The 57,671-nt window shown below is 41.1% G+C and carries 50 protein-coding genes (2 of these 50 running past the window's edge); 45 read left to right on the plus strand and 5 right to left on the minus strand.

Going from position 1 to position 57,671, the window contains the following annotated elements; genetic code table 11:
- The 3 genes from G628_RS0103950 to G628_RS0103960 all read left to right on the plus strand — a co-directional run.
- Positions 1-320: the end of an ABC transporter permease subunit gene (locus G628_RS0103950; RefSeq protein ID WP_027208509.1), read on the plus strand. 394 nt of this gene lie to the left of the window's left edge; 320 of the gene's 714 nt are visible here — the last part of the coding sequence; the start codon falls outside the window, past its left edge; it ends in the stop codon at positions 318-320.
- A 68-nt stretch (positions 321-388) separates the two neighbouring features.
- Positions 389-1,141 (plus strand): amino acid ABC transporter ATP-binding protein, encoded by a 753-nt coding sequence (locus tag G628_RS0103955; protein ID WP_027208510.1) that lies wholly within the window; start codon positions 389-391, stop codon positions 1,139-1,141.
- A 79-nt stretch (positions 1,142-1,220) separates the two neighbouring features.
- Positions 1,221-2,117 carry a LysR family transcriptional regulator gene (locus tag G628_RS0103960; RefSeq protein ID WP_027208511.1) on the plus strand — a complete coding sequence of 299 codons (897 nt, stop codon included), beginning with the start codon at positions 1,221-1,223 and terminating at the stop codon, positions 2,115-2,117.
- A gap of 106 nt (positions 2,118-2,223) precedes the next feature.
- Here G628_RS0103960 and G628_RS0103965 read toward each other — a convergent pair whose 3' ends face one another.
- From G628_RS0103965 to G628_RS0103975, 3 genes are all read right to left on the minus strand, one after another.
- Complete coding sequence (locus tag G628_RS0103965; protein WP_330365417.1) at positions 2,224-2,886, minus strand: methionine ABC transporter permease; 663 nt, start codon at positions 2,884-2,886, stop codon at positions 2,224-2,226.
- A complete protein-coding gene (locus tag G628_RS0103970; RefSeq protein WP_027208512.1) occupies positions 2,886-3,857 on the minus strand; it encodes a methionine ABC transporter ATP-binding protein in 972 nt (323 codons plus the stop codon). The genes G628_RS0103965 and G628_RS0103970 overlap by 1 nt, the downstream gene beginning before the upstream one ends.
- 357 nt (positions 3,858-4,214) lie before the next feature.
- Positions 4,215-5,132, minus strand: a complete 918-nt coding sequence (locus tag G628_RS0103975; RefSeq protein ID WP_027208513.1) for a MetQ/NlpA family ABC transporter substrate-binding protein — start codon at positions 5,130-5,132, stop codon at positions 4,215-4,217.
- Positions 5,133-5,939: 807 nt separating this feature from the next.
- On the opposite strand from G628_RS0103975, the gene G628_RS0103980 reads away from it, so the two are divergent.
- Together G628_RS0103980 and G628_RS17945 are read left to right on the plus strand one after the other, a co-directional pair.
- The gene (locus tag G628_RS0103980) at positions 5,940-7,004 is read left to right on the plus strand and encodes an FAD:protein FMN transferase (RefSeq protein ID WP_051199010.1); all 1,065 of its coding nucleotides are present in this window, start codon (positions 5,940-5,942) and stop codon (positions 7,002-7,004) included.
- 75 nt (positions 7,005-7,079) lie between these two features.
- Positions 7,080-8,033, plus strand: coding sequence for a CPBP family intramembrane glutamic endopeptidase (locus G628_RS17945; protein WP_051199011.1), 954 nt, complete (start codon positions 7,080-7,082; stop codon positions 8,031-8,033).
- Between the two features lie 38 nt (positions 8,034-8,071).
- Here G628_RS17945 and G628_RS0103990 read toward each other — a convergent pair whose 3' ends face one another.
- Positions 8,072-9,166 carry a pyridoxal phosphate-dependent aminotransferase gene (locus G628_RS0103990; protein ID WP_034500612.1) on the minus strand — a complete coding sequence of 365 codons (1,095 nt, stop codon included), beginning with the start codon at positions 9,164-9,166 and terminating at the stop codon, positions 8,072-8,074.
- Positions 9,167-9,242: 76 nt separating this feature from the next.
- Between G628_RS0103990 and cobT the strand changes: the two genes are divergently transcribed.
- From cobT to G628_RS0104045, 11 genes are all read left to right on the plus strand, one after another.
- Positions 9,243-10,382 carry a nicotinate-nucleotide--dimethylbenzimidazole phosphoribosyltransferase gene (cobT, locus tag G628_RS0103995; RefSeq protein WP_034468831.1) on the plus strand — a complete coding sequence of 380 codons (1,140 nt, stop codon included), beginning with the start codon at positions 9,243-9,245 and terminating at the stop codon, positions 10,380-10,382.
- A 2-nt stretch (positions 10,383-10,384) separates the two neighbouring features.
- Complete coding sequence (locus tag G628_RS17950; protein WP_051199012.1) at positions 10,385-11,407, plus strand: bifunctional adenosylcobinamide kinase/adenosylcobinamide-phosphate guanylyltransferase; 1,023 nt, start codon at positions 10,385-10,387, stop codon at positions 11,405-11,407.
- Positions 11,404-12,222: an adenosylcobinamide-GDP ribazoletransferase gene (locus G628_RS0104005; protein ID WP_027208516.1), complete on the plus strand. Its 819-nt coding sequence runs from the start codon at positions 11,404-11,406 to the stop codon at positions 12,220-12,222. Before G628_RS17950 ends, G628_RS0104005 begins: the two co-directional genes overlap by 4 nt.
- A 169-nt stretch (positions 12,223-12,391) precedes the next feature.
- Positions 12,392-14,695, plus strand: coding sequence for a putative bifunctional diguanylate cyclase/phosphodiesterase (locus G628_RS0104010; protein WP_027208517.1), 2,304 nt, complete (start codon positions 12,392-12,394; stop codon positions 14,693-14,695).
- Between the two features lie 7 nt (positions 14,696-14,702).
- Positions 14,703-15,770 (plus strand): adenosylcobinamide-phosphate synthase CbiB, encoded by a 1,068-nt coding sequence (cbiB, locus tag G628_RS0104015; protein WP_242827164.1) that lies wholly within the window; start codon positions 14,703-14,705, stop codon positions 15,768-15,770.
- Between the two features lie 75 nt (positions 15,771-15,845).
- Entirely contained in the window at positions 15,846-17,456 is a 1,611-nt protein-coding gene (locus G628_RS0104020) for a spermidine synthase (protein WP_027208519.1), read from the plus strand.
- 171 nt (positions 17,457-17,627) lie between these two features.
- A complete protein-coding gene (locus G628_RS16350) occupies positions 17,628-18,962 on the plus strand; it encodes an MBOAT family O-acyltransferase (protein WP_196803700.1) in 1,335 nt (444 codons plus the stop codon).
- Positions 18,963-18,971: 9 nt separating this feature from the next.
- Positions 18,972-20,045, plus strand: coding sequence for a hypothetical protein (locus G628_RS0104030; RefSeq protein WP_027208521.1), 1,074 nt, complete (start codon positions 18,972-18,974; stop codon positions 20,043-20,045).
- 183 nt (positions 20,046-20,228) lie between these two features.
- Positions 20,229-22,028, plus strand: a complete 1,800-nt coding sequence (locus G628_RS17955) for an endo-1,4-beta-xylanase (RefSeq protein WP_081670548.1) — start codon at positions 20,229-20,231, stop codon at positions 22,026-22,028.
- Positions 22,029-22,066: 38 nt separating this feature from the next.
- Positions 22,067-25,117 (plus strand): family 43 glycosylhydrolase, encoded by a 3,051-nt coding sequence (locus G628_RS17960; protein WP_051199013.1) that lies wholly within the window; start codon positions 22,067-22,069, stop codon positions 25,115-25,117.
- Positions 25,118-25,245: 128 nt separating this feature from the next.
- Positions 25,246-25,518 (plus strand): hypothetical protein, encoded by a 273-nt coding sequence (locus tag G628_RS0104045; RefSeq protein ID WP_026655889.1) that lies wholly within the window; start codon positions 25,246-25,248, stop codon positions 25,516-25,518.
- Between the two features lie 77 nt (positions 25,519-25,595).
- Here G628_RS0104045 and G628_RS0104050 read toward each other — a convergent pair whose 3' ends face one another.
- Positions 25,596-26,099: a hypothetical protein gene (locus G628_RS0104050; RefSeq protein ID WP_026667450.1), complete on the minus strand. Its 504-nt coding sequence runs from the start codon at positions 26,097-26,099 to the stop codon at positions 25,596-25,598.
- Positions 26,100-26,228: 129 nt separating this feature from the next.
- Here G628_RS0104050 and G628_RS0104055 point away from each other — a divergent pair, with 129 nt between their 5' ends.
- The 29 genes from G628_RS0104055 to G628_RS0104190 all read left to right on the plus strand — a co-directional run.
- Positions 26,229-28,298, plus strand: a complete 2,070-nt coding sequence (locus G628_RS0104055; RefSeq protein ID WP_027208522.1) for a CotH kinase family protein — start codon at positions 26,229-26,231, stop codon at positions 28,296-28,298.
- A 108-nt stretch (positions 28,299-28,406) separates the two neighbouring features.
- Positions 28,407-29,618, plus strand: coding sequence for an ABC transporter substrate-binding protein (locus tag G628_RS0104060; RefSeq protein ID WP_026667452.1), 1,212 nt, complete (start codon positions 28,407-28,409; stop codon positions 29,616-29,618).
- Positions 29,619-29,802: 184 nt separating this feature from the next.
- Positions 29,803-30,699 carry a branched-chain amino acid ABC transporter permease gene (locus tag G628_RS0104065; RefSeq protein ID WP_026655883.1) on the plus strand — a complete coding sequence of 299 codons (897 nt, stop codon included), beginning with the start codon at positions 29,803-29,805 and terminating at the stop codon, positions 30,697-30,699.
- Between the two features lie 13 nt (positions 30,700-30,712).
- A complete protein-coding gene (locus G628_RS0104070; protein ID WP_034462071.1) occupies positions 30,713-31,759 on the plus strand; it encodes a branched-chain amino acid ABC transporter permease in 1,047 nt (348 codons plus the stop codon).
- 12 nt (positions 31,760-31,771) lie between these two features.
- Positions 31,772-32,530 carry an ABC transporter ATP-binding protein gene (locus G628_RS0104075; protein ID WP_026667453.1) on the plus strand — a complete coding sequence of 253 codons (759 nt, stop codon included), beginning with the start codon at positions 31,772-31,774 and terminating at the stop codon, positions 32,528-32,530.
- 121 nt (positions 32,531-32,651) lie between these two features.
- Positions 32,652-33,365 carry an ABC transporter ATP-binding protein gene (locus G628_RS0104080; RefSeq protein WP_026655879.1) on the plus strand — a complete coding sequence of 238 codons (714 nt, stop codon included), beginning with the start codon at positions 32,652-32,654 and terminating at the stop codon, positions 33,363-33,365.
- A 188-nt stretch (positions 33,366-33,553) separates the two neighbouring features.
- Complete coding sequence (locus G628_RS0104085) at positions 33,554-34,180, plus strand: AAA family ATPase (RefSeq protein ID WP_026655878.1); 627 nt, start codon at positions 33,554-33,556, stop codon at positions 34,178-34,180.
- A gap of 114 nt (positions 34,181-34,294) precedes the next feature.
- Positions 34,295-35,551: a hypothetical protein gene (locus G628_RS0104090; protein ID WP_027208523.1), complete on the plus strand. Its 1,257-nt coding sequence runs from the start codon at positions 34,295-34,297 to the stop codon at positions 35,549-35,551.
- A 21-nt stretch (positions 35,552-35,572) separates the two neighbouring features.
- Positions 35,573-37,858, plus strand: coding sequence for a 6-pyruvoyl-tetrahydropterin synthase-related protein (locus G628_RS0104095; protein ID WP_027208524.1), 2,286 nt, complete (start codon positions 35,573-35,575; stop codon positions 37,856-37,858).
- A gap of 16 nt (positions 37,859-37,874) precedes the next feature.
- Positions 37,875-38,915: a 5'-3' exonuclease gene (locus tag G628_RS16365; RefSeq protein WP_051199014.1), complete on the plus strand. Its 1,041-nt coding sequence runs from the start codon at positions 37,875-37,877 to the stop codon at positions 38,913-38,915.
- A 94-nt stretch (positions 38,916-39,009) separates the two neighbouring features.
- Entirely contained in the window at positions 39,010-39,735 is a 726-nt protein-coding gene (locus G628_RS0104105; RefSeq protein WP_027208525.1) for a lysophospholipid acyltransferase family protein, read from the plus strand.
- 17 nt (positions 39,736-39,752) lie between these two features.
- Positions 39,753-39,935: a hypothetical protein gene (locus tag G628_RS0104110; RefSeq protein WP_026667987.1), complete on the plus strand. Its 183-nt coding sequence runs from the start codon at positions 39,753-39,755 to the stop codon at positions 39,933-39,935.
- Positions 39,936-40,015: 80 nt separating this feature from the next.
- Positions 40,016-40,213 (plus strand): DUF6465 family protein, encoded by a 198-nt coding sequence (locus G628_RS0104115; RefSeq protein WP_026655872.1) that lies wholly within the window; start codon positions 40,016-40,018, stop codon positions 40,211-40,213.
- Between the two features lie 131 nt (positions 40,214-40,344).
- A complete protein-coding gene (locus G628_RS0104120) occupies positions 40,345-41,502 on the plus strand; it encodes a glycosyltransferase family 4 protein (RefSeq protein ID WP_242827165.1) in 1,158 nt (385 codons plus the stop codon).
- Positions 41,503-41,547: 45 nt separating this feature from the next.
- The gene (gene pseC / locus G628_RS0104125; RefSeq protein ID WP_027208526.1) at positions 41,548-42,741 is read left to right on the plus strand and encodes a UDP-4-amino-4,6-dideoxy-N-acetyl-beta-L-altrosamine transaminase; all 1,194 of its coding nucleotides are present in this window, start codon (positions 41,548-41,550) and stop codon (positions 42,739-42,741) included.
- A 137-nt stretch (positions 42,742-42,878) separates the two neighbouring features.
- Positions 42,879-43,064 carry a polysaccharide biosynthesis protein gene (locus tag G628_RS19290; RefSeq protein ID WP_330365419.1) on the plus strand — a complete coding sequence of 62 codons (186 nt, stop codon included), beginning with the start codon at positions 42,879-42,881 and terminating at the stop codon, positions 43,062-43,064.
- Positions 43,043-43,885 (plus strand): UDP-N-acetylglucosamine 4,6-dehydratase (inverting), encoded by an 843-nt coding sequence (gene pseB, locus G628_RS16370; protein ID WP_330365420.1) that lies wholly within the window; start codon positions 43,043-43,045, stop codon positions 43,883-43,885. Before G628_RS19290 ends, pseB begins: the two co-directional genes overlap by 22 nt.
- A gap of 37 nt (positions 43,886-43,922) precedes the next feature.
- Positions 43,923-44,543: a superoxide dismutase gene (locus G628_RS0104135; protein WP_027208527.1), complete on the plus strand. Its 621-nt coding sequence runs from the start codon at positions 43,923-43,925 to the stop codon at positions 44,541-44,543.
- Positions 44,544-44,792: 249 nt separating this feature from the next.
- Positions 44,793-45,815 (plus strand): hypothetical protein, encoded by a 1,023-nt coding sequence (locus G628_RS0104140; protein WP_027208528.1) that lies wholly within the window; start codon positions 44,793-44,795, stop codon positions 45,813-45,815.
- A 36-nt stretch (positions 45,816-45,851) separates the two neighbouring features.
- Positions 45,852-46,793: a glycosyltransferase family 2 protein gene (locus G628_RS0104145; RefSeq protein ID WP_026655812.1), complete on the plus strand. Its 942-nt coding sequence runs from the start codon at positions 45,852-45,854 to the stop codon at positions 46,791-46,793.
- 14 nt (positions 46,794-46,807) lie between these two features.
- Complete coding sequence (locus tag G628_RS0104150; RefSeq protein ID WP_027208529.1) at positions 46,808-48,031, plus strand: lipopolysaccharide biosynthesis protein; 1,224 nt, start codon at positions 46,808-46,810, stop codon at positions 48,029-48,031.
- A 203-nt stretch (positions 48,032-48,234) separates the two neighbouring features.
- Positions 48,235-49,425, plus strand: a complete 1,191-nt coding sequence (locus tag G628_RS0104155) for an SGNH/GDSL hydrolase family protein (protein ID WP_027208530.1) — start codon at positions 48,235-48,237, stop codon at positions 49,423-49,425.
- 739 nt (positions 49,426-50,164) lie between these two features.
- Entirely contained in the window at positions 50,165-51,748 is a 1,584-nt protein-coding gene (locus G628_RS16375; RefSeq protein ID WP_026655808.1) for an NAD(P)/FAD-dependent oxidoreductase, read from the plus strand.
- A 63-nt stretch (positions 51,749-51,811) separates the two neighbouring features.
- Positions 51,812-52,762 (plus strand): glycosyltransferase family 2 protein, encoded by a 951-nt coding sequence (locus G628_RS0104165; protein ID WP_026655807.1) that lies wholly within the window; start codon positions 51,812-51,814, stop codon positions 52,760-52,762.
- A 39-nt stretch (positions 52,763-52,801) separates the two neighbouring features.
- A complete protein-coding gene (locus G628_RS0104170; RefSeq protein WP_027208531.1) occupies positions 52,802-54,256 on the plus strand; it encodes an MBOAT family O-acyltransferase in 1,455 nt (484 codons plus the stop codon).
- A gap of 29 nt (positions 54,257-54,285) precedes the next feature.
- A complete protein-coding gene (locus tag G628_RS0104175; protein WP_027208532.1) occupies positions 54,286-56,142 on the plus strand; it encodes a CotH kinase family protein in 1,857 nt (618 codons plus the stop codon).
- Positions 56,143-56,162: 20 nt separating this feature from the next.
- A complete protein-coding gene (locus G628_RS0104180; RefSeq protein WP_026667470.1) occupies positions 56,163-56,855 on the plus strand; it encodes a polyphosphate polymerase domain-containing protein in 693 nt (230 codons plus the stop codon).
- A 43-nt stretch (positions 56,856-56,898) separates the two neighbouring features.
- The gene (locus tag G628_RS0104185) at positions 56,899-57,576 is read left to right on the plus strand and encodes a DUF4956 domain-containing protein (protein WP_026655801.1); all 678 of its coding nucleotides are present in this window, start codon (positions 56,899-56,901) and stop codon (positions 57,574-57,576) included.
- Between the two features lie 36 nt (positions 57,577-57,612).
- Positions 57,613-57,671, plus strand: the 5' end (the start) of a protein-coding gene (locus G628_RS0104190) for a hypothetical protein (RefSeq protein WP_027208533.1). 1,432 nt of this gene lie beyond the right edge of the window; the window shows 59 of its 1,491 coding nt (coding positions 1-59); it begins with the start codon at positions 57,613-57,615; its stop codon lies beyond the right edge, outside the window.

The following is a 57,671-nucleotide window of genomic DNA, read 5'->3' on the forward strand; positions in this document are numbered from 1 at the left end:
TTGAAGCGGGCTACAGTATAGGTCTTGGCAAGTTCAAGACACTTACAAGAGTTATCTATCCTCAAATGGTGCCAATATTACTTCCGGGTTTACAGAATTCTCTGATAGGACTATTGAAGGCATCCAATCTTGTGAGCGCTATCTCAGTCATTGAGATCATGACAGGAGCTCTTTTGCCAAGCCTTTTGTACTACAGTTATCTTGAAGGATATGTGGCAGCAGCGCTTGTATACTGGCTTATAGGAATCGGTATAGAGGTGATAGGATACCTGGCTGAGAAAAACAGCGGAAAATATTTAAAGCAAGTGGCGACAGGCTGAAAACATAGGAAATATGAGCATATTAATGCACACAATGACATTGTGTTTGGAACAGAGGAGGTGCGGCGATGATAGAACTTACAGGTGTAAAAAAATCCTTTGGGAAACTGGAAGTTCTTAAGGATGTTTCGATAAAAGTAGATGACGGAGAAGTGGTAGTAATACTGGGGCCAAGCGGCTCCGGAAAGACTACGCTTCTTCGGAGTATAAATTTTCTTGAGAAGGCCGACAGCGGAACCATGAAGTTTTCCGATAAGATCATAAATTTTAAGAACCCCAAGAAAAAAGATATTCTGTACATGAGAAGACATACAGGCTTTGTGTTCCAGAACTACGGACTGTTTGCTCACAAGACGGTTCTTCAGAATGTAATGGAAGGACTTGTTCAGGTTCAGAAAAAGAGTAAGCACGAAGCACAGCAGATTGCAGAGGAAGTCCTTCAAAATGTTGGGATGCTTGAAAAGAAAGATTCTTATCCATCACAGCTATCCGGCGGACAGCAGCAGAGAGTAGGAATAGCAAGGGCTGTGGCTCTAAAGCCTGAAGTGATCCTTTTTGATGAGCCCACATCTGCCCTTGATCCTGAGCTTGTGGGAGAAACCTTGGAAGTAATAAAGAAGGTTGCAAAGACGGGAATAACCATGATCGTAGTGACCCATGAGATGTCTTTTGCCGAGGATGTGGCTGACAGGGTTATCTTTATGGATGGCGGAGTTGTAGTGGAAGAAGGAAAGCCCGGAGAAATATTCTATAAACCAAAGGAAGAGCGTACAAGGCAGTTCCTTTCAAGGATCATCCCTCAGGATGCATATGTGATCTGACAGGGACAGAGTATAAAATATGTACTAAATATATGGCAATGTGTTATTATGTATAAAAATTTATTTGGAGATTATACATATGACAATTTTGCAGCTTAAATATGTAATAGCCATTGACGAGGAATGCTCAATGAGAAAGGCGGCTGACAGGCTTTACGTGTCACAGCCCGGGCTTTCGAGTGCGGTCAGAGATCTTGAGAATGAGCTTGGAATCCAGATATTCCAGCGTGTACATAACGGCGTTGTGACAACAGTTGCAGGCGGCGCTTTTATCGCTTATGCAAGAAGCGCGGTTGAGCAGTTTGAGAAGATTGAGGACAAATATATCAATGCCAAGACTGACAAGCCAACTTTCTCAGTATCGATGCAACATTATACAGTAGCTGTAAATGCTTTTATAGAAACAGTCAAGGAATACGACCTTGAAGAGTACCAGTTCTCTATCAGAGAGACTCAGACAAGTGAAGTAATAGACGACCTTAAGAGCCTTAGAAGTGAAGTCGGAGTTATTGCTCTTAGCGAGTTTAACAGGAACATGTTCAAAAAGATTTTTGCGGACGCTTCTCTTGAGTTCCATGAGCTCTTTACAAGAGAGACTTACGTATATCTTAGAAAGGATCACCCTCTTGCAGACAGAGAAGAAATTTCGCTTAAAGATCTGCAGGATTATCCGTGCATGGTATTCGATCAGGGCGACAACACATCCTTCTATTACAGAGAGGAAGCGCTTGCAACCTATGATTATAAAAAGGTCATAAGCACAAACGAAAGAGCAACATCCGTAGAGCTTATGCTTGGCCTTAACGGCTACGCTGTAGGTGCGGCAATGCTCGGTGAGAGTCTTAGCACTTCCGAGATTCATAACATCAAACTCAAGGAAGAAGAGACATTAACGCTTGGCTATATCATTCGAAAAGGCAGTGACCTCAGCGATATGGCTCAGACCTTTATTGAGAAACTTAAACAATATAATTAAAACAAGAGAAGGCGGTACATGTTGATGATTCATCATGTGTCGCCTTTTTCTCGAATAAGAAGCGTATTTAACCCATCAATATCTTTAGCTGAATTTAATCTGTGATTTAGCTCATTTTTTTGTACATGTAATTACCAAGCATCTGAATGAACTGAACAAATGCTATAAGTACAACTGAACAAACGACAAGATATTCTGTCTTGTACTGCTGGTAGCCGTAGCGGATTGCGATGTCGCCGATACCGCCGCCTCCGACAGTTCCTGCCATTGCGGAGTAGCCGATAAGTGAGATGACAAGAAGTATCACACCGTTTAGCATTCTCGGAATAGATTCTTTTACATAGACACGCATCAGAATCTGGAAGTTTGAAGCTCCGAAAGATCTTGCGGCTTCAATGACTCCGGGATTGGTCTCACGAAGGCTTGTCTCAAACACTCTTGCGATATAGGGAATTGCCGATACCGTAAGAGGCACGATAGAAGCTGTTGTTCCGATAGATTTTCCGACAACCGCTCTTGTAAAAGGGATAAGTATTACAAGAAGGATGATGAACGGAAAGCTTCTGAATACGTTTACCAGAAAGCTAAGAATCTCATAAACGATTTTGTTTGGCTTAAGTCCGTCAGGAGCTGTAAGCGTCAGTATTATGGCGGGAATAAATCCTATTATCACTGAAAAAAGTGTTGACCAGAATACCATGTATAAAGTTTGTTTAAAGGCAGTCATTATAACAGAGCTCATGCCTGCATCAGATAAAATTCCCGACATTATTTGATTACCTCCCAGGTTACGTTTTTGCTGTCAAGAAAAGCGCATGCTTTCTCAAGATCTTTTTCATCCATATTAAGGACGAGGCTTCCGTAGACGTCCTCTCTGAAGTCTTCAAGCTTGGCCCAACAAATGTTGAAGTTTGTTTGAAGCTCCCTTGCCATCTCGGTTACGATAGGGCGCTGATTGCCTTCGCCGAAGAAAAAGAGCTTCAAATTGACTCCCGTTGAGGGAAGCTTGTCACTTTCTTCGCGGAGGAACTCACGCATTTCTTGTTCCTTGGGCCATACAAAGAGCTGTTCAGGTTTACCTATTGCAAGCACTTTGCCGCCGCTAAGAAATGCAACCTTCTGGCAGATCTGCTTAACGACTTCCATCTGATGAGTGACGATTATGATGGTAATGCCCATTTCTCTATTTATCTTTTGTAAAAGAGCCAAGATGCCCTTTGTAATCTCGGGATCGAGTGCGCTTGTTGCTTCGTCGCACAAAAGAAAATCGGGATCGAGTGCAAGTGCCCTTGCAATTGCGACACGCTGCTTCTGACCGCCTGAGAGTTCCTTTGGCTTTGAATGTACTTTTTCTTCAAGGCCGACGAGCTTTATAAGATTAAGGATTTTTTCTTTTGCTTCCGGAGTGTTTGTAGGAATTCCCCAGAATTTCATGGGAAGAGCAACGTTTTGATATACGTCGAGTCTTTCAAGGAGGTTAAAGCCCTGAAATATCATGCCCATTCTCTTTTGAAGATTTCGAAGAACTTTTTTGTTCTTGATGTCGACGGTTACATCGTCAACAACGATCGCGCCTTCATCATAAGATTCAAGGCCGTTTATGCAACGAAGAAGAGTGGATTTACCGGCACCGCTTTGTCCGATGATTCCGAATATCTCACCTTTTTCGATGTCGATATTTACTCCTTTAAGTACCTCGGTTTTGTTGAAAGTTTTTTTGACATTTTTAATTTGTATCATAGATAGTAAGACCACCTGTCTTATTATATTAGGAAAATTATATAAGCGTTCCCGACGCTAATCTATTATTACATTACTGCTTTTAAATATCAAATATGACACGTCACTGGCAAGGAGACGTGTCATATTTTTTGTAGTATGTAATATGAAAGGTAGGATTTGTATGATATGGGGGCGGAAAGTCAAAAAGCGTACATGCTTGCATGTTAAGCTTTTTGACCTAACGGCCCTAACAAACATGAGGAATTAGCAATTTACGTAGTAAATTAGCGTTTTCCGAATGCTTGTAGAAGTGCGAGAGTTTCGAAGAAACGGAGCACTTCGTATATCATATACGTTATTGGCTTTTAAAATGGTTTACTGTGGATCAATAAATGAAGGAATTACTGCTCCCTTGTATGTCTCTTCAATATATGATTTAACTTCGTCGGACTTAAGTGCTGCAACAAGAGCTTTAATCTTCTCTGACTCCTGATTTCCGTCCTTAACTACAAGGAAGTTAGTTCTCTTTACTGTTGTCTCATCGTCAAATTCCTCGATATCAAGTGCGGGATGCTTAGCCGGAAGGTCTGCTTCAAGTGCATAGTTTCCGTTGATCGCTGCTGCATCAAGATCGGGAAGTGAAAGAGGAAGGTTAGCTGCCTCAAGAGGTGTGATCTTATATCCGTGAGGGTTAGCGTCCTTATCTTTTGAAAGAGAATCCTCTGTGTAGCTTGCATCTTCTCCGAAAGAACCTTTTGATGTAAGAAGTCCCTTCTGAACAAGAAGGTCAAGTGCTCTTGCACCGTTGTCGGGATCGTTTGGAATACCGATCTCTGCACCGTCGGGAATCTCTTCAAGCTTAGTATATTTTTCTGAATAGATACCCATGGGCTCAATGTGAATTCCTGCTACTGCTGTAAGGTGAAGACCTGCGTCTTTGTTCTGCTGGTCAAGATAACCAAGTGTCTGGAAGTAGTTGGCATCAATCTCACCTGCTTCAAGTGATGTGTTGGGAAGTACATAATCCTGGAAGACAACTGTCTCAAGTGTCCATCCGTCTTTTGCAAGAACTTCCTTTACGATATTATCAAGAATCTCAGCGTGAGGAACGGGTGTTGCTCCTACAGTGATCTTCTTGTCTGTGTCAGATGCTGAATCAGCTTCAGCCTGTGTAGCTTCTTCTGTTGCAGGAGCCTCTGTAGTCTGTGACTCTGCTTTTGATCCGCAGCCTGTAAGTGCTCCGAAAGCAAGTGCTGCTGTTAAGACCAAACTTGTAATTACTCTCTTTTTCATAATGCTTCATTTCCTCCTCGATACCATTGTAAACAATGGCTTAATTCATACCGATGCTGCAAGATACTAGTACGCTATACAGTGTGCTGTATGATCAAGATTCAAGTCTGCAGCAATTTCCTTGAGCGGTATGAATGCATTATACAAGATTAAAACTCGATTTGGGAAATAAATAAAATTTATCAGCAGTGAAAAGGGAAAATTATATGAGGATTATTGCCTTTATTGCTTCATATGTGCTGCGGGTAATATGGTTAAAATTTAGCTTTACGTGCAGGTAAGATGTTGATTGTATGACCTAAATGAAGAATTATGCTGTTTTAGGTCATACAATTCGTGAAGAAAAGTAGCGAACAGAGGGTAAGAGTATGACCTAAATGAAGAATTATGCTGTTTTAGGTCATACAATTCGTGAAGAAAAGTAGCGAACAGAGAGTAAGAGTATGACCTAAATGAAGAATTATGCTGTTTTAGGTCATACAATCCGTGAAGAAAAGTAGCGAACAGAGAGTAAGAGTATGACCTAAATGAAGGATTATGCTGTTTTAGGTCATACAATCCGTGAATAGAAGTAGCGAACAGAGGGTAAGAGTATGACCTAAACAAAAGTTTTTTCAGCTTTAGGCCATAAAATCCATGGAAGGCGTTTGGCAAGGTTTCCGCTACCGCGCACAATGACAGTTTATTTTGCGGATAATGTTGATTGAAAGTTATCGCTACGGTATTTGAATTTGACTGAGATGACAAGATTATTTATGATGTTAACACTAAGCAAGAATAATCATAAGAATGGTCGGAAGGATGAGATTGAATACAACAAAGAAAATGATCGTAAAAACTGTAGCGACAGTCTGTGCGGCTTCGCTTTTTATTGTGGGGTGCGGCGCAAAGAATAAAGAAAATACATCAACGATCTTTGCGATGGATACCGTGATGCAGCTTGAGATAGAGGGAGACGACAAGCTCCTTGCGGAAGCGGAGAAAAAAATCAGAGATATAGAAGGTACACTTTCCGTGACGGATGAGGACAGTGAAATAGGGAAGATCAACAGTGATAAAAACGGAAAGCTGTCTGAAGACGGAACTAAGATCCTTCAGGAAGCGCTTAAGATATGTGAAGCTACAGAAGGAAGTCTTGATATATCGGTTTATCCGGTTCTTAAGACATGGGGATTTACTACGGGCGAGTTCAGGGTGCCTTCGGATGATGAACTGAAAGCCCTTGTTTCAAATGTAGGTTATGACAGGATTGATGTGGAATACGCAGGCGATAAAGAGTGCAATGTAAAATTAGAAGACAACATGCAGATTGATCTTGGAAGTGTGGTTAAGGGCTATACGGGATCATATCTTGCGGAATTTTTCAGGGAAAAAGGAGTGACATCGGGGCTTATAAATCTTGGAGGCAATGTTGAGTGCATTGGAACAAAGCCTGACGGAGGGCTGTGGCGTGTTGCGATCAAGAGCCCGTTTGAAGACAGCAAGAGCGGAGTGCTTGGTGTTATAGAGACAAGCAATATGGCCGTTATAACTTCCGGAGGATATGAGAGATTTTTTGAAGAAAACGGAGAGAAATACTGGCATATTCTTGATCCCAAGACAGGAAAGCCTGCAAAGAGCGGTCTTGCTTCGGTTACTGTTGTGGGAAGGAACGGAACTGTATGCGACGGCCTTTCAACAGCTCTTTTTGTAATGGGAGAAGAAAGAGCCGAGAAATTTTATAAGGAGTATTCGACAGGCGATAAGGGCATAGCGGCATTTGACCTTATCATGGTTACGGATGACAGAAAAGTATATGTCACAGAAGGCGTAAATACAATCTTTTCTCTGAGCCCCGAATACTCGGATATGGATATAAACGTTATAAGGTAAAATGTTATTGTTGACGTGCCTCTGCTATCATATTATGTTTATTTGGATGAAGAAAACAAAAAATGGAGGGGCAACATGGAGAAGTTTAAGGCGTTATTCTATAAGATTCACAATGATTACTACAGATGGTATGATTTTCTGCTTATTCTGCCGGTGGTATTCTTTGTTCTTTTGCTTGCGGGCGAGATTGCAGGACAATTATTATTCAACTTATTGATCATTCCCAATATGGGACTTGACGATCTGGCGTTTAATACAGCGGTTACGAGATATGGTCAGACTATCGGATCATGGATCGTACTTATTGTTTTTCTTTTGATAATAAAACCCGACAGACCTGTTCTTAAAACATTTTGGAAAAAATATAAAGGAAATACGGTACTGTTTTTTCTACTGGGACTTCTTGTAGGCGGCGGAATGAATGTCTTTTGTGCGATAGTAGCTATGCTCAACAAAGATATAGCCGTTTATTTCAACAGATTTCAGTTTTTCAAAGTATTTGTTGTGTTTGTGATGGTTTTTTTCCAATCAGGAAGCGAAGAAATTCTGTGCAGAGGATTTCTGTATCAGAGGCTTCGAAGGTCGTTTAGATTACCTTGGGTTGCCATTATAGGAAATGCGCTGGTTTTCGGTGCTCTGCATCTTCTTAATCCGGACGTATCGTTCCTTGGATTTTTGAATATTGTTTTGTTCGGTGTATTCATGGCTCTTATGATCTATTATTACGAGAGTATGTGGATGGCGATTGCGGTTCATACCGGATGGAACTACATGCAGAGTATAGTTTTGGGGCTTCCCAACAGCGGACTTGTCTTTGATTTTTCAATCTTTAAGCTGGACGTAGCTTCCGCAACAAACAGCTTTGCATATAATGTTGGATTCGGAATTGAGGGAACAGTTCTTTCATCGGTTGTTCTCGCTGTCGGAATAGTTGTGATCGTTTTGCTTGGAAAAAAGAGAAAAGGCGATAACCTCTGGGTTGTCGGAGAGACTGTTTTTCCCAAGGTGAAAGAACAGATTGCCGAATGATAATATAATAAGATGCAGTGCCATAGCCCTGATAAAGGTTATGGCACTTTTTTCAGCGCGTCAATAAGCGCAATGTTTTCGGCATGATTTCTTACTGCGATGCGGAAATAGGAGTTGTCGAGGCCGCTGAAGTTTGCACAGTTACGTAAAAGGATTCCGTGCTCTTTGGCAAGGCGGTCTGTAAGAGAACTTCCGACAAGATGTGATTTCGATGTGGTGAGCAATGTTAGCGGGAGTCTTGCTAGGATGAAGTTTGTATCGCTGCCGAAAACGGTAAAGCCAAGAGAACGGAGCTCTTTTGTGAGAAAAGCTCTTTCTTTTGCAACTAGTTCTATTGTTTCTTGTACGTATTTTTTTTCCGGTATGGACTCTTCCCCTGCAAGAAGTGCAAGGCTTGATATATTCCATTCCGGTTTAAGTGCGTTCAGCTCCGATAATACGCGCTGGTTTGAGCATATGCAGTAACCAAGCCTAAGTCCCGGGAGGCAATAAAGCTTGGTGAAAGCATCTATTATTATAAGATGAGGGTGGTCTTTTATAAGCGAGACCGCGCTTGTCTTTTTTTCATCGGGAACAAAGCCCATAAAGCATTCGTCAATAACAAGGTAGATGCCGAAGCTTTCACAGAAATCGGCGATCTTTTTTACAAAATCGCGGGAGATGAGTGCTCCGGTGGGATTGTTCGGATTGCAGATAAAGATTGCATCTACGGTACTTGCTCTTTTTACATCTGTAAAAAAATCTTCCGTGAGTCTGAAATCGTTATCGCTTCTTAGAATGTGTTCGGTTACGCGGCAGTTTCTTGCTGTGAGAGCTTTTTTATACCCTGAAAAAGTTGGAGCGGGAATCATAGCACCACGCGGAATGATAGCCTGTGTAAGAAGCGTTATTATCTCAGAAGCACCGTTTCCAAGGACAAAGTATTCTTCCGGAAGGTTGTGATATGCGGACAACTTGGCAAGAAGTGCGCAGTCATTCATGTTGGGATATTTTTCCAAAAGGGATATGTTTTCAGCGATGTCGCGTCTGACTTTCTCAGGCATTCCGAGTGGATTGACGTTCACGCTGAAATCATATTTTATCTTATAGCTCTTATCATAAATTCCGCCGTGTTCATATGTGGTGTAGGTCATTTTCATTCCTCCAAGATTAAGTATAAAGGTTCTTTTGATACTTTTACAACATTACTTATGTGTGTAAAATAAACGTATGACAGGGAATACTGAGAAAATAATAAAAAAATACATAGAAGGTGTCGGAAGAGCTGACGCTGATGCGAAGATCAGGGCAAAAGAGTATGACGATGCGCTGATAAAGCCGCCTCGCAGCTTGGGAAAGCTTGAAGATATTGCGGTTAAGCTCGCAGGAATAACAGGACATGTTAAGAACAGGATCGGATGCAAAAAGATTCTGGTTTTTTGTGCCGACAACGGTGTAACGGCTGAAGGAGTCGCTTCTGCGCCCGTTTCCGTAACGGCAAGCCAGGCTGTCAACATGACTTCGGGAATAACGGGAATGTCTGCGCTTGCAAAGAATTTCGGCGCGGAAGTTGTGGTTGTTGACGTTGGGGTTGCGACTGAGTTTCCGCTTACATTTGATGGGAAAAAGGCACCTATAATAGATAAAAAGATCAGAAAAGGTACCGGAAATATCGTATGCGAGCCTGCTATGAGCATGGACGAGTGTTTGTGCGCCATATTGACGGGAATTGAGATCGCGGTTGGGAATGATGATGGCGCGGAGCCGGGCTATATCGATCTTGTCGGAATCGGTGAGATGGGAATAGGAAATACCACAACTTCGGCAGCAGTTCTTTCTGCGATCACGGGAGTTTGCAGCGACGGTCTTACGGGGCGAGGAGCGGGAATCTCCGATGAGGCATATGACAATAAAAAGAAAGTTATAAACAAGGCTCTTTCTTTGCATGGGCTTACGGATGCGGTCGATAAGTATGTCGATGATTTTGGGGCGGTTACGGATATTTTGTCCAAAGTAGGAGGACTTGATATCGCGGCTATGTGCGGAGCGTTTATCGGAGCAGCGTACTCGGGAAAAGGAGCCGTGATAGACGGATATATTTCGGCAGTGGCGGCTCTTCTTGCGGTAAAGCTGTGTCCTGCGGTGTCGGATTATCTTTTTCCCTCACATGTATCTACGGAACCTGGTTATATGCTTGCGATTAAAGAGCTGGGACTTAGGCCGTACCTTGACCTTAATATGGGGCTCGGCGAGGGAAGCGGATGCGTTCTTGCGTTTGGTGTTATCGAAGGCGCGTGCGCAATGATGAATGATATGGCCACATTTGAAGGCGGCGGAATTGACGATTCGTATCTGGAAGGAATCAGGTAAAGATGATAGTTCTCTTGACGGGAGGCTGTAAAAACGGCAAATCGAATACTGCTCAGGACATTGCCTGCGGTCTTAGGAAAAAGACCGGTGGAGGGCTTTACTACGTTGCGACTATGGAATCCACAGGTATAGAGGACGATGAGCGTATCAGAAAGCATGTGGAAAACAGAGCAGGGCTTGGCTTTGAGACTATAGAGATCGCAAGGGATATTAAGAGACTCAGCACGGAAAAAGAGAAGTTTCTTAAAATGGCGGATGAATGCAAAACAAATACATTTCTTGTGGACAGCCTGACAGCGCTTCTTGCAAATGAGATGTTTCGTGTGGACAAAGACGGAAATTTCACGGAGGATCCCTTTTCGGCAAAGAGGGTTTGCGATGATCTCAGTATCTTATGCAGGGAGAAGGATTATAATCTTATCTTTGTAAGTGACGGAATTTACAGCGATGCTGCGGTTTACGATATGAGCACAGAGGCATATCGTGAGGGACTGGCTCTTATTGAGAGAGAAGTTGCGGGATATGCGGATGAAGTTATTGAGATGTGCGCGGGAGAAGCTGTTTTGCATAAGTTTTTGCATAAGAAGGGAATTGTTGAAATGAGCAACAAGGATAATCGCGGAATTCTTGTAGTGGGCGGTGCAGGTCAGGGAAAGCTTGAATTTGCAAAGCTGCTTATCAGAGAAAGTGAAGATATCAGCGATAAAGATATTTATACCTTTGAACATAAAGAATGTGGCATGAATAAGAGCCTTGATGATATAGCCGAGGTTGTTCCCGGTGGCTGCAAGATCTATTACCATGCAGAGCGTCTTGTGCGCGGAACGGATATAAGCATAGAGGAGCTTTCGGAGCTTTTTTCCAAAGATGCGATAGTTATATGTGAAGATATCACCTGCGGGATTGTTCCTGTGGATGACACAGACAGGAAATGGCGCGAAGATGCGGGAAGATTTATGCAGGCGCTTGCGAAGAACAGGGATGTTTACAGAGTAATCTGTGGAATAGGGGAAAAAATAGGATGAAAAGTTTATTCAGGTCTTTTGCCATAGCGTTTTCAATGTACTCCAAGATTCCGATGCCTCAGTTTACTTGGGAAAAAGAGGATATGAAGTACAGCATTGTCTTCTTTCCGTTTATCGGCGCTGTTTTGTTTGCGGTTATAGGCGGGATAAGGTGTCTTGGGGCGATTCTTGACATGGGAAGTATTCCCACGGGGCTTTTTATGATGGCGGCAATTGTTCTTGTCACAGGCGGAATTCACGTTGACGGGTACATGGATTGCAGCGATGCTTTCTCTTCCTATGCAGACAGGGAGAAAAAACTTGAGATCTTAAAGGATCCTCATATAGGTGCGTTTGCGGTTATCAGAGTGCTTGCGCTTTCGGCGGTTTATCTTGCAAGCATTGCTATTATTCTGGATAAAGAGATTCTTTCGGATGTGTCATTGTTTTTTTCGGGAGAAGCTTCGATTATCCTTGGGTTTGGATTTATCTTATCGAGGGCGCTAAGCGGAATATCTGTTGTGAGTTTTCCATGTGCAAAGAGTGAAGGAACTCTCTACAGCTTTGCTGAAGGTGCAGACAAGAAGAGATGTCTTTCCATATTGGTAAAAGAAGCGCTGGTGGTTTCGATAGCGATGATACTGGTAGGGGGTATTTGCGGAGTTTGCGCGGTCTGCGCGGCGCTTTTGGTATTTGCGTATTACAAATATAAGACCGGCAGAGAACTTGGCGGAATTACCGGTGATGCGGCGGGATGGTTTTTGTGTCTTGCCGAAACTGCAATTGCGGTAGCGATATGTGCATACGTGCTTTTGGGAGGATTTTTGGGAGTATAGAGTGATATTTGTATTTGATAAACGTAATTTTGTGAAAATATTTAATCTTTTTTTATATAAAACAGCAGAATAATTGCTTATAATATAGGCATACACCGAATATATGCGTCGTTTTTGTAAGTTGTGGAAATGAAAGCCTTTGAAGAGGACTTTGGAGGAGTGAGGCAGAATGATAAGAAGCGTATTTATCGTTATATTTGTCTTACTTATTGCCATATTAATGCTATGTGGTATTGCTTCATGGCGCTCTGAAAAGACTATAGGCAGATCTGTAGGTTTGTTCTGTTTTTCTCTTATTCCTCCGGTTCTCGGAAACATGATAATTGTCGGTGCAACCACTGAAAATATGGCTTCTGTCGGTTGCTATATTTACTACATCGGCATGAATCTTGTGATGTACACTTTGATAAATTTCACAAATAAATATTGTATCAGGCAAAATGATACGGACAAAAAAGCCGGAATTGTGCCTGATTGGATTAAATACATACTTGTAATAGATGCGGTACAGGTCTTTATGAACATAGTGTTTAAACACGCTTTTGTCTTGCAGGAAATTGAAGCGTACGGAAAGCCTTATTTTATTATGGAGGCATTACCCGGTCAGATTGTTCATAGAGTTGTTTGCTACGGCGCTATGGCTATGATAATGATAGTTTTTATCATCAGGAGCATACAGGCTTCAAGGCTCCACAGAGAGCGCTATATTGTTATACTCATCAGCATGATGATCGGAACTTTTTGGCAGACATACTATATCTTTTCCCGGACTCCGATCGACAGATCTATGATAGGATTTGCTGTATTAGGATTTCTGATATTCTATTTTTCAATCCACTACAGACCGCTTCGCTTGCTGGACAGCATGCTTGCGGATATTGTAAATGATACGACGGTAGCGGTTTTTTTGTATGAACCTGAGGGAAAATGTATCTGGATAAATGAGTCTGCGAAAAAGCTTACAGGTATAAAAGGTAATGATCTTGAAGGTGCATCAATGGCGCTAAGAGATCTTATTGGTGAAACGGCCAATATTTTGGAGATGAATGAGACTGAGACTGAGATAATCCGGCAAATAAATGAAGACGAGTTGAGTTTTATGATAGCCAGAAACAGCTTTTTTGACGGAAGTGGGAAAAAACTGGGATCATATGTGAGGGTCAGAGATATAACGGAAGAGAAACAACGCATCGAGGCAGAGATGTTCGCTTCCAATCATGATGAGCTTACCGGCCTGTACAACAAGGAATATACATACAAGAAGATTTCAGATCAGCTTAAACAACATGCACTTAATGATTACTATATTGTACGAATTAATGTGTGCGATTTTAAGGTGTTCAATGATGTTTTTGGAAAAGCATTCGGTGATGCGGCTCTTAAGCAGGTTGCTGACTGGATAAGGAAGTATTCGGATGAAAGATGTATATACGGTCGTATAAGTGGAGACAGCTTTGGATCTTGTCTTCCAAAGAGTGAGTTTATAGAGGAAGTGCTTGAGAGTGATCTGGCGCGTTTTACCGTACGTCTTGGGGATATTGAACAGAATCTTATGGTACATCTGGGATTTTGCGAGATAGGCGATGACGATCAGGATGTATCTGTTTTGTTTGACAGAGCAAGTGTGGCTCTTGATTCAATAAAGGATGATTATAAAAAACATGTTGTATTTTTTGACAGGAAGATCAGGGATAGGATGGTCTGGAATCAGGAAATATCAGCCCAGCTTGATGATGCCATAGCGCAGGAACAGATAGTTCCTTATCTGCAGCCTATAGCAGACAATACAGGCAAAATTGTCGGAGCGGAAGCGCTTGCCAGATGGATCCATCCGCTTCATGGATTTATGTCCCCTGCAGATTTTATTCCTCTGTTCGAAGAAAACGGTATCATCGTGGATCTGGACAAACATATCTGGAAATTGGCTTGTCGGATATTGAAGGGATGGAAAGAAAAATATCCCGATCTTTTTATTTCCGTTAATGTATCTCCGAAAGACTTCTATCTGACGGATGTTCTTTCGGATATAGTAGGTTTCGTCAAGGAATATGAGATAGAGCCCAAGAGTCTTCGTATTGAGGTCACAGAGAGCAGTATGATGAGAGATACTGACGACAGGATGAGGACTCTTGAAGAATTCAGAAAACAGGGATTCATTGTTGAGATGGATGATTTCGGAAGCGGTTATTCATCACTTAATATGCTCAAGGATATGCCTGTGGATGTGCTTAAGATTGATATGAAGTTCCTTGGAAAATCAAGCGATGAACAACGTGCGGATATAGTTATAAAGAATGTTATCAGACTTTCGGAAGATCTTAGTATTGTTTCACTTGCCGAAGGCGTGGAAACTAAGGAAGTATTTAATCAGCTGAACAATCTTGGGTGCAATCTTTTCCAAGGGTATTATTTCTCAAAACCTGTGCCGCTTAATGAATTTGAGGCTATGCTGAGTGAAAAGAAGATGATATGATGCAGATATGATGGAATTTTGGGCGGAGTATTGTAAGTACATATCTGTTGCAATTTTAGCAGGGGTCATAATCGATATTATTGTCGGAGACCCTGCTTTTTTGCTGCATCCTGTGCAGATTATTGGAAAGCTGATAGAAATCTTGGAGAAACTTTTGCGCGGGAAAAAAGTGACCGAAACAGGCGAAGATGCCGGGGAAAGCGGTAAAGTAGGTAGCGGTTTAAAAGATTTTGTGCTTGGCGTGATAGAGGTTATGGTTGTTGTAGCGGTTACGGGCGGTGTTTCTTTTGGAATCTGCTATCTTGCATACAGGATACATACATATCTTTTGCTTGCGGTAATGAGTGTGATGTGCTGGCAGTGCATCGCGGCAAGGAGTCTTCGCGATGCGGCAATTGCGGTATATGTTCCGCTTTCAAAGGGGGATGTCGAAGGCGCAAGAAAAGCGGTATCGATGATTGTCGGAAGAGATACGCAGAGCCTTGATGATAAAGGGATTGCAAAGGCTGCGGTTGAGACTGTTGCGGAGAATACGAATGACGGCGTTATCTGTCCTCTTTTTTACCAGATGCTTGGAGGACCTGTACTTTCTTATGTGTATAAAGCGGTAAGTACGATGGATTCAATGATTGGGTACAAGAATGACAGATATATGTATTTCGGAAGAGCTGCGGCTAAGACAGATGACGTGTTTGCTTATGTACCTGCAAGACTCAGCGCTGTCTTTATGATTGCGGGAACGGCTCTTTTGGAAGTGTGCGGAGCATTGTTTGGAAAAAATAATTCATTTAATTACAGTACAAAGAATGCAGCCGGGATTTTTGTAAGAGACAGGTATAATCATGCCAGTCCCAATTCGGCGCAGTGTGAGAGCGTATGCGCGGGTGCTCTTGGGCTTAAACTTGCGGGACCTGCGAGTTATTTCGGTAAACTTCATGACAAGAAGTTTATAGGAGATGAGCACAGACCGATTGAGTCTGAAGACATAAAACGCAGCATACTTCTTATGAATATGACGACAGCTCTTTTTGTGATAATTTATTTTGTCATATATATTTTCGTGAAGCTGCGATAATGGTATACTCCAATACGGATGATAATTTACGAAAATGACGTATTTTATACAAAACAGAAAAATGGATGTAAGAAAATGGATAAAAAATCAATCTTAAACAACAAAATGTTTTTGTACATGACAGAGTTTTTTGCGGGAATGTCTGTTATGGCAGTTGAGCTTGGAGCCAGCAGACTTCTTGCTCCTTATTTTAGTTCTTCACAGATTGTGTGGACGATCATAATCGGAACCATAATGATAGCCATGGCGCTTGGAAATATCTACGGCGGCAAGGCAGCAGACAAAGACCCCGATCCGGGAAAACTTTATAAGAGAATTCTTATTGCAGCTATCTGGATCGCTGCGATTCCCGTTCTCGGTAAATACATAATAATTGCAATTTCTGCGGCGGTTATATTTGCGGTTAACAGTAATTTCCTTGTAATAGCGGCATTCGCGACATGTATGATCGTGTTCGTGTTCCCTCTTTTTCTTCTGGGAACAGTAACACCTTCACTTGCCAAGTATACGACGGAGTCACTTGATGACAACGGCAAGATAATCGGAACTCTCGGGGCATTTAACACAGTCGGAAGCATTATAGGCACTTTTGTACCGACATTCGTTACGATCCCTGCGGTAGGAACGACCATAACATTTCTTATCTTTGCGGGAATATTGATTGCGCTTTGCATCGCTTTTTTTGTCAGTACGGGTAAAAAAGTGACTGTAAAAGCGGTGTCGGGACTTATCATTTTTATAGTATGCTGTTTTTTCGGGCACAGCACCTCATTTGCTTTTTGGGAAAATGACCTGACTTATGAGGGTGAGTCTGTTTATAACTATCTTCAGGTAAAAGAAGATCCGTACAGCGTGATCTTGTCGACAAACGTTCTGTTCGGAGTTCAGTCTATCCGCATCAAGAGCGGCGAGCTTACCGGAATGTACTATGATTATGCGATGGCTGCGCCATATATGAGCGGTATAAAAGAAAAAGCCGAAGCGGGAGAAAATGCTGAAGTTCTGATTCTCGGAATGGGAACGGGAACATATGCGACTCAGGTACTTAAATACTTTGATAACGTGAATGTTGAAGGCGTTGAGATTGATGATAAGATCACGGATCTTGCGTATAAATATTTTGAACTTCCTGAAAAAGCCAAAGTTACGACATATGACGGAAGAGCTTATCTTGCGGCAATCGACAAGAAATACGATGTCATTATGGTTGATGCATATCAGGATATTACTATTCCTTTTCAGATGTCATCGACTGAGTTTTTTAACATGGTAAAAGAGCACCTTAATCCGGGCGGAGTTATGGTAGTTAATATGAATATGTACAGCGATGATAACGAGTCTACAATTAACAGATATCTCGCAGATACCATTTCATCTGTGTTTGACAATGTTGTTACGGTAAAGGTTCAGAATTCTACAAATAAAGAGCTCTTTGCTACGGATAATGCGGAGTTTATGAATAGATTTGCCGAAAACAGTAAGCGTGAAGGCGATGAAAAGCTTCGTGAGATGATGGATATTGTTGAAGCAAACTGTGTTCCTTACGATGCGGGCAACAACATAATGACAGATGACAAGGCGCCTGTGGAGCTTCTAGGAATGAGGCAGATTGACTCGATAATTAAGGATGAAGTCAAGTATTATAAGGAAATATACAAGACTCAGGGACTTGATGGTCTGTTTTAAAAAAAGTATGGCAAAAAATATGTGTTATCATTATAATGTTATTAATAACTTGAAAAGGTGATAACACAAATGCCTGTTTATACAAAATTATTTGTCGCTTTTTTTCTGGCAATATTCTTTATTAATTATATAAAACACTTATCGATAAGGCTTTCCAATGTATTGTTATTATTGGCAAGTCTTATTTTTTATGCGTGGAGCGGAGTTGTATTTGTTCCTGTGATAATAGGCTTTGGGCTTGTGACATACGCTTCAGGTTTTATAATAGAAAAACTTGGAGCGGATTCAAAATATGATTCTATAAGAAAAGCGGTCATGATTGTCTTTGTGGCTGTTGAACTGTTACCTATCTGCATTGTAAGAGTGTTTGGGTTAATATTTAGATATTCAAATCACAAAGAAATGCTGATTCCTCTTGGCCTTTCATTTTTTTCTCTACAGATCGTGACTTATACGGTGGGAGTTTATAAAAAGAAAATTCCCGCAGAAAAAGATATTTTGAATATTCTCTTGTTTGTCTGTTTTTTTCCATGTGTTTCCAGCGGCCCGATTCAAAGGGCAGAGAATCTTATTCCTCAGATAAAAAAAGAAAAAGCTTTTGATTATGAAAGAGCGGTTAGAGGTCTGATATTGATGGCCTGGGGCTTTATGAAAAAGCTGGTGCTTGCGGATAATCTGGCATTGTATATCGATTCCGTGAGGGGAGCCGAGGGCGAAAAATATGGAACGGCTCTTTTACTTACGGTAGTTCTATATTCATTCAGACTTTACTTTGATTTTTCGGGATACTCAGATATTGTTACAGGTTGTGCAAAGGCTATTGGATACGATCTTGGCAAAAACTTCGATCATCCTTATCTTTCGCATTCTGTTGGAGAGTTTTGGCGAAGATGGCATATATCACTTAGCAGTTGGCTAAGAGACTATGTTTACATACCGCTTGGAGGCAGCAGAACACAGGAGTGGAAGATTTACAGAAATCTCATTATAACTTTTGCGATAAGCGGAATTTGGCACGGAGCTGGAATTACATGGATCTTGTGGGGATTGTTTCATGGAATATGTCTATGCTTCGAGAGGGCATTTGGAAGTAAAAACAAAGAAAAGTCTGCATTTTCTGTAGTTACGACATTTATACTTGTGACTTTCGGATGGATTATTTTTTCCGTCGATACGCTTGGTGAGGCTGTAAGTATTATTGCATCATTTTCGCGTATTCCCAATGAGCTGTTCGGTGTTATGCCAAAGCTCTTGGGAAGCGGACTTACGATAAGCATGGCGTTAAGAGAACTGTTAATGGTTCCCGCGAGTTTTAGTATGTCGGTTATGCTTGCCGGAATCGTTATATATATGGTTATAAGCGTGATCACATATAAGAGACCGGGAATAGACATTCTCAGGGAAAAGAAATCCGTGGTGAGGTGGAGTGCATATTTTGCCCTGATCCTGATAATTCTTTTCCTTGGGCAGGCAGGTGTAGAAGAGTTTGTATATAACAGGTTTTAGGTGATGAGAATGAAAAAGTTGGTGATTCGTCTTTGCTTTTTTATAATTCCGGTGATGATATATGCCGGCGCATGTGTATTTGTCGATGCGTACAATGTCTTTCATGTGGATAATGTGAGACTGACAGATATTACGCCGAACCAGAATTTTATTAAGACAAAGTATCTTTTGCAAAATAAAGGGAAATTTAATGCGCTTTTGCTTGGCTCATCAAGAGTGGCAAATCTTCCGAAAGAAGGACTTCCGGAAAAGACGGATGATGGCAGGGAGCTTAACTGGTACAACATGACTTATGCCATGGGGAGCTCTTCAGAAAACTATGATACTGTTAAAACGCTGATTGACGGCGGAGTGAAACTCGATGAATTGATCATTCTTATCGACGATGTATCTATGTGGAAGGGAGTTACCAAAGGCTTAGACAATCCGATCTTTACAACATATCAGACGTATGAAGAGTCACCGATAAGGTTTTACTATTCGTATCTTAAGCTAAAACCTGTATGGAGAATTGTACCGCAGATATTTTTTGAGTACAGGCTAGGAGAGAACAACGAGGGAAAAAAGCTTTTTTACAGCTATGGCGTGGATGTTAACAATACAAATATGGAGATCGGAAGTGCAGGAGATATGCCTGAACCTGAGAATTCTCTTGAATACGATGGTGGTTCGGGAGCAGTTGGGGCAATCAAAGACCTTTCTGAGTTGTGCAAAGAGCAGAACATTAGGCTTATTGTGGTAACATCCCCGATTTTGGAGTCTACATATGAAATGGCGATCTCAAACGGATATCTGGATTTTCTTTATGATGTGGCACAGGTTACGGATTATTATCTGTTTTCGGGAATAAATACATACACAGTAGGTCCTGAATATTATTTTGATGCTTCTCATTTCAGACCCGTTGTCGGCCTTGAGATGGAAAAGGTCATGTTTGGCGACGAGGATGTAAGGAATATGGCAGTTGAAAAAGCAAAGAATGATATGAGCCTAGTGGAGTTTGGGCACCTTGTTACCAAGGAAAATTCGGTAGATGTGATTGAAAATCTGGAACAGGAAATAAACGAATTGAATAGAAAATAAAATGTTACATCAGTATTTATGTTTTATGAGTTGAATTAAAGTCGAAATAGCGAGTTGTGCACAATTAACAGCACTTAGTGATAAATAATTAGCAATTTTTGGATACCTCTTTGTAAAATAATATGTTACAATATTTTTACCCAATGGGGAATGGGTTTAACATATTATTAACGGGAGGATGCTATGAAGGTAAAAAGTATTAATGGCGTAGTTGCCAAAGTTATGGCGTTTATGTGTGCATTTTCAATGTGTGTATCTGCATCAACAGTAGATGCACAGGCTGCAGATGCAACACTTCTGAATACATATGGCAGTACATATGGACGTTCAGGAACATGTATTAATTTGTATCAGTTAAGAGATTCAAATCAGTTAAACATTCTAAAGAAACATTATAATTCTATCACACTTGAAAACGAGATGAAGCCGGATGCTTTGCTTGGAGGTTCACCTAAACTGATCTCAGTATCAGAGGCAAAGAACAGAGGATACTATATCCCCGACGGTTATCGTGAATCAAATGTACCCCAGATTAATTTCGGAACAGTAGATGAAGTAATGAAGATCTGTAGCCAGAACGGTCTTGGCATGAGAGCGCACACGCTTGTATGGCATTCTCAGACACCGTCATGGTTCTTCAGAAGCAATTACTCAGGAAATAGCGGATTCGTAAATCAGCAGACAATGGATGCCCGTCTTGAGATGTATGTAAAGACAGTTATGAATCACGTATATTCAAGCCAGTATGGCGGATGCGTTTACGCTTGGGACGTTGCAAATGAAGTAATTCATGCGAACAACTCAGGTTGGGAAGCTGTTTATGGAAATAACAGAACCAATGCTTCTTATGTAAAGAAGGCATTTAACTATGCTTATGAAACTCTTGAAAAATATAAGCTTACAAATTCAGTTAAGCTTTTCTACAATGATTTCAACACTTATCAGGAAGTACAGAAGGTTACTACTCTTGTTAATTATATAAATCAGGGCAAAAAGGTTTGCGCAGGTGTTGGTATGCAGTCTCACCTCGGAACAAATTACCCTTCGGTTGATACATATATCAATGCTATGAATTCATTCCTTAAGTCAGGATTTGAAGTACAGGTAACAGAGCTTGATATTACAAATAAGGGTGATGGCGATATGGCCAACTACTCTTACGATCTCTTCAAGAAGATCAACCAGATAAAGAAGAACGGCGGAAACGTTACAGGTATTACATGGTGGGGATTGTCAGATCAGACAACATGGATCAACAACTCAAAGCCTTTGTTGTTCTCTTCACCCGGACAGCCTAAGCAGGCTTACAACAAGGTTATTCAGGCATATACGGATGTTATCGGTCAGCCCGGCAGCGGACAGATCAATCCACAGCCACAGCCTCAACCACAGCCACAGCCTCAGCCGGATAACAAAAACAATAATGGCAATAACAACAATAACGGACAGACAAATCCGCAGCCACAGCCCACACCTCAGCCGCAGCCGCAGCCCACACCTCAGCCGAGCGGCAATCAGACAAACAACAATGCGGCATCAGGTGTTCAGGATGGATGGTATTATCTGAAGGATGTTAATTCTCAGAAGTATCTCACGGTAAAGAATGACAAGGCAAAGAAGACTACTAATGTACAGATTGAAAAGGGTACAGGAGCCAAGGGCCAGAAGTGGTACGTTCAGAATAAGGGTGACGGTTATATCACACTTAAGTCAGGACTTGGTGAGTTCATGCTTGATGTTGTATACGGAGAAGATAAGAACGGTACAAATGTTCAGATTTATGATGCGGTAGGACATGATGCGCAGCAGTTTATGCTTAAGCCTACAAAGAAGAGTGGCGTTTATATAGTCGCTACAAAAGCATCAAAGGGAACAAAGAATCTTGATGTATATCAGCATAAGACATCCGATGGCACAAATGTATGCCAGTGGAAGCATAACGGCAATGCAAATCAGCAGTGGGCTTTTGAACCTGCACAGTAATGATTATAGATTTTTTCAAAAAGGTATTGAGAGGTTTTATGGTTAAGTCAATTAAAAGAATGCTTGGCGTAGCAATGGCGTGCACGCTGGTTGCAGGCTCTGTTGTGACGACAGAAGCTGCAGGTGTTGAGAAAGGAAGCTATGTCAAAGGCGATAATGAAAATAACCCGCTTGTAACACAGAGTTACGGTGCGGATCCCGGCGTACTCGTTTATAACGATACGGTATATATATATACAACCAATGACTCACAGGAGTTTGCGGGAAACAATAAGAATACATATCAGAAGATAAATCAGCTCAACTGCTATTCTTCTAAGGATCTCGTAAACTGGACAGATCACGGAGCATTTAACATCGCAGGAGGAAACGGTGCAGCCAGATGGGCAAGCAATTCATGGGCACCGACGATCTGTTCAAAGAAGATCAACGGAAAAGATAAGTTCTTTTTATATTTTGCAAATAATGCAAGCGGAATCGGTGTTCTTACAGCGGACAGCCCTACAGGCCCCTGGAAAGATCCTATCGGACACGCTCTTATAACTAAATCAACTCCCAACTGTAACGTGGAGTGGTTATTCGATCCCGCTGTACTTGTAGACAGCGACGGAACAGGATATCTGTATTTTGGTGGCGGAGTACCTCAGGGACAGGACGCTCATCCAAAGACTGCAAGAGTAATCAAACTCGGCGCAGATATGGTAAGTACATCCGGAACTGCAGCTACAATTGATGCTCCTTATCTTTTCGAAGATTCAGGTATCAACAAGATCGGTAATACATATTATTATTCATATTGCTCTAACTGGAATTGCGGAAACGGATTCAGAAATGCGACAATTCAGGTTATGACAAGTAATAACCCTATGGGACCTTTTAACCATCAGGGCGAGATCATGGCAAATCCTGCATCAACATTCAGAGGATCTGACGGAAATAACCATCATCAGATTTTTGAGTTCAGAGGCAACTACTATATGGCATATCATACTCATACGGTAGAATCCAAAGTAGTAGGCAATAACCTCGGATACAGAACAACTCACATTGATAAGGTTAATGTATCAAACGGCAGGATCAACGCTGTTCAGCAGTCACTTAACGGCGTTCAGATGAAGCCAAATGTTGATCCGTATAACTGGGTTGAAGCAGAGACAATGTTCACTCAGGCAGGAATTTCCGTAAAGGGTAATTCAAACGGAACAGCTTTTGTTTCTAATATAGATAACGGCGATTATACAAAGATCAAAGGTGTAAACTTCTCTAATGGTGTATCTTCAATTACAGCAACTGTTCAGAGTAACGGAAACGGAAGTATTGAAGTAAGAGAAGGATCTCCTTCGGGCAATCTGCTTGGAACAATCAATGTTTCGGGTACAGGCGGATCGTTTAAGGATTTCACAGGTGATGTGAAGAGCGTATCAGGTTCAAAAGATATCTGTCTTGTATTTAAAGGCTCATTCTCTTTTGACCGTTGGAAGGCAAATAACGGAAATGCCGGTGGAAATACCAATCCTCAGCCACAGCCTGTGAACGGAGATAACGGCAAGAAGGATAATAAAGACAATAAGGATAACAAGAATAACAACGGACAGAATAATCCTCAGCCTACACCTCAGCCACAGCCACAGCCGACTCCTCAGCCTCAGCCGAGCAACGATCAGTCAAAGAACAATACTGTAACGGGAGAGGTTCAGGATGGATGGTATTATCTGAAGGATATTAATTCACAGAAATACCTTACTGTAAAGGATGATAATGCAAAGAAGGTTACAAATGTTATTGTCAGCAAGGGTACAGGCGTAAAGGGACAGAAGTGGTATGTTCAGAACAAGGGCGACGGTTATGTAACTCTTAAGTCTGCACTCGGAGAGTTCATGCTCGATGTAGCTTACGGAGAAAATAAGGATGGCACAAATGTTCAGATTTATGATGCGGTAGGTCACGACGCTCAGCAGTTTATTATAAAGCCTACAAAGACAAGTGGTGTTTATACGGTAGGAACAAAGTCATCAGGCGGTACAAAAGTGCTTGATGTGTATCAGCATAAGACCAATGACGGCGCGAATGTATGCCAATGGAAAGCTAACGGAAAGAAGAACCAGCAGTGGAAATTTGAGCCTGTCAATTCTTCAGGTCAGCAGGATAACAGAAAGCAGGCTGACAATAATAAGCAGACAAACGATCAGAAGCAGAATGATAATAATAAACAGGCCGACAACAATAAGCAGTCAGATAATCAGAAACAGGCAGATAACAAGCAGAACAACCAGACAGGTAACTCACATGCCAATCCTACTGCAACGATAGCAAACAGCATTCCTTCAAAGTATTCGGCAATAAGAAACGGTGAAGGTTCGGGAACTGTTAAGAACATTTCTTATACAGCCCATGATGCTTCGAACGGACATACATATACAAAGAAGGCAAATATCTACCTTCCCGCTAATTACAGCTCTGACAAGAAGTATAGTGTACTTTATCTTCTTCACGGAATCGGCGGAAATGAAAATGAGTGGGGAATGACAGGAAATAATTCCCAGGTAAAGGCTATTATGGATAACCTTTCATACTATGGTGACATTGATTCATTCATCGTGGTAACTCCTAACGGAAAAGCTTCACAGAGCGGATCGACAGATTCTTTCTATTCTTTCGGAAAAGAGCTTAGAAACGATCTGATTCCGTATATTGATTCTAACTACAGCACATACGCTGACAGAGATCACAGAGCTATCGCCGGCCTTTCAATGGGCGGAATGCAGACTATTAACATTGGTCTTGGAGAGTGTGTTGACTTATTTGGATATTTCGGAGCATTCTCAGCTGCACCTACGAGTAATACTGCGGATAAGACAGCATCTCTTTTGAAGGATAACAAGTATCCGATCCACTATTTCTACAATATCTGTGGACTTCAGGACGGAACAGCTTATCAAAGTGCATCTGCTGCTGCAAAGAATCTTCCGGCAGCATGCAATCAGTTTGCGGCAGGAAAGAACTTTACATGGCAGGAACTCAACGGTTCACATGATTTCAATATCTGGTACCTTGGATTCTACAATTTTGCACAGATTGCTTTTAAGTAATAACTTTAAGTGAAAAATAAAAAAAATCTAATAATTTATGAAATTTTGTCTAAAATATGATATTATTTAGTAGAAGATGTACTTAGCGTATTCAACCGTGTTTTTTGACGAGAAAGGAGCGACTTCCTATGGAAAACAGCCGGCTTCAATATTCTCCGTTCAAACCGAATTTGAAGACAGCCGAAGTATTTGCGTGGGGCGATCCGGAGTATAATCTTTTTGACCAGCTCAATGAGAAGTATGAGAAGAGTCATCCGGAGTTTCATGATCTTTCTGCATATGAGAAGATGGTCATAAGAGAGCAGATTCATCATGAGGCAATAGGGCTTACACCTTTGAATCTCATTATGGATTTTGTGGAAGACCCACAGTTTGATGAGTTTAGAATCATATCGACCTGATAAATAAGACAAAACAAAAGACCTAAGCACTAAGAGGCTTAGGTCTTTATTTTTACTTTATATAGAGATTAAATTAATCAAGTCTTTAGTAACTGTGCTTCACGGATCTGTTCATTTACGTCCGATAAAAACTCGTGATTTGTGGGATCTGTGATGAAGGTGAGAAAATCGGTTGCTTCTTTTACCGAGAGATTCTGTATACCTATAAGATAATCGAGGATTTCCTCGTTCGTCTTGCCCTCGCTCAAATAATGATCGACTATATCAAAGAGAAGCATGAAACGGCGCATTTTTGCCCGTGTACTTATCTGATGTAGCTCAACTACAATCGAAACAAATATAAACATTGATATTCCCGAAAAAAGAAAGAATAAAATGCCATAGATATATTTGGCTGATTGAATATGTATGAATCCCGAAGAAAAGCCGGACACTGCGAAAACAAGCAGTGATGTGAGTACAATCCCAAGCCTTGCTTTGTTCTGTTCATAGACAGTCAGAGTCATAAATTTAACGGTAATACCGAAGATTAAGTAGAAGACAAATGCAAAAGCAATCCCCAAGTAAGACAACTGAAGCATAATTTTATTCCCCCTTTAGCTAATTGTAGCAAGCATAAGTGATTAATGCAACGTAAATAGAGCTAATATTGCATTATTAATTAGTTTGATGTACTTTATATGTATTGTTTTGGGGGTTCGGTACACGTGATGACTAGAATAAAAGCCATTTTATTTGCGGTTAATTTTGTATTTCTGGTAGCACTGGTCTTTTTGTGCATAGGAAGTGAAGATTACCTCTCTGATCATATAATTGACAGCAACAAGTTCGAAAAAATAAAGAAATCAAGGACTCTTTCGGATGATATGAACATTCAGCCGGTCTTTGATGAACAGAAACTTTTCTATGATAGGGCAGCAGGAGCTTTTTTCTATTCTCTTATAGATGATGATAAAACGGCTTATAACCCGTCTGTTGATGTAGCGGGCGATTCAAATGTGCGATTCGCCTTTCTTAACTTTGGGATCACAGATGATGCGATCGCGAATAGTATTCCTCTTACATGTATTTTTTATGACAATAACAGTTATTGTGTCCGCAAGATTTTCTGTACCTTTTTGCCAATTATGAATATAGATTTCGATGGTAAGATAACAGAATTCGATACAGAGATGAGCATGCAACTTTATGATAATGGGGAGCAGTGTGAGACAAGGGATGTCTCATCTGACGGTATGATCAGGATTCGAGGCGGCAATACGAGATCTTTTCCCAAAATGCCTTTGAAAATAACATTGATACACAGGAAGGAAGGCAACAATTATCAGAAGAATAACATGTCGCTTCTTGGGATGCGCAAGGATGACGATTATATTCTTTATCCTGCATATAACGATGCCGAGAAAGTGAGAAATGTTTTCAGCCAGAATCTTTGGTACAACAGCTGCAGAAAGAATAATCGCTACGGAATCACGACAGGAGTGGAATACAGATTTTTAGAGCTTTTTATAAACGGGGAGTACAGTGGACTTTATGCACTCGGATACACTCCGGATGAGAAGATGGTCGGTATTTCCAAAGATGATGAGCATACGGGGTTTTTTAAAAAAGTTGTAGGTATTGATTCATCAAATATAATATATGACCAATACGGCGGGATATTCGGATGGCGCGCCGAAAATGTGCCTGCAGGCGCCGGTGCTGAAAGCTATGCGGAAAAAAGATGGAAACTTCTGAGGGATTATCTTGAAAATCTTCAGGCTAATTCAGAGAATGTGGAGGAACTTAAAAAGAGTATTGATATAGATAATGCGATTGATTATACGCTTTTTACCAATCTGGTTCAGGGTGATGATAATCTTTTGAAGAATTTTTATCTTTGTGTAAAAGAAACACCGGGCGGATATTATTCATATTTTTGCCCGTGGGATCTTGATGTTACATGGGGAAATATGTGGGTTCCGAATGCTGAGAACGGCTATCTGCAGTATGGTCACAAACCTTATTACAATCTTCTTTTCGAGGACCTTTATTTGGGGCAGATAATGGCGGGAAACAGTAGTGACATTGTGGAAAAGAGTTGTGACAGATTTGCGGAACTCAGGAAAAATGCCTGGTCCGATGATACAATCCAAAGTATGCTCGATGAATATGAAAAGGATGTATGCTTTTCCGGTGCATATATCAGAGATAAAGAGCGTTGGAGCGGCGGAAGCTACAGAGCTGACGATGAGCCCGATAATTTTGACAGATTCAGGAAATATGTGGCTCAGAGACTTTCGGAGGCCGATGAATATTATGCCCGATTAAAGACGCTTGCCGCAGAGGATATCTTTATCAGAAGAGCGGCGCAGTATAAGTATTTTGATGATTCAAGCTTTGTTATTGAGATAAATGACAGAGAGTTTCTCGGCAACAGCGCTTATGTGGCACTTTTGAACAGAATCGGCGGTATAGATGTTGAAAAGATAGACGAAGATGTAAAGTATGTGATCAAGATTCCCGGAGAAGATGTTATATATCTCGAAGATTTTGCAGAAGAAACTTCTCCTTGTGAGAAGCCGGTCGAGACAACTGTCGAAGGTCATAAGCTTGTACTAAAGCAAGGAGCCGAGCGCGATTACCTGGATGAAGACGCGGGATATACCGTGTATCTTGACGGAGTGGCTTGCTATGATGCTTATACCGATGATAAGGAGCCGTTTATTGTTTCGCTGTTTTATGAAGGATTCGGAGAAAAGATGAATCTTAAGAGAGAATACAGAATAGATTTTAATTAAACAAAGTGTTGACTTTTTTCCTATGATAATTTAACCTTTTAAAATAAAAACAAGATTGTATACAAATATACATTTTGATTTTGGTATTGTGATTAGGAGGAAAAAATTATGAAGAAGTTTAGCAAAGCAGTTAGTGCGCTTATGGCTTCCGTAATGGCAGCATCAATGCTTGCAGGCTGCACAGATGCAGCAAGCACAGAGACACCTGACACTCAGGCGCAGGCACAGGGAACAGAGAGCTCGGCAAATGGCGGAGCTACATTCAAGATTGGTGCTATAGGACCTCTTACAGGTGCAGCAGCAGTATATGGTAATGCTGTATGTAACGCAGCGGAGCTTGCAGTTGAGGAGATCAACGAGGCAGGCGGTATCAACGGATATCAGGTAGAGTATAGCAAGGAAGATGACGAGCTCAATGCAGAGAAGTCAGTAAATGCGTACAATACTCTTAAAGACTGGGGCATGCAGATTCTTGTAGGATCAACAACAAGTGCATGTTCAATCGCAGTTTCAGAAAATACAAAAGCTGACAATATGTTCCAGCTTACACCTTCAGGATCGGCTGAAGAATGCGTTAAGTATGACAACGTATTCCGCGTATGCTTCTCAGATCCTAACCAGGGTATTGCTTCAGCGCAGTACATTGCAGATCACAATCTTGCAACTAAGGTTGGTATAATCTACGACAACTCAGACGTATATTCAAACGGTATTTATCAGAAGTTCAAGGAAGAGGCAGCAGGAAAGAACTTTGAGATTGTTTCAGAAGAGGCTTTCACAGCGGACAATGCAACTGATTTCTCAGTTCAGCTTCAGAAGGCAAAGGATGCAGGCGCAGACCTTGTATTCCTTCCTATCTACTATCAGGCAGCATCACTTATCCTTACACAGGCTAACACAATGGGATATTCACCTGTATTCTTCGGTGTTGACGGTATGGACGGAATTCTTTCTGTTGAGAACTTCGATACAAAGCTTGCTGAGGGCGTAATGCTTCTTACACCTTTCGCAGCTGATGCTAAGGATGATCTTACAGTGAACTTCGTTAAGAAGTATCAGGAGAAATATGGTGAAGTTCCTAACCAGTTTGCAGCTGATGCTTATGATGCAGTATATATCATTAAGCAGGCACTTGAAGCTAAGAGCGCAACTCCCGATATGAGTACATCAGATATCTGCGAAGCTGTTAAGGCAGCTATGACAGAGATCGAGGCATCCGGCCTTACATCTGCGAAGATGACTTGGGATGCTTCAGGTGAGCCTAACAAAGAGCCTAAGGCTGTTGTTATCAAGGAAGGTGCTTACGTTTCAGCAGAGTAATCGGCTAATCAACGCTTATTAAAGTGTTTAACGCGTAATCCGCGTAACTGCACAGTGAAGTGCTACGCAGGATACCCTCAAAAGGTGTCCTGCGTTTTCATATCACGGAATAGGATAAAAGTCCTGTTTGTGTGGTATTATTTATAACATAAGAAATATTAGGAATTATTTTTGGAGGTATACGATGAGCTTTCTTACTTATCTCATCAACGGACTTAGTCTTGGTAGTATTTATGCCATCATTGCACTTGGATATACCATGGTTTACGGAATAGCCAAGATGCTCAATTTTGCTCACGGTGATTTCATCATGGTAGGATGTTACGTGATATTCTCTGTGATCGGAGCAATGGGCGGCAATTCTACAACGGGAGTTATCATTGCTGTGGTGGTTTCCATAATTTTGTGTTCTCTTCTCGGAATCACAACTGAATTTATCGCGTACAGACCGCTCAGAGGAGCAGCATCTCCGCTGGCAGTTCTTATTACCGCTATAGGTGTCAGCTATTTCCTTGAGAATCTTGCGCTTATTATTTTTGGTGCTGACGTTAAGTCTTTTTCATCTGTAATAACATGGAAAGGAATTTCTTTTGCAAACGGAGAACTCAAGATCCAGGGTGTTACCATCGTTACTATTGCGGTTAGTATCATTATTCTTGTATGCCTTCAGCTTTTTATCAATAAGACAAAGCAGGGACAGGCAATGCTTGCTGTTGCAGAGGATAAGGGCGCTGCAACTTTAATGGGAATAAATGTAAATAAGACTATCATGCTTACATTTGCGATTGGTTCTGCTCTTGCAGCTGTAGCCGGTGCGCTTTTGTGTTCGGCTTATCCGAATCTGTCTCCTTATGTCGGAGCTATGCCCGGTATTAAGGCATTCGTTGCGGCAGTTCTTGGAGGAATAGGTTCTATTCCCGGAGCGATGATCGGCGGAATTGTACTCGGAATCGTAGAGATTCTCAGTAAGACATATATTTCTTCACAGCTGTCTGATGCCATAGTTTTCGGAATACTTGTAATCGTGCTTATTGTTAAGCCAACAGGAATTCTCGGTAAAGTCATTCAGGAAAAGGTTTAAAGAGGTGACGACTATGCGTATAGACAAAAAGACAAAAGACAATCTGATAACTTACGGAATCGTTGTTGCAACTTTCCTTATCGTACAGGCACTTGCTTCAACGGGACATCTTACAAATCATATCAAGGGACTTCTTGTTCCGATGACATATTATGCGATAATCGCAGTTGCGCTTAATCTCTGCGTTGGAATTCTCGGAGAGCTCAGTATCGGACACTGTGGATTTATGTGCATCGGTGCTTTTACAAGTGCCGCTTTTTCCAAGATTACTGCGGAGAAGATACCTTCAGGTCCGAGATTTCTTATCGCATTTGTTATAGGAATAGCATTTGCGGCATTGTTCGGATTCCTTATCGGTATTCCTGTACTCAGACTTAAAGGCGACTATCTTGCAATTGTTACACTTGCTTTCGGTGAGATTATTAAGAACGTGATCAATGCTTTTTATATCGGAATAGACAGCAAGGGAATGCATTTTTCCATGGAAAACCAGATGGCTCTCGGACTTGAGCCGGATGGGCTGATGGTTGTAAACGGAGCGATGGGAATTACGGGAACTCCACATGATGCAAGTTTTACCATAGGAATAGTAATGCTTCTTGTTTCACTTGTGGTAGTGCTTAATCTCATCAATTCAAGAGACGGCCGTGCGATCATGGCAATCAGGGATAATTACATTGCTGCAGAGGCATCGGGTATTAATGTGACAAGATATAAGATGCTCGCATTTACCATTTCAGCTGCGATCGCAGGTGCTGCAGGAGTTCTTTATTCACATAACATTACGACACTTACTGCTTCATCACAGTACTTCGGATACAATGCATCTATTATGATCCTTGTATATGTGGTTCTCGGAGGAATAGGAAACATCAGAGGAAGCGTTGTTGCTGCCTGCATATTGTACCTTCTTCCCGAGCTGCTCAGAGGCCTTAACAAGTACAGAATGCTTATTTATTCAATCGTTCTCATTGTAATGATGATCGTGAACTGGTCACCGAAGGTAATAGAGTGGAGAAAGAAAACATTTGCAAATTTTGGGATTAAGAAAAAGGTTTAAGGTGGTGAAATAATGGCACTTTTAGATGTAACCAATCTGAGCATTTCCTTCGGTGGACTTCGCGCGGTTGACGATTTTAATATGACGATTGAAAAGGGCGAGCTTTACGGACTTATCGGACCAAACGGTGCCGGTAAAACTACGGTGTTCAATCTTCTGACAGGCGTGTATAAGCCAAACGAAGGCAAGATAAAACTTGATGGCGAAGATATAACAAGAAAAAATACGATAGAGATAAATCATGCGGGAATAGCCAGAACGTTCCAGAATATCAGACTTTTCAAGCAGATGTCTGTTATTGATAACGTTAAGGTTGGCCTTTCCGAGAGATTCAAATACAGCACTCTTGAAGGAATACTTCATGTAGGAAGATATAAAAAAGTGGAGAAGCAGATAGATGATGAAGCTATGAGACTTCTTAAGGTATTTGATCTTGACGGGGAAAGAGATACTCTTGCATCAAATCTTCCTTACGGAAAGCAGAGAAAACTTGAGATTGTAAGAGCAATGGCTACAGATCCAAAGCTCCTTCTTCTCGATGAACCCGCTGCGGGAATGAATCCCAACGAGACAAAAGAACTCATGGAAACTATCGCGCTTGTCAGAAAAGAATTTGAGATGACGATTCTTCTTATCGAGCATGATATGAAGCTTGTTTCAGGAATCTGTGAGAAGCTTACGGTTCTGAACTTCGGTAAGGTTCTCTGCCAGGGCGAGACAAAAGAGGTTCTTTCCAATCCGGAAGTAATTAAAGCTTATTTAGGTGAGTAGAGCACTTGCCGAGGTATTATCGAGGCTAGTGCGAACCATGGGGATACACTTAGCGAGGTTTTTTCGAGCTTAGTGTATATCCAAGAGTAGAGCATTTACCATAAAAAATTAGAGGTATTATATGGAATCAATTTTAGAAGTAAACGATCTAAGCGTATATTACGGAGTTATCCAGGCTCTCAAGGGTATCTCCTTCAAAGTAAATAAGGGTGAAGTTGTAGCACTTATCGGTGCAAACGGTGCGGGAAAAACTACAATACTTCATACGTTGTCAGGGCTTATCAAAGCGGATGCAGGTCTGATAAAATATAAGGGAGAGGAGATAACCAAAGTTCCCGGACATAAGATCGTGTCTATGGGAATGGCTCAGGTTCCCGAGGGAAGACGAGTATTTGCTGAGATGACGGTTCTACAGAACCTTAAGATGGGAGCTTATACCAGGGATAACAGCGCAGAGTTTCAGGAAACACTTGAGAAAATCTACACACGTTTCCCAAGACTTAAAGAGAGATCCGGTCAGCTTGCCGGAACACTTTCAGGTGGTGAGCAGCAGATGCTTGCTATGGGAAGAGCACTTATGTCTCATCCCGACATTATCCTTATGGATGAGCCTTCAATGGGACTTTCTCCCATATTTGTAAATGAGATTTTTAATATCATCAGAGACGTAAACAAAGACGGCGTGACAGTTCTTTTGGTTGAGCAGAATGCAAAGAAAGCTCTTTCAATCGCGAACAGGGCATATGTCCTTGAGACAGGCAAGATCGTAAAAGAAGGAAATGCAGCCGATCTTTTAAATGATGAATCGATAAAGAAGGCTTACCTTGGTGAGTAGAGCACTTGGCGAGGTTTTTCCGAGCCTAGTGCGAACCATGGGGATACACTTAACGAGGTTTTTAACGAGTTTAGTGTATATCCCAAGAGTAGAGCACTTGGCGAGATTTTATCGAGTCTAGTGCGAACGTGTCATGGCGAGCGAAGCGAGAGCATGACTTCATTCAGCTTAGTGTAGGGGGGTATCGTATGAAGAACATTACTATCACTATTGCAAGACAGTATGGAAGCGGCGGAAGGACAGTCGGCAAGATGCTGGCAAAAGAGCTTGGAATCAATTACTATAACAAAGAACTTTTGCGTCTTGCTTCCGAAGAGAGCGGAATAAATGAGGATCTCTTTTTGGATGCCGATGAACGTTGCAGAACTATAGGCTTTTTTAAGATGCCTGCAAATGTTTATACGGGCGAAATACTTGGGCCTGACAGCAAGGATTTTACTTCGTTTGATAATCTCTTTAACTTTCAGGCAGCGACTATCAAGAAGATTGCTGCAACTACAGGCGGTGTAATAATCGGAAGAGCTGCCAATTTTGTGCTCAAAGATTATGATAATGTAATAAGCGTATTCGTCCATGCTCCGCAGGATTTCCTTATGGAGCAGGCAGGAAAGGTGCAGAGCCTTGAAGGCGAAGAACTTGAGAAGTTCATTGCCAGAGAAGATAAGTACAGGGCTGACTACTACGAACATCACACGGGATGTAAGTGGACAGATGCCATGAACTACGATCTTTGTCTTGACAGTAGTAAGCTTGGCTTTGAGAAATGCGTTGAGGCTATAAAGGCTTATGCCAAAGTAAGATTTGGGGAAATATAATATAGTTTTACAGATGATAAAAACTCCACGAAATATGTGGAGTTTTTGTGCGTTTTTTGGGGAATGTAGTATAATGTCTGATGATGTCAAAATGAAAAGATTTGGGGATGCTTTATGGAACGGATACAGATAATTATAAAAAGAACTCTTATTCTTTTTTCAATGTTGGTAGCGTGCGGAGTTATTGGCCAGTTGTTGCTTATAATGGCGTACTGTCTTCCGACAGAAGTTATTGCTCTTAATATTGGGAGAGGTGCTGAATCGCTGGTTCATCAAGGTGCAGAATACAATTATGCAGAGGATTATACCGAGAGCATTTTGGATAATGAGACAGATGCTATTATGTTAAGTGAAGCGCTGTTTCCAAGTGAGTCATGCGTGGAAGGCGCGGCATTGGTTCCTCATTATGTTTATGCTGATAAGGAGTCTCAGGTTTTTTCACTGATGGCTTTCCTTAATCATGATGATTTGTCAGATGTGACAATACTAAATTATCCAAGATACTGGCATGGATATTTGACGATATTAAAGCCGTTGTTTTGCATGTTTGATTATTCGGATTTTAAGATCATAAATCAGGCTATACAATTGACGATTATTTCAACAGTGTTGGTTTTGATGATGAAAAAGGGGCTGGAAAAATATATTGTTGCATTTTTACCCATGCTCGTTATATGGAATCCTGCCACAATGGGAGTTAGTCTTCAGTATGCAGCATGTTTTTATGTTTCGATGATTGGAAGCATAATTGTGCTTTGCAGGGAAACAAAGAAGGACTGGTTGCTATTTTTTGGGCTGGGAGTTGCTACTTCATATTTGGATTTTTTGACATATCCTATAGTGACATTTGGCATTCCGATGATATTCCTGATAATAAAAAAAGCTGAGAATCTTGAAAAACCGATTGAGAGAATTTTGGTTAACGGAGTACATTGGGCTATCGGATATGTTGGCATGTGGGCTTCAAAATGGATAATAGGTACAACCATTAGTCATGAAAATATCATTTCTGATGCGTTTTCCAATATTGAATCAAGAACGTCAATAGCTGTTGATGGCGAGAATATCACCAGAATTGGTGCGGTTATAAGGCTCACCGATGCAGCATTTTTTAAGTGGACGTATGTCTTGATGTTACTTGGAGTTGTAGTATATCTTTTTATCAAAAACTATAAAAAATTTAAATTGAATCCGGCAACAATCGCATTACTGGCGATTTCTATTATGCCAATAGTTTGGTTCATGTTTACTGCCAATCACAGTTACATACATCCCAGATTGGTTTATAGAAACTGGGGAATAACTGTTTTTGCCTTATTGAGCGTTCCGGTGACCGGAGCGAGAGAAAAGGTGCAAGGAAAGGATGAGTAAATATATTTTCAGGTAGTGTTTATGAAGAAATTTTTTGTTAATAAGAAGAACATTGTAATAACTATAGTCCTTGCAGAACTTATCTTACTTGTTTTAAATGCTTTCAGATTCAACAGAAGTGAGAGTTATTCTTTTACGCAGGATGATTTTCTGGTTGATTATTTGAATCGCGAAACAAATGAATATGAACGTGAAAGCGGAGCTTATGCGGATCACACCGACAAGGAGCAGTCATATGTTGTAACTAAGCCGCTGCGCCTGGGAAAGGGTATATATAACATCTATGTGAGTTATAGTTCGAATGCTGATGATAACTGGCATTTATGTTATACAACGCTTCAGGCATGTCTTGATGTATCAAAGGATAAGGCTGCACATCTTGCTTATTGCGATCATATAGCACTACCTATGGAAATGACTGAAGTCAGCTATGATTCATGGGTCAGATACGGAACAGATTTTGAAGTGAGAATGGGACCCGAGAGAGATGAAACCGGAGACGGTTTCTTTGTCCTTGCAAATGAAGTACGCATCACGTATTTAAGGGGGAGAACAATAATATATGAGACGGCTAAGCTCATATTATTGTTCATGGCTCTTGATATTGTGCTTTACCTTATTTTGACAAAAAAAGAAGAGACAAAGCGTTTCTTTGAGGACAAAGCTTTTATTGTCGGAGTGCTTCTTTTTACTGTTCTTTTTGCAAGCTATCCGCTTCTTAGCGATAAGCTTTATTTTGGTGATGACATTTTTTACCATCTTAGGCGAATCGTATATCTTGGTGAAGGACTTAAGTGTGGTCAGTTCCCTGTGCACATATATCCCGGATGGGATAGGGGCTACGGTTATGCTGCAGGTGTTGGCTACGGGGATCTGCTTCTTTATCCTTCGGCGATATTGGTGAATCTTGGTTTTACGTTGCAGGCGGGATATAAGTTCTATATTTTTTTGACAAACGTGTTGACTACACTTGTTTCATATTATTCGTTTGGAAAAATAGCCGATGATAAGAATGTGGGATTTGCTTCATCGGTTCTTTTCACGCTTATTGGATTTAGACTTCACAGCGTTTACACAGGGGCAACGGTTGGTGAGTTTGGGGCGTTTACTTTCTTGCCGCTTGTTATACTTGGCCTGTGGGAAATATATTCAAAAAAGAGTAAGAACGCTTATATCTATCTTGCATTAGGAGTTACGCTTACATTGTCGTGTCATGTGCTTTCGACATTTATACTTGCACTTGTGATACCGGTTTTTTGTCTGGTTCTTGTGGAAAAGACATTACAAAAAGATATCCTGATTCCGCTGTTAAAGGCAGTTGCAGCTATTATACTTTTAAATCTGCATTTTGTGGTTCCGCTCGTAGATTATATGGTATCTAAAAATGTGAGTGGAAACAGTATAACGGATATGATCTGGGCAAGAGGCAGAGATCTTGTTACGTTCTTTGGCTATTCGCAGGCAAAAGACCTTGACACGAGCGGGTTTTTGGGGCTTGGAATTTTTTCGATAGCAGTACTTACAATTGCATTTGGTTTTATTATTGCAGGAAAGTTTGAAGGGAAAAGCCTGATATATGCAAGAGTATTTGCTTTGAGCATTGTTTTTGTGCTTCTTAGTACCAACTCGATGTTTTATTTTGCGCTTTATCAGGATGTTCCGATTCTTTACAAACTCCTCGCAAATATGCAGTTTCCATGGCACTTTTTGGATGTTTCCTGTGGTATGGTTGTTTTCTGGTTTGCGGTAACTGCGAAGAATGCGGTATGCAAACCTAATATAAAGAATGCGACATATGTTGCGATGACAGTCATATGCTTTGCCTGCGTTATTCAGGGCAACACACTTCTGGAGGATGTTGTGAAGACGGCGCATCCCATCACAATGTATGATGAAGCTGAGCTGGACAGAGTTACAACTGCTGAGTTCAGTATTCCAGACGTAGAAAAATCTATTCCGTACACTGACAAAGATATGATAATAAGGGGAGACGTTGGCGCGACTGCACAGATACTTAAGAAAAACGGAACGACCATTTATGCGCAGGTGGATAATCCTACGGAAAATGCGGTTGTGACGGAAGCACCTCTCTGGGGATACAGACACTATGCCGCTAAAGCGGGCGGAAAAAAGCTCAAAGCATTTATGGGAGATAACAAGAAGCTTTGGGTAGAAATTCCTGCAGGATACAGCGGAAAAGTAAAGATATGGTTCAGGGAACCGCTTTTGTGGAGATTATCGGAACTCATCACACTTGCAACATTAGTCTTTATCGTGCGAGAATATATGAAGACTAAAAAGGATTAAGCGGGGAAAAGATAGTATGAGTGATAACCAAAAATTTATTCTTATAGACGGAAGTTCCATGCTGGTTACAAACTATTACGGCAACCTTCCGAAGGCTCTTTTATTTGAAAAAGATCCTGTGAAAAAGGAAAAGCTCTTTTCACAGATAATGCATAATGACGCAGGGCAGTACACAAACGCTATGTACGGAATGATGCGTGCAATCCTTAAGATAATCAAGGAGCAGAAACCGACGCATATGATGTTTGCCTTTGATATGACGAGGGATACGTTCAGAAGGGAAAAGTACCCGGATTATAAAGGAAATCGCAGTGAGACGCCGGAGCCACTTAAGGAGCAGTTTGTGAATATGGAAAAGCTGCTTGAAGATATGGGATTCCAGGTTATGTATGACATGCAGTATGAGGCCGATGACATTGTCGGTAGCGTTGCCGCAAAGTTTGAGAAGGAGATACCTTCATATATCATCACCAAGGATCACGATTATCTTCAGCTTGTAAATGACTACACAAGAGTGTGGCTTATTCAGACCAAGCAGGAAACAGCTGATGAGCTCCTTAATAAGTATGGTGCGGAATACGGATTTAACAGTAAGATGGTGTCAATCCCCGATAAGGCGTTTGAAGTGACACCGCCTCTTTGCCTTTCGGAATATGGAGTTCGTCCTGAGCAGATTCCCGATCTTAAGGGCATTCAGGGTGATACAAGTGACAACATCCCGGGAGTTAAGGGCGTCAGCAGCGCGGCAATGCCGCTCCTTGCAAGATACGGAACGATGGAAAAAATCTATGAAGCGATCGAGGAGTGCAAGGATGCCAAGGAACAGAAGGCGCTTAACGCAATGTGGAAAGAAGAGCTTGGAATCACAAGGAGCCCTCTGAAAGCAATGATCCAGTACAAAGAGATGGCTCTTTTGTCCAAGGATCTGGCTACAATCAGAAGAGACTATGAGTTTGGAAAGTCTCTTGATGATTTCAAGATAAATATAGATGCAGACAAAGCGAAGAATGAGTTTGAAAAGTATGGGTTTAAGTCGTTAATAGATAAGATTATATGATACAATGAATATCATGATATAAGATACAGCGCAGTAATTCATGGAATTTGGTAAAAGATCTAGTCTTAAAAATTTACAGGAAAAGAACACACTGATGCGGAATTTTTATCACACAATCATAATCAATATTCACAGAATTATTTTTTATCTTATTAAGTCAAATATATGGCTTAGGCATATCGAGAGACATTCAGCAGAAGAGCGATATGCTCTTGCGAATGAGATGGTCGCTTGGTCGAATAAGTCATCGGGGTATAAGACGATTGCTTACGGATACGAGAATCTTCCGAAAGAAGGCGGGTACATGCTCTATCCGAATCATCAGGGGAAGTACGACGTACTTGGAATTTTTAATACTCATAAGAGACCGGTCTCATTTGTGATGGATGAAAAGAGATCGCATCTGATATTGGTCTCGGAGTTTCTAAGGCTTGTTGAAGGTAAGACGATTGAGCTTAACGATCCGAGACACACAATAACAGTTTTTAACGAGATGGCGGAAGAACTTAAGCAGGGCAGGAAGTTCATTCTTTTTCCGGAAGGAGGATACAAGGAAAACAACGGCAATGTAGTGGAGCCATTCAAGGCGGGAAGCTTTAAGGTCGCGCTGATGGCGAAAGTTCCGATTGTGCCCGTGGCGCTTGTTGATTCTTATAAAGTGTACAACAGCGATCACGTTGGGCCTGTCACAACATATGTCTATTACCTTGATCCAATCTATTATGACGAGTACAAGGACATGCGCAGTCACGAGATTGCGGCCATGGTTGAAAAGATCATAAAAGAAAAGATTGCGGAGCATCTTGCGAATAATAAATAAATCTTCCGGAGGTTGTAATGAACAAGCTATTTGCGGTTTTTGCGGCGCTTACCTTTATCGCCGGCGTTATCGTTTTTACTCACGGCGAGCTCAATAAGAACAGTGAGGATGAGCCCGAGACCTATAAGTGGATGAGGGTATTCGGGGCGATATTAGCGCTCATCGCGATTGTATGTGCCATATTATGTAAAAGTATGTAGCCTTTCGTATTTCTTTTTTGTTATATTGGGTGTAAAATAATACGTAATTAAGAACACTTTATATTGAGGGAGGGAATAAGATGGCGGCTACAAGTATCAAAACTAAGGTAGAAATTCAGTACTCAGATCTGACGATTACCGATGATCAGCTTGTTTCAAAGGCTAAGAAGGCCTATGGAAAAAAAGACATTAAGGACCTCAACATTTACGTTAAGCCCGAGGAGAAGATGGGATATTTTGTTGTAAACGGAAGTGACAACGGATGTTTCGACCTCTGATAGTAAGGCGAAGTAACAAGTATAACAGATAATTGATCGCAGACGGGAAGCTACGGTTTTTCGTCTGTTTTCTTTTGTGCAAAACATGGTATTATAATAGGGTTAAAGTGTAATCTTGGAAGGACAAACATTTGGGCAAAAAAAATATTTCAGATAAGCAGAAACTTAATATTGCCATGTTAGGGCATAAGAGAGTCCCTTCAAGAGAAGGTGGAGTAGAAGTTGTTGTAACCGAACTTTCTACGAGGATGGCAAAGCTGGGGCATAAAGTGACTTGCTACAACAGACTGGGACATCACGTCGCAGGTGAAGAATATGACTCTTTTACAGGCGATACATATGAGGGAGTAAGGCTTATCAATGTCCCTACAATCAACAGAAAAGGACTTGCCGCGGCGACGTCTTCGCTATTTGGCGCTATTAAAGTAGCTTTTGGAAAGTATGATGTAATTCATTTCCATGCAGAGGGGCCGTGTGCAACAATGTGGATTCCGAAGCTTATGGGGAAAAGGTGTGTGGCAACCGTTCACGGACTTGACCATCAAAGACAGAAGTGGAGCAGATTTGCCAGTGCTTATATAATGATGGGGGAAAAGAATGCTGTGAAATATGCAGATGAGATAATAGTCCTCAGCAGAAATGTGCAGAAGTATTTTCTTGACAGATATGGCAGAAATACTTTATACATTCCTAATGGAGTGAACAGGTCTGTTATTACCGAACCTAATAATATAAAGAAAAAGTTTGGCATAAGTAAAGATGAATATATCCTCTTTTTGGGACGTTTGGTTCCTGAGAAGGGAATAGAGTATCTGATAAAAGCATTTATGAAGCTTGATACGGACAAAAAACTTGTAGTTGCCGGAAGCAGCAGTGATACGCAGGAATTTGTTGACAGAATACATGAACTTGCGAGCAAAGATGATAGGATAATATTTACCGGATTTGTTCAGGGTAGAGTGTTATCCGAGCTTTTTAGTAACAGCTATGTTTATGTAATTCCGTCTGATCTTGAGGGAATGCCGCTTACGCTCCTTGAGGCTATGAGCTATGGAAATTGCTGCCTTACATCAGATATTCCGGAATGTATTGAAGTGTGCGGCGATAAGGCTGTTTCTTTTAGAAAAAGCGATATAAAGGATCTTAGGGATAAGTTAAAGATGCTTATTGATAATGAGGATATGGTTAAGAAATATCGCATTGAAGCGTCGGAATATGTCTGCGAACATTATAATTGGGATAAAATAGTCGATGAGACCATAAAGGTTTACAGAGGACTGAATATATAGAAATAACGTGCTTAGATGTGCGCTTATAAAGAAAGAAGGAACATAATGGAGAAACTTGCGATAAACGGAGGAACTCCGGTTAGAAAAGAAAAATTATATTACGGAAGACAGTGGATAGATGAAGACGATGTGAAAGCAGTTGCCGAAGCACTTACGGATGACTTGATAACATGTGGACCTCGCGTAGCGGCGCTTGAAAAAAAACTCTGCGAAGTTACGGGCGCAAAATATGCGGTGGCAGTAAGTAACGGTACTGCGGCACTTCACTGCGCATGTATTGCGGCGGGTATCGGCGTGGGCGATGAAGTTATAACATCACCCATAACATTTGCGGCATCTGCAAATTGCGCGGTATATGTGGGCGCAACACCTGTGTTTGCGGATATTGATCCCGAGACTTATAACATAGACCCCAACAGTATAGAAGCTCATATAACAGATAAGACCAAGGCTGTGGTTGCGGTTGCCTACACGGGACAGTCGGTAGAGTATGACAGAATACAGGAAATCTGCGATAAGCATGGACTTATTCTTATAACCGATGCGGCACACGCAATCGGAACCAAGTATAAAGGACAACCTGTTGGCTCTATAGGCGATATGACTTGCTTTAGTTTCCATCCCGTTAAGACGGTAACATCGGGCGAGGGAGGAGCGATTACAACGAACGATCCTGAATTATATAGGAAACTCAGACTTGCTTCACAGCACGGAATTGTGAGAAATCCGGACGAACTTGTGCATGAATCCGACGGTATTTGGTACTATGAGATGCAGGAGCTTGGATTTAACTACAGGCTTACGGATATTCAGGCGGCTCTTCTTATGAGCCAGCTCAGTAAATTGCAAAAATTTTCTGATAGACGAAAAGAGATAGTAAATAAGTACAACGAAGCATTTAAGGATGTTCCCGAGATAATCGTGCAGAAGGAAATTCCCGAATCCGATACCACAAGACATCTTTATGTGATACAGCTTGATCTTGATAAGCTTAAGTGCACAAGAAGAGAGTTTTTTGATGCTCTTTCTGCTGAGAACGTTCAGCCTCAGGTTCATTACGTACCGGTTTATTTCTTCCCGTTTTATGAGAAGAGGGGCTACAAGAAAGGCCTTTGTCCCGAGGCTGAAAAGCTCTACAATGGAATGATGAGTATACCTCTTTATCCGCTTATGACTGACAGCGACGTTGATGATGTTATCACCGCGGTAAAAAAAGTCGTTGAAGGATATAAGATATAATATTTGGAAATATCTGCATTAAGAAAGTAATGCAAAATGTGGACAAGCTTTTATATAATGAATTAAAATGAGGTAGTTGTTAAAAGAAATTTTGATATCTATAATTATAAAAAAACAAGTGATAAACGGAGAAGTTTATGAAAAGTTCTATATTAGATAATAAGACAATATGGGTTACCAGAGGAACAGGTTCTTTTGGACACTGCTTCACACAGTACCTTCTTGAGAACTACAATCCCAAGAAGATCATCATCTATTCACGCGATGAGTACAAGCAGTTCACAATGGCAAACGAGCGCGTGTGCAAAGAGAACGCCGACTAGATGAGATTTTCATCGGTGATATCAGAGACGGAGCAAGATTTGAGAGAGCATGCGAGAACGTTGACTATGTTATCCATGCGGCAGCTCTTAATCAGGTTCCCGCTTGTGAGTACAACCCCGACGAAGCTATCAAGACAAATATCGCGGGTGCACAGAGCGTTATAAATGCAGCACTTAATACAGGAGTAAAGAGAGTTGTAGCTCTTTCTACAGACAAGGCTGTTAATCCTGTTAATCTCTATGGTGCTACCAAGATGGTATCCGATAAGCTCTTTATTGCAGCAAATGCATATTCCGGAGCCAAGGATGTTAACTTCTCAATCGTAAGATACGGTAATGTTGCAGGAAGCAGAGGTTCTATCATTCCTTTCTTCAAAGAGCTCATTGCAAAGGGAGAAAAAGAGCTTCCTATCACGGATTACAGAATGACACGTTTCTGGATCAGTCTTCCGGAGGGCGTTGAGCTTATTCTCAAGGCACTTGCAGAGGCTAAGGGCGGCGAGACATTCATCAGTAAGATCCCTTCATTTAACGTAAAAGACCTTGCTGAGGCTATGTGTCCCGGAATCAAGACTGTTGAAGTCGGAATCAGACCCGGCGAGAAGCTTGATGAGATAATGGTTACAACAGAGAATGCGCCTTTTACCTATGAATACGACAAGCACTTTATCGTATATCCTCAGGTTGTATTTAACGAAAGACAGGTACCCGACCTTTCCGGAAAGAAAGTTGCGGACGGTTTCTACTACAGCTCGGGAAATAACACAGAGTGGATGTCTGTTGACGAGATTAGAAGACTTCCTGAGGCTGTAGATCACTAAGATATATTAGATGATATAAGCAGAAAGGAGAACCACCATGTACGAACAGATTAAATTACCCTATGCTACAAATGCTCTTGAACCTCACATTGACCAACTTACCGTTGAGACTCATCACGGTAAGCACCACGCTACTTATACCAAGACTTTTAATGAACTTGCGGAAAAAGCAGGCATGAGTAATCTCAGTGCGGAGGAGCTCCTTGCATCACTCGATAAAGTTTCTGATGAAACTTTGAGAAAAGGCCTCAGAAATCAAGGCGGCGGATATTATAACCACAACCTTTATTTTGAGATGTTTTCACCAAGCCCTGCCAAAGCTCCGTCAGGAAAACTTGCAGAAGAGATTGACAAGACTTTCGGCAGTCTTGATGCGCTCAAAGAACAGCTTTCCAAGGCGGCAGCAGGTCAGTTCGGTTCAGGCTGGGCATGGATTTCAACAGACAAGAGCGGAAAGCTTACAGTTTCAGCATCTCCCAATCAGGACAATCCTATCAGCGAAGGCAAAGGACTAATCCCCATTGTGGCACTCGATGTCTGGGAACATGCATATTACCTTAAGTACAAGAATTTGAGACCCGATTATATCAAGGCATTCTTCGAGATCCTCGACTGGAGTAAGGTTTCAGAGAGATATAACAAGATTATCGGAGCTTGATTTTAGTATATGTGGAAAGATGGCTGTAAAAGAGAACCGGTCAATTGTAAAAGTTAATTCTGTTTTTTAAGACTAAATTCCACCTTGTAGAAGTAAATTCCGCAGGGTGGATTTTACTTATTATGGTGAAGATAGGTTCGAAACAAAGGAAATGCTGAATAATGATTTGAATTATGTTATAATGCTATGGATTTATTAATTGTTAAGTGGTTTACCTTTTGGGTGTTTTGACAAAGGGAGATTTATACAATGTCAAAAAAAATAGAATTTGTTGCAGCATTGTGCATGACAATCGGTCTTATGAGCGGTTGCACTTCTTATAGTGAGGGCTCTTCTGCCGCTATCGAAGGGTTTTCAGACGGAGCATCTATAGGCTCATCGGAAGCGTCATCAAAGGAGTCATCCGATGCGTCGGTTGAGGCAGCGACGGCGGCATCAAAGTTATCTTCGGATGATGTTACTTCAAAGATCAGTGATGTAAGTAAGGATGTGAAGAAAGGCTCGGAAAGCAGCGCGGCGGCTGGTAGCGCATCAACAGGTTCGTCGGTGAGTAAGTCTGCAAGTGACAGCGCTTCTAAAGGAAAGTCTGCGGACGACAAGAAAGCAGACGGAAAGAATTCCGATGAAAAGCCAAAGGAAAAGAAGAAATCCAAGAACGGAATTATAATACCGGAGATTGAGGACGGAGTTACCAAGATAGGTGACAGAGGAGTGGAAGTAACTTTCAAATGGGAACCTGATGAGAACGTAGACAGGTATGAAATTTCTGTCGAAGGAAAACCTCATGAAAGCACATCATATTCTCATATTGAGGATGTGTATTCTGATGAGCCGAGTTATACATACAAAGATAAGATCAATTATGACATCAGGATTAAAGTAAGGGCATATAAAGGCGATGCGAAGAAAGCCATCTGCGGCGACTTTAGTGAATTTGCATACGGAAATACCTGCGAAGACGCTCTTACAGCTCCAAAAGTAAAAGACGGAGTTACCCGCAAAGGTGCAACCGGCACGGAAGTTTATTTTGCTTGGGAGCCCGTTGACGGCGCCGAGCACTATGAAGTGGTGGTCGAGCACAAGAAGAAGGCTGAATCTGAGTATGATCTTAAAGAGGTTACTTATACCAATGCGCCCAATTATACATATACCGGACAGGGCGAATATGATGTCAGAATAACGGTTAAGGCTCAGACCAATGCCTGGATCAACGGAAAAAAGAAAATGTTTAACAGCGCTGTAAGCGCCTATGCAAAAGGAAAGACATATTGATACATTACTGAAATTATTTACTTGAAGAGGATATTTATGGATAAGATTGCAGTACTGATACCTTGTTACAATGAAGAAAAGACTATAGCGAAGGTTATAAGAGATGCCAAGGCGGCGCTTCCCGAGGCAGTTATTTATGTATATAACAATAATTCGAAAGACCGCACTGCAGAGATCGCAGCAGCTGAAGGCGCTGTTGTTCGCAATGAATTTATGCAGGGAAAAGGCAATGTTATAAGACGCATGTTCCGCGAGATTGACGCGCTTGTATATGTAATGGTTGATGGAGACGATACATATCCCATGGATTCGGCTCCCGAGATGGTTGACCTTGTTCTTAATCATAATTCGGATATGGTAGTCGGAGACAGACTTTCATCAACATATTATCAGGAGAACAAAAGACCTTTCCATAACTTTGGAAATAACCTCGTAAGAGGAAGTATCAACAAGTTGTTCGGATGCAATATCAGAGATATCATGACAGGATTCAGAGCTTTCAGCTATGAGTTTGTAAAGACATTCCCCGTTCTTTCAAAGGGATTTGAGATAGAGACAGAGATGACCATTCATGCTGTTTACAACAACATGCAGATCGACAATGTTGTTATCGAATACAGAGACAGACCGGAAGGATCTGAGAGTAAGCTCAATACTTATGAAGACGGAATGAAGGTTCTTAAGACTATTGCAAAGCTTTACAGGAACTATAAGCCTTTTGGATTCTTTCTCATATTTTCGATGGTACTTGCACTTATATCGATATTCTTTTTGGTGCCGATCGTCACAGAGTATTGGCGTACGGGGCTTGTACCCAGATTTCCTACATTGATAGTTTGCTGCTTTATCATGCTTTCTGCGGTTCAGAGCTTTTTTGCGGGAGTTATACTGTCCACACTTGCGGTTAATAACAGACGTGAATTTGAGATGCAGCTTAACATGCTTCAGCGTCACAAAGAAACAGACATGATGAAATAAGGATTAGCGATCAAATGGAAGATAGTAATACAAAAAATAAGTCGGGGCTTGTAAAAAAAGCCTCCAAAGACTTTATATTCAGTGTTTTGGCGCTGATTATCTATAACGGTGTTTTGCAGCTTCTAATCTATCCTCAAATAACAAACAGGATGGGAAAAGAAGCGTTTGGCACCGTTCTTTATTTAATCTCTGCAGTGTCCATAATGGGTGCGGGATTTGGAACATCGGCAAGTTATTCAAGAATGATGGCCAAAAAGAACAGAGAGGAAGCAAACGGAGATTATAACATTTTTCTCCTTATTATCGCGGCAATTTCGGTTCCTGTGACTTTGATAGCTTTGCATGTTGCAAAAGGGGCATCGCTTGGGCTTTTTTTACCCGTACTTGTACTTATGATAGTTACTGTTTTCAGGTATTATGCGGATGTTCAGTACAGAATGACCATAAGATTTAAGGAATACTTCTTTTTCTTTGCGGCAACTTCACTCGGATATGTTTTGGGATTGATGCTATTTCCTGTGACGGGAAGCTGGGTATTCGTGCTGTTTCTCGGCGAGATCTTTGGCATTATATTTACTGTCGCTACTGGTGAGATTTTCAGACCTCCGTTTTTTAAAATTTCCGGGGCTTTTAAAGAAAATATGGTATCCGTGTGGTACATTTCGCTCAGCAATCTTTTGGCCGCGCTGATACTACACTCCGATAGGATCCTCCTTAGGGTTTTTAAGGGAGGGAGCGAGGTTACCGTATTTTACACCGCAAGCCTTGTCGGAAAGATCGTTGCGATGATAACAACGCCGCTTAACGGTATAGTTATAAGTTATCTGACCAATTATAAGATCGTAATGAATAAAAAGAGATTTGCAGGCATCGGTGCTGCATTTATGGGGATTACCGTCATCGGCGCCGCAGCATGCTGCTTTGTTTCAATGATATTTGTAAAGCTCTGTTATCCTGCCGATGTTTATGCAGAGGCTTCAAATTATTTCTTTTTGGCAAATCTCGGGCAGCTGCTTTACTTTGTTTCAGGGTCTTTGATGGTGGTGCTGCTAGCATTTACCGAAGAGAAGCTTCAGTTTATTATTAATCTTGTTTACGGAATATCTTTTGCCGTAATAGTGATTCCTGTCACTTATATGTGGGGAATAACAGGAATTGCTTATGGTCTTGTTGCGGTTAATACTATAAGATTTGTGACTGTGATAATTCTTGGAATCGGGAAATTAAGGAAAAACTGATTGGAGCGATTTAGCTGTCAATCGACGGATGGTATATAAAAACTCGTTTTGGTATTGTGAATGTATATTTTCTTCAAACAGTTAAGTTCTTAAGACTTTCTTAAGATTGATTGTAGATTTCATTAATTTTATTGCTCTTATAGGAATGTTTTGACGGATTGGTGTTAAAATATCTTTTGGTGAAGTATCAGCGAGGAGGAAAAATGAAGAAGAGAATAATAAGTTTAATTGTGGGTGTGACGACAGTAGCAATGCTAACTTGTGGATGTACTGCGATCAATAACGATGCAGACACTGCACTGGAATTTATAAACGACGATCTTGCAACAAGCATGACAGGTAAAAGCGATGAGGCTTCAGAGGCAGGCACATTGGTTTTGGCAGAAGATATTTATAAGCCTACACTTGATGAAGCAGCAGCCGCAGCTTCAGTGGAGGAAACTAAAGAGGAAGAACCTCAGGAGCAGGTAGATGAAGACAAAGTAGTAATGGTATTTATCGGCGACAGCCAGATTGAGAACGGAAGAGACAGCGGCAACGATCTTGCTTCTCTTGTATCTGAAAGAGTTCCGAATTCTGTCGCATATAATCTCGGAATCGGTGGAACAACCGCTGCACTTGAGCATTCAACTACAGATTCATCATTGTCTAAGTGGGATTCTATTTCTTTTAACGGAATAACCTACGGTCTTGCGGGAAAGATTGACAGAGACAGAGTTTTTCAGAATTATCCCCACGTTCTGAGTAATATGAATAATATAAATCCTGAGAAGGTTGATTATTACTTTATAGAATATGGTGCAAACGATTTTTTTGATAAAATGCCGCTTGATAAAACACAGTTTGAAGGCAATCCGCTTCATTCATATTATGAAGCTCTTGAAGAAGGCGTGAGAACTCTTAAGGAGATCAGTCCCAATGCAAGAATTGTCCTTATGACTCCTTTCTACGGAATTTATAAGGATACCAATGGAAAGTTCCTTGGCGATTCTTATGTAGTAAGTTACGGAATAGATACTCTTGCAAATTATGCAAGAAAAGCACTTAATGTAGCGGAAGATCTTGATCTTATCGATTTTGATGCGATGAACGACGACAAGAAGTGCGATCTCTACCTTGATACGGCGGAAGAGTATCTTTTGGACGGAACGCACCTCACATTAAAGGGAAGACAGGTATTTTCAAGGCTTCTTGCTCATATCCCCAACTACTATGAGGAAAATGAGCCATTCGCATACCTTGAGAATGACACTATCAAAATTGGCCAATTCGATCCCGATGAGTATTTCATGATCTCGGATGACAAGCTCAGAGATAATTATCCCGAGGCTTATGAGAAGCTCAAATCCGGAGCATATCCGCTCGCCAGAGAGCACGGCGCAGGAGCTGAGTAACGCCGGGGGTATATGTAAACGGACGACCTATATAGCCATTTATAACAGTCGTTTCGTGTGTTGACATTCAAGACATAAAAATTCAGAGCTACTTATTCTTCGCTCCAAAACTCGCCCATAGATGGGCTCAAACAGTTGGAGCGAGAACAGAATAAGCAGCTCTTCTTTTTTGTGTTCTTGAATGTGACAACACGCGAAAAGACTGTTATAAATGGCTATATAGGTCTGTTGTTTATTATGTACCGCACGGCGTTTACTAAGGTGTTACTTGCGCTATAGATTCTTAAATAATGTAATTGCTATAAAGCAAATATTGTGATAAAATGTTAATACTTTGTTAATGTAGCGTATACTTATGAAGGCGTACAGGTGGGCTATTCGCCACTACGCAGTTCCATAAGTCAGGTTTTCACAGTATTTATGTGAGTTGTAACATTCAAGAGCATAAGCAAGCGGAAATCTTTATTCTGTTCTCGCTCCGTTTGTTTGAGCCCATTTATGGGCGAGTTTAGGAGCGAAGAATAAAGATTACCGCTTGCTTATGCCTTGAATGTCAACGAACATAACCCCTGTGAAAACCTGACTTATGGAACGCATATCGCCAATATCCCCCAAATGTCGCACATGGAGTGGCATGGAGTGCTATCTTGAAGAATGTTATGGGGTAGGGTATACTACTATTATTGTTCGTCTCCAAGATAATGAACGGACGATTATTTAGAAAATGAGGGTAAATGTGATGAAGAAGGCCTTAATTATTGGTGCGGGTCCTGCGGGGCTTACTGCTGCTTATGAGCTTTTGACCAAGTCAAAGGATTATCAGGTAGTAATCTTTGAGGAAACCGACCAGTTTGGAGGAATATCAAGAACTGTAGAGTATAAAGGTAACCGCATGGATATGGGCGGTCACAGATTTTTTACCAAGGTTCCCGAAGTTAATGCATGGTGGGATAAGATGCTTCCCGGACAGGGAAAACCCACTTATGATGATATAGTTCTCGACAGACCGATGAAGATGACAGAGGGCGGTCCTGATCCTGAGAAAACAGACAGAGTAATGCTTAAGAGACATCGTGTCTCACGTATTCTTTTTGATTCAAAGTTTTACGATTACCCGATTTCACTTAAGGGTGAGACTTTTAAGAACTTTGGCTTTTTGACTACAATGCAGGTTGGATTCTCATATATGGCTTCTGTTTTCCACAAGAGACCTGAGGACAATCTTGAGAATCTCTATATCAATAACTTTGGCAAGAAGCTTTATTCAATGTTCTTCGAGTATTATACCGAGAACCTTTGGGGCAGACATCCAAGCGAGATTGATGCTTCATGGGGCAAGCAGAGAACCAAGGGCTTATCTATTTTCGGAATAATCAAGGACTATCTTGGAAGACTTTTTAAAGTTAAGAACCGTAAGGTTAACACTTCACTCATAGAAGAGTTCAAGTATCCCAAGCTCGGCCCCGGTCAGCTCTGGGACGTAACTGCTGAGGAGATCAAGAAACTCGGTGGTACAATTATTGTAAATGCAAAGGTTACCGGAATCAGGAAAGACGGCAATCATATCAAAGGCGTATCTTATCTTGTTGATGGAAAAGAGATCGAGATTGACGGCGATGTAGTTATCAGCTCAATGCCGATAAAGGATCTCGTTGCAGGAATGAATGATGTTCCCGCTGATCCCGCAAGAATTGCCGCAGGACTTCCTTACCGTGATTATATGACTCTCGGTGTACTTGTTCCCAAGCTTAATCTTGAGAATAAGACCAAGATCAAGACTATCGGAAATATCGTGCCTGATAACTGGGTATATGTTCAGGATAGAAATGTTAAGATGGGAAGATTCCAGATTTACAACAACTGGTCTCCTTATCTGGTAAAAGATCTTGAGAATACAGTATGGGTCGGACTTGAGTATTTCTGCTTTGAAGGCGATAACATGTGGAATATGACCGAGGATGAGTTTGCCAAGATGGCAATTGATGAGATGGTCAAGCTTAAACTTATCGACAAGGCAGATGAAGTTATCGACTATCACATGGAGAAAGTTAAAAAGGCTTATCCTGCTTACTTTGATACATATGATGAGATGGACAAGCTCATCGAGTATCTTGATACTATCGACAATCTCTATTGCGTAGGCAGAAATGGTCAGCATAGATATAACAATATCGATCATTCAATGTGTACATCCTTTGAGGCTGTTAAGAATATCATAAGTGGAGAGACAGACCGCAGCAACATATGGAACGTTAACACTGAGGAGGAATACCATGAAACATCTACTTCCGAAGATGAAGCAGATGAGGTGGAAATAGATTGACGATACATTAAATTTTAATGCGGTGCTTTATGATGATACAGCACCGCATTTTTTAGGAGTATTATGAAAAAAATAAGTGTTTTGATCCCCTGTTTTAATGAGGTGGAGAACGTGGAGGGTATTTCCTCCGCAATTGAAAATGTCATGAAAAAAGATCTTTCAAACTATGATTATGAGATCGTTTTCATAGACAATGCGTCTACAGACGGAACAAGAGATAAGATTGAGAAAATCTGCGAGGGAAATAATAAGATAAAGGCGATATTTAATGTCACAAATTTCGGACAGTTCAATTCGCCTTTTCATGGCATGTGCTCTCTGGACGGAGACTGCGTCATTCCCGTGTGTGCCGATTTCCAGGATCCGGTTGAGCTTATTCCCGTATTTGTAAAAAAGTGGGAAGAGGGCCACAAGATCGTCAGCGGGGTAAAATCTTCAAGTAAAGAAAACGGATTAATTTATTTCCTCAGAACTGTCTACTATAAGACTATAAAGAACATTTCAAGTGTTCAGATGATAGAGCACTTTACAGGTTTTGGTCTTTATGACAAGACCTTTATAACACTTCTCAGACAGCTTAACGATCCGATTCCGTTCATAAGAGGAATCGTTGCTGAGTACGGAGCCGGTTTCAATATGACAACGGTTGAGTATGAGCAGCCTAAGAGAAGAGCAGGCAAGACACACAATAATTTCTATACCTTATATGATGCGGCAATGCTCAGTATTACATCATATACAAAGGTGGGATTACGTCTTTGTACTATAGCGGGATTTGCTTGTGCAATTATAGATATGATCGTTGCATTTGTATATCTTGTACTTAAGCTTACTCACTGGTACAGCTTCCATGCAGGTTACGCGCCGATGATCATCGGAATGTTCCTTATCGGTGCAATACAGCTCTTTTTCATAGGGCTTACCGGAGAGTATATCCTTAACATCAACACCAGAGTTATCGGCCGTCCCATAGTTGTTGAGGAAAAGCGCATCAATTTTGAAAATGATAAATAATGTGACATTACACTGATTTACAGACCACAGGGAGAAACAATGACCTTTATATCATTTGCATTCATGGTATTTTTGCCATGCGCCGTTTTGATCAACTTCATAGTTCCGATAAAGTATCGCTATATCTGGCTTCTTATAGCAAGTATGATATTTTATTCAACTGCAGGCATAGGGGCGATGGTTGTCCTCGTACTTTCTATGCTGTCGGTGTATGCAACAGGTATTTACCTGGGAAAAAAGAAGAAGGCAAAGCTTGTATTTGTTTTGTGCCTGCTCTTTAATCTCGGAATTCTTTTTGTGTTCAAATATTTTAATTTCTTCATGCAGATTCTGGGTATTGCCACAGAAGGAGCCTATGGAAATATTCAGCTGAATAATATGATCATTCCTCTCGGACTGTCTTTTTACATACTTAAGTCCGTAGGATATCTGATTGACGTTTACAGGGGAGATATTGTCCCTGAAAAGAATTATCTTAAATTTGCTCTTTTTGTTTCATTTTTCCCGCAGATTCTTGCCGGACCTATCGAGAGAGCGGGGAATATGCTGGAACAGTTCGATAATCCCAAGCCCATTGATTTTGACAGATTCAGAAACGGTTTTCTTCAGGTGCTTTGGGGATATTTCCTTAAGCTTGTTGTTGCGGACAGACTTGCTATTTTTGTAAAAGCTGTATTTGATGCCGAAGACGGTATAAGGGGAACGATATCTTTTGTTGCGATCCTGTTCTATACATTTGAGATTTACGCGGATTTTGCGGGCTATTCACATATTTCGATCGGAATAGCAAGGATTCTTGGAATTGATGTAATGAATAACTTTGAGTGCCCTTATCTTGCAAGGTCGATCGCGGAGTTCTGGAGAAGGTGGCACGTTTCACTTTCGTCATGGTTTAGAGATTATCTGTATATTCCGCTTGGTGGAAACAGAAAAGGAACAATCAGAAAGTTTATCAATATACTTATTGTATTTACTGTGAGCGGCCTTTGGCACGGCGCAGATTTTACTTTCCTTGTATGGGGACTTCTTCACGGTGTATATCAGGTGATAGGAAGTATAGTTACTCCTGTCAGGGACAAAATCACAAAGACATTTAACATTGGAAGAGCAAGTTTTTCACACAGAGTTGTAAAGACGGTGGGAACTTTTATTCTTGTAGCTTATGCGTGGGTGTTCTTTAGAGCGGACGATATAATGCAGGCTGTAAGGATCATCAGATATTCTTTTGTATTCACTCCGTGGAAATATGTTGACGGAAGCATGTACCAGTTCGGGCTTACAAGAGGAAACTTCCTCCTTGGTGTATTTGGCATATTGCTTATGATCATCGTTGATCTTGTGAACAGCAGGGGAATTGTTATAAGGGAAAAGATACTGTGCCAGGGATTGTGGCTTAGATGGATCATTATGATATTGGGAATCGTAGTTACCGTAGTGTGCGGAATCTGGGGCCCGGGTTACGATGTGTCGGATTTCATCTATAAGCAGTTTTGATCTATTTTGAAAAGAGGAGTAGTTTTCGGTTGATCGGAGGAAGAAAAGTAAAGAGCATATGGCTCATACTGGCTATGCTTGTTGCGGCATTGTCGGTAACGGTTTTTCTTATAAAGGATAAAGAAAGAAGTGCAGAGAAGTACATAGATTCCGATTTCGCAATATGGGAGAGCGTGGGATTTGTGGCTTACGGCAATCCTGTTGAAACGGCGAGCGGAATAAATGCGCATTTTGACAGTGACGGTAAGCTGTGCTATGACGTATATCTTCCTGTGGATGAGGGAGAAGAAATCGAACTTGTTTGTGATGAAGGTATTGAAGTTACTGTCGGTAATGAAACTTATACAGGTGGAGATGTTTTAAATGTACCTTTATTTGAAAGATTGAACGGTGAGATAAATGTTCCCGGAGTGGGCACCGAAACGGCTGATTTTAGATTTATAGCGGCAAGTGGGATTCCTTCAGTATATCTGGGAACATATAATGATACAAAAGATTTTTTGAAGGAAGTAAAGGGAAATACCGCTGCAGGTTTTTGCACAGTTTTAAATGGAGATGATTCCAAAGATTATAGCGGAAACTGCAATATTCGTGTTCACGGAAATTCATCCTTTTTCTTCGATAAGAGTTCGTATCAGTTCAATCTTGAATCTGATGTGGGAATACTTGGGATGCCGGCGCAGCGAAAGTGGGTCCTTATATCGGAGTTTATTGATGGATCATTTATGAAAGATGCCATAATGTACAGGCTTTCTAAGAATACTGGAGATAAGTATTCTCCTGAGTTTCGCTATGTGAATGTCTATCTGAACGGGCAGTATGAGGGACTTTATCTGCTTTTGCAGAAGGTTGATATCGATGGCGGAAATATTGATCTCAATAATCTTGAGGTTGTTAATAATGTTGCCGGCGATAGGAAGATGAACCAAAATAATACCGGAGGATATCTCGTTGAGCTTGGAGCGGCCGATGCTTTTCAGGATACTCCTGAAAATCTTATTGTAGAGACACCTAACAGATGGATGGAAGTAAAGTCGCCGTCCAATCTTACAGAAGATCAGCACAAGTATTTGACAGATCTTGTTAATGAGGCGGAACAGGCTCTTTATCTTTCTGACGGTGAAAAGACCGAATCGGGGAAAACATGGTCTGACTATTATGATCCCGAATCATGGATGCGCCAGTATGTGTTTCAGGAGATATCGATAAATTATGATACGGAGTATAACAGCGAGTTTTTCCATATTAAAGAAAACGATAGGAAGTTATACGGCGGTCCGGCCTGGGACTTTGATAAGTCAATAAACGATTATGTTTCCTTTATTCAGAATGAAAGATTGAATTATATGATCAGATCGATTCACAATAATTCAATAGTAGTAAAGGATAAAGACAATTCGGGAGTAATGTGGCTTAGGCAGTTTGATTCGCACAAAGATTTCCATGACGGAATGAAGAAATTTTTCTTTGAAAAGGCTGAGCCGCAACTTAAAAAGATTCTTTCGGAAGATGTGCCTGTATGGGAAAAAGAAATTGAGAAATCGGCAATTGCAGATACTTACAGGTGGTCCGTCGAAGATATTGATAATCCGAATGATCCGGCAGATTCTTTTGCAAATTCGGTAAAGAAAATTACCGGAGTCTTTGCTGACAGGACTAAGTTCCTTGATGCATATTATAAGAATGAAGATGCTTATTATATTGTGACTTTTGTTTTGGATGAAGCCAGAATTGATCTTATGGTTCCCGTAAAAAAGAATGGGACGATAGGCGAAGATTCGCTTCCGATTTACAAGGACAGTAATGATTGGTACTATGGCAAAGAGTTATTTACTCCCGAAACCGTGGTCACAAAGGACATGGTACTTACGCAGAAACAGCATTAGGAAGGACAGAGCAGAATTTTATGGGTAACAGATACAGAAACGAACAGAAGTATCTTCTGAATAAATCTGACGTCGCTATCCTTAAGATGAGGCTTGATGCCATGATGGAAAAAGATCCGCATGTGCGTGACGGCACGTCTTATCTGATCCGCAGTGTGTATTTTGACGATCCGAATAATTCCTGTCTTCATGAGAAAGAAGACGGAGTTTTTTTCCGAAGAAAGTGGAGAATCAGAATATATAATTGCAGCGACAAGGTGATACATCTTGAATGTAAAGAAAAACTGGGCAATATGACACATAAAGACAGCATCACTGTTTCAAGAGCGGATGTTGAAGCGGCAATGGCGGGAAATATTGAGCCGGATAAGAACAGAGAACCTTTATGGAATGATTTTGCATTGCAGGTCATGACAAAAGGCTTCAGACCGGCGACTATTGTTCAATATGAGAGAATCCCGTATATCTGGAGGCCTTCAAATGTGCGTGTCACGATTGACAGATGTCTTTCTTCGAGCGAGATGTTTGACCGATTTTTTGATGAAGATCTGCCGGTAAGGCCTATTATGGCGAGGGATCTTGATCTTCTGGAGGTGAAGTATGATACGCTTTTGCCCGATCACTTAAGACAAGTGATGATTCTTGATAATATGAGATATACTTCTTTTTCTAAATACGAATTGTGCCGTCGAATGCCAATGCAGGCATTTTGAACGGATGGCATACGAAGCATAGCATTATAACGGAGGATGAGAAATGAGTTTTAAGGATATTTTAAAGAAATCTTTTTTGGAGAATTACGCTCAGACGGAAATGAGCATCAGGACAATAGTAATTGCGATCGCGCTTACATGTGTATTTGCGGTATATATTTATCTTTTTTACAGAGTTGTTACAAAAAAGAGCTTTTATTCAAAGAGCTTTAATATCTCTCTTGCATCGATTGCGATCATAACTGCGGCAATTATTCTGACTATCCAGTCAAGCGTTGTGGTTTCTCTTGGTATGGTGGGTGCGCTTTCTATCGTAAGATTTCGTACCGCAATAAAAGATCCCATGGACCTTGTGTTCCTGTTCTGGTCAATTGCTGTCGGAATCATCTGCGGCGCGGGATTGTTTGGAATAGCACTGGTGCTTTCCGCATCGATCACAATACTCATTCTTGTTCTTGAGCTGGTTCCTCAGGCGAAGGCTCCTCAGATTCTTTTGATAAGCTTCAGAGACAGTGATGAGACCAATGACGGTGTTGAGAAGATTCTTACAGAGAGCAAGAGCTATTACAGTGAGAAGAGCAGAACAATAACAAACGGACAGATAAGTCTGGCTTTCGAGATCAGAACATCAGACGGAAGAAAGCTTTGCAGCAGCCTTTCGGGACTTGACGGAGTAAACAGCGTATCACTTCTTAAGCATGACGGTGAAGTTACATATTAAGCGTAGTGCTGAAGGCACTGACAAGGGCATGAATTTATGAAAAGAAAGATAAACATAGCTTTAAAGTGCATATTTTTTACTATAACCGTGGGCAT

Origin of the sequence: Butyrivibrio hungatei NK4A153, from assembly GCF_000424465.1 — a bacterium.
GTDB lineage: Bacteria > Bacillota > Clostridia > Lachnospirales > Lachnospiraceae > Butyrivibrio > Butyrivibrio hungatei_A.

Excerpts from the sequence above, each read along its gene's own strand:
- G628_RS0104065 (WP_026655883.1), top strand. The coding sequence starts at position 29,803 with ATGAGCTTTCTTACTTATCTCATCAACGGACTTAGTCTTGGTAGTATT.
- G628_RS16375 (WP_026655808.1), top strand. The coding sequence starts at position 50,165 with ATGAAGAAGGCCTTAATTATTGGTGCGGGTCCTGCGGGGCTTACTGCT.
- G628_RS0104145 (WP_026655812.1), top strand. The coding sequence starts at position 45,852 with ATGGATAAGATTGCAGTACTGATACCTTGTTACAATGAAGAAAAGACT.
- G628_RS0104155 (WP_027208530.1), top strand. The coding sequence starts at position 48,235 with ATGAAGAAGAGAATAATAAGTTTAATTGTGGGTGTGACGACAGTAGCA.
- G628_RS0104090 (WP_027208523.1), top strand. The coding sequence starts at position 34,295 with ATGGAACGGATACAGATAATTATAAAAAGAACTCTTATTCTTTTTTCA.
- G628_RS0104185 (WP_026655801.1), top strand. The coding sequence starts at position 56,899 with ATGAGTTTTAAGGATATTTTAAAGAAATCTTTTTTGGAGAATTACGCT.
- G628_RS0104085 (WP_026655878.1), top strand. The coding sequence starts at position 33,554 with ATGAAGAACATTACTATCACTATTGCAAGACAGTATGGAAGCGGCGGA.
- G628_RS0104070 (WP_034462071.1), top strand. The coding sequence starts at position 30,713 with ATGCGTATAGACAAAAAGACAAAAGACAATCTGATAACTTACGGAATC.
- G628_RS0104165 (WP_026655807.1), top strand. The coding sequence starts at position 51,812 with ATGAAAAAAATAAGTGTTTTGATCCCCTGTTTTAATGAGGTGGAGAAC.
- G628_RS0103965 (WP_330365417.1), bottom strand. The coding sequence starts at position 2,886 with ATGTCGGGAATTTTATCTGATGCAGGCATGAGCTCTGTTATAATGACT.
- G628_RS0104135 (WP_027208527.1), top strand. The coding sequence starts at position 43,923 with ATGTACGAACAGATTAAATTACCCTATGCTACAAATGCTCTTGAACCT.
- G628_RS0104055 (WP_027208522.1), top strand. The coding sequence starts at position 26,229 with ATGACTAGAATAAAAGCCATTTTATTTGCGGTTAATTTTGTATTTCTG.
- G628_RS0103960 (WP_027208511.1), top strand. The coding sequence starts at position 1,221 with ATGACAATTTTGCAGCTTAAATATGTAATAGCCATTGACGAGGAATGC.
- pseC (WP_027208526.1), top strand. The coding sequence starts at position 41,548 with ATGGAGAAACTTGCGATAAACGGAGGAACTCCGGTTAGAAAAGAAAAA.
- G628_RS16365 (WP_051199014.1), top strand. The coding sequence starts at position 37,875 with ATGAGTGATAACCAAAAATTTATTCTTATAGACGGAAGTTCCATGCTG.
- G628_RS0104110 (WP_026667987.1), top strand. The coding sequence starts at position 39,753 with ATGAACAAGCTATTTGCGGTTTTTGCGGCGCTTACCTTTATCGCCGGC.
- G628_RS0104050 (WP_026667450.1), bottom strand. The coding sequence starts at position 26,099 with ATGCTTCAGTTGTCTTACTTGGGGATTGCTTTTGCATTTGTCTTCTAC.
- G628_RS0104075 (WP_026667453.1), top strand. The coding sequence starts at position 31,772 with ATGGCACTTTTAGATGTAACCAATCTGAGCATTTCCTTCGGTGGACTT.
- G628_RS17960 (WP_051199013.1), top strand. The coding sequence starts at position 22,067 with ATGGTTAAGTCAATTAAAAGAATGCTTGGCGTAGCAATGGCGTGCACG.
- cbiB (WP_242827164.1), top strand. The coding sequence starts at position 14,703 with ATGATGGAATTTTGGGCGGAGTATTGTAAGTACATATCTGTTGCAATT.
- G628_RS19290 (WP_330365419.1), top strand. The coding sequence starts at position 42,879 with ATGAAAAGTTCTATATTAGATAATAAGACAATATGGGTTACCAGAGGA.
- G628_RS0104020 (WP_027208519.1), top strand. The coding sequence starts at position 15,846 with ATGGATAAAAAATCAATCTTAAACAACAAAATGTTTTTGTACATGACA.
- G628_RS0104045 (WP_026655889.1), top strand. The coding sequence starts at position 25,246 with ATGGAAAACAGCCGGCTTCAATATTCTCCGTTCAAACCGAATTTGAAG.
- G628_RS0104030 (WP_027208521.1), top strand. The coding sequence starts at position 18,972 with ATGAAAAAGTTGGTGATTCGTCTTTGCTTTTTTATAATTCCGGTGATG.
- G628_RS0104005 (WP_027208516.1), top strand. The coding sequence starts at position 11,404 with ATGAAAAGTTTATTCAGGTCTTTTGCCATAGCGTTTTCAATGTACTCC.
- G628_RS0104115 (WP_026655872.1), top strand. The coding sequence starts at position 40,016 with ATGGCGGCTACAAGTATCAAAACTAAGGTAGAAATTCAGTACTCAGAT.
- G628_RS17945 (WP_051199011.1), top strand. The coding sequence starts at position 7,080 with ATGGAGAAGTTTAAGGCGTTATTCTATAAGATTCACAATGATTACTAC.
- G628_RS0104010 (WP_027208517.1), top strand. The coding sequence starts at position 12,392 with ATGATAAGAAGCGTATTTATCGTTATATTTGTCTTACTTATTGCCATA.
- G628_RS0104140 (WP_027208528.1), top strand. The coding sequence starts at position 44,793 with ATGTCAAAAAAAATAGAATTTGTTGCAGCATTGTGCATGACAATCGGT.
- G628_RS0104095 (WP_027208524.1), top strand. The coding sequence starts at position 35,573 with ATGAAGAAATTTTTTGTTAATAAGAAGAACATTGTAATAACTATAGTC.
- G628_RS0104060 (WP_026667452.1), top strand. The coding sequence starts at position 28,407 with ATGAAGAAGTTTAGCAAAGCAGTTAGTGCGCTTATGGCTTCCGTAATG.
- G628_RS0104170 (WP_027208531.1), top strand. The coding sequence starts at position 52,802 with ATGACCTTTATATCATTTGCATTCATGGTATTTTTGCCATGCGCCGTT.
- G628_RS0103955 (WP_027208510.1), top strand. The coding sequence starts at position 389 with ATGATAGAACTTACAGGTGTAAAAAAATCCTTTGGGAAACTGGAAGTT.
- G628_RS0104180 (WP_026667470.1), top strand. The coding sequence starts at position 56,163 with ATGGGTAACAGATACAGAAACGAACAGAAGTATCTTCTGAATAAATCT.
- G628_RS17950 (WP_051199012.1), top strand. The coding sequence starts at position 10,385 with ATGATAGTTCTCTTGACGGGAGGCTGTAAAAACGGCAAATCGAATACT.
- G628_RS0103990 (WP_034500612.1), bottom strand. The coding sequence starts at position 9,166 with ATGACCTACACCACATATGAACACGGCGGAATTTATGATAAGAGCTAT.
- G628_RS0103970 (WP_027208512.1), bottom strand. The coding sequence starts at position 3,857 with ATGATACAAATTAAAAATGTCAAAAAAACTTTCAACAAAACCGAGGTA.
- cobT (WP_034468831.1), top strand. The coding sequence starts at position 9,243 with ATGACAGGGAATACTGAGAAAATAATAAAAAAATACATAGAAGGTGTC.
- G628_RS0104105 (WP_027208525.1), top strand. The coding sequence starts at position 39,010 with ATGCGGAATTTTTATCACACAATCATAATCAATATTCACAGAATTATT.
- G628_RS17955 (WP_081670548.1), top strand. The coding sequence starts at position 20,229 with ATGAAGGTAAAAAGTATTAATGGCGTAGTTGCCAAAGTTATGGCGTTT.
- G628_RS0103975 (WP_027208513.1), bottom strand. The coding sequence starts at position 5,132 with ATGAAAAAGAGAGTAATTACAAGTTTGGTCTTAACAGCAGCACTTGCT.
- G628_RS0104150 (WP_027208529.1), top strand. The coding sequence starts at position 46,808 with ATGGAAGATAGTAATACAAAAAATAAGTCGGGGCTTGTAAAAAAAGCC.
- G628_RS0104080 (WP_026655879.1), top strand. The coding sequence starts at position 32,652 with ATGGAATCAATTTTAGAAGTAAACGATCTAAGCGTATATTACGGAGTT.